This is a genomic window from Flavobacterium undicola, from assembly GCF_009909155.2.
In the GTDB taxonomy this organism is placed as follows: Bacteria; Bacteroidota; Bacteroidia; order Flavobacteriales; family Flavobacteriaceae; genus Flavobacterium; species Flavobacterium undicola.
This window is the reverse complement of the sequence record NZ_JAAAPM020000013.1, coordinates 57,672-110,743: the sequence shown is the minus strand read 5'-3', so window position 1 is coordinate 110,743 and position 53,072 is coordinate 57,672. Positions and strand designations below refer to the sequence as shown.

Here is a 53,072-nt window from a genome sequence, read left to right as displayed (position 1 = left end):
AAGCTTTGCAAGCTTCATCATTTGGCAATTCTTTTATAAAGTTTAGTATGCTTTGTCCTTCAAATACTTCCATAACGACTGTTTTTAAAGACATAAAAATACAGAAACTAAATGACTAACTCAAAATTTTAAAATGTTAGACAGTTTTTTTGCGTATTAACGCTTTAGTGGAATTCCGTTTTTTGTGGTAATGATGATTACTCCGTTTTTACTTTTGTTTCCATAAATAGAAGTAGCTTCTTTGCTTTGCAAAATTTGAACTGTTTCAATTTTTTGCTTGCTTAAAGGAGCGTAAGGGCTTGTGGGATTAGAGCCAAATAAGGATTCTTCACTGTATTCAACACCATTGATGATGTACAAAGCATCTTTAATATGTGGAACTGATTTTTCTTTTTCTGGTTTGTAAAATTTGGTTGTCCCATATTTAGCTATCGGAGCAGTATTTTTTGGCTGGTTTTTTCTGGCTGTTCCATAACCCACTACAACCACTTCATTTAAACTTGCTGAATTCGGGTTTAATTTCTTGTTTATTTCATTGGATTTTTCAACGGTAGCATAAGCACTATTGTATCCTATCATGTTGAAAATTAGTTGCTCTCCTTTTTCGGCTTCGATACTAAATTTTCCATCAAAATCAGTTACAGCTGTGTCTTTTGTGCCTTTAATGATAACATTTACTCCCGGAAGTGGCATATTGGATTCATCGGTAATGATTCCTGTAATGGTTTTTTCTGTGTTTTTATCTGCAGAAACAATTTCGGCTTTTTGTTTATATTCATTGGCAACCGGAGCAAGGCTTTTTGCAGCTACGGAAGCCATTGGAGCTACACTTAAAATACTATTCGATTCCTGACTGATGATTCCGTCTGCCTGAATATTGGATTCTTCAGCCTTTTTATCAGAAACAATTATTTTGGTGTCATTTTTTGGAGTAGGATTTTCAACTACTGCAACCGGATTTTTCTTTTCTAATTGTTTTTGCAAAATTTCAGTCGCTTCCGGTTTGATTTTATCAGACGGAATAATACTATCATTCAAAGTTTTTTCTTTTTGAACGGCAACTTTGATAGAAGTACTTTCGATAATAGCATCGTTTTTAGAGTCCTTTTTGAAAAATTGGTAACCCAAAGAAATAAACAATAGCAGTGAAGCAGCTATGGCTAATTTTTTCCATAGTTTCGTTTTAGTTTCCAATACTTTTTGATCGAGTTTGTCCTCTACACGTCCCCAAACTTTATCCATTCCAGGAAAATCTTGGTGTTCTGCCTTTTGAGCAGCGCTTTTGATTTTGTTAATTATTTTATCTTGATTGTCCATGACTAATTCGATTTTTGGTAATACAGATTATTTACTAATTCCTTCAATTTTGTTTTTGAAGCATTCAATTGTGATTTTGAAGTGCCTTCAGAAATGTTAAGCATGCTGGCTATTTCTTTGTGGCTGTATCCTTCAATTACAAAGAGGTTAAAAATAGTCTTGCATCCCACAGGAATATGATTGAGTAAATCAAGTAAATCTTCTTCTTCAAGATTCGTCATCTCATCTGTAAAAGGTTGCGACAATGTTTTGACATCATCGAGATACATATTGAAGTTGGTTTTCTTTTTGATAGTTGCCAAACATTGATTGACCGCTATTTTTCGAGCCCAAGCTTCAAAAGCACCTATTTCTTTCAATTGGTCTAGTTTGGTAAAAATGATATAAAAAGCATCTGCCAAGGCTTCTTCAATTTCCTCTTCCTGTTTTAAATAGCGCTTGCAACTAGAATAAAGTTTAGGCGCCAAAAACTCATACACTTGACGCTGGGCATCTCGTTGCATTTTTTTGCAGGCTAATATTAGATTTTCGTTTATCACAATATGGTCTTTAATAATAAAGAGTATTAAAAAAGGAAAAAGGTTGGGAGAGAAGTGTTTTTTTTTTAATAAAACAATCAAATAACTGTATGTGTTTGATTATGAGTCGGTTTTTTATTTTACCACATAAGACACATAAGTTTTTTTACCATTAAGAGATTAAGAAAATTAAGTATAGACTTAATGAAACTTAATTCCTTAATGGTTTCTTTTTTTTTGGAGAGTTTGGTGTTTATTTTTGGTTATCCTGAATGACTAATTTCAACGAATTGATATAATCGGTATCGAATTCAATTACTCTTATTTTTTCAGGATTAAAGCCTAATTCGCCTCCAAATTGACCTTTTGTGTCTAAAAAATCAATTATAAGTTTCTCATCATTCAACTCAATAAGTTTTCCTAAATAAGCTGACTTAGCTGATTTTTTTGCAATTTGAAAAACACCATATTTTTTATCCAGAAAGCTAACAATAGATGTCAAATCTTTGATAGGAATGATGTCTTTGGCGTTTGTTTTTAATCCTTTCAATCGAATTACTTTTTCAGTAAATTCATGATCCGTATCTCTGTAAATGCGCTCTATGTTTTTGTTTTTAAGAATAACAAAACCGTCAATGATATAGTCAACGGGATTGTTTTTTAATAAAATCCAGTCATCAGAGTAGTCTATAAGAAATCCGGTGAAAATTTCTTTTTTATCCAGAAATTCTATTGAAACTAGTTGTCTTAAATAGTGTTCCATTTGTTACGTTTTTTAATAAATATAAAATTCCAATTATTGGAATTTAAAATTTTAAGGATTGGTAGACCAAATACTACTGTTTTTGATAAATACGCGTCGGTTGAGTTTTAATTGAGCGATGATTAATTCGGCAATATCATCCGATTGCATTACTTTCTCCGGATTTCCATCGGTTAGGTTTAATTCTTTAGCCATGTCAGTAGCCACAGTACTTGGTGTTAAGGCCGTAACCCGTATGTTGTGTTTGCGAACTTCCTGCATAAGCGAATCAGTCAGTCCCAGAACAGCAAATTTAGACGCACTGTAAGCACTCGTCAAAGCATTTCCAGCTAATCCCGCAGTCGAAGAAATATTGATAATATCACCCGTTTGTCTTTCGATCATATTAGGTAAAACGGCGCGCGTAGTGTAATAGGTTCCCATTAGGTTCACTTTAATGATGCGTTCCCATTCCGTTGGTTCCAGTTCCAGGAATTTTCCAAAAGCGGCAATACCGGCATTATTGATTAAAATATCAATGGTTTTGAATTCGGCTAGGGCTTTTTCAACAGCAGCATTAACGGAATTAATATCGGAAACATCAGCAGTTATTGCTAATACTTTTACTCTTAAAGATTTTATTTTTAATGCTACACTGTCAATGTCTTCTTGCGTTCGGGCTACTAAAATGATGTTTACGCCTTCTTTTGCTAAAGCAATAGCAACTGCTTTACCAATTCCTTTTCCTGCGCCCGTAATCAGAGCATTTTTGTTTTTTAAGTCGGTCATTGTATTATTTTTAGGGTGTTAGTGTTTTATTCTTTAAGTACCATATCGATGCAAAGTACGGCTGCAAGGATTAATTTTCGGTCTTTGTGGTCTTGAGGAACAGTATTATGGATTTGTAAAACATAATTATCGGCAGTGGTAAAAAGTTCCTTGCCAAGTCCGTTCCATTTTTTGGTTACTTGTGCTAATTCTTTATTGTCTTGTGTGAGTTTAAAATCCCAACCGGTCCATTTTCCTTGTAACAAACAAACGGGTTTTCCATGTTCGTTAGTTACTTCAAATTTTCCGCCCACAGACCAAAATTTTTGTTTGAAGAGTCCAATAAGTTGTTCTTTTTCATTAAAAACCTCTACATCAGAGCGAAATATTGTTGTGCCACGTTTCATAGTAACTATTTTTTCGCCAGAAACAGTTGCTATTTCTAAGTTGAAAGGAGTGTTTCTTTTGTATTTGGAGAAGCGAAAAATTTTGGTAAAAAAACCAAGGTTGTTTTCTCTACAATTTAAAATGTGTTCGTTAGTTTCAGGGTCAAAAATATCGTAATTGTTGGCAGCTTTAAAAAGACCAAGATGTTCCTTAACTAGAAATAGATTTTTGTTTAACAGGGTATTCATTATTTTTTGTTTAATGTTAGTTTGTAAATAGTGCTTTGTAGGGTTTCAGAATCACTGTCTTCGCAAAGTAGAAATTCAATCTTGTTATTCTCTTTTTTGAAAAGAGTAATTCCTTCAAATTTGTGGGTTGCACTGATTTTTTTGGTGAAATCAATTTTCATGGTTTCCAAATCAATTCGTCCAATGGTGCTTCCCAGTACTTCGCCATCATCATAAGTGGATTGTGTATCTTCGGCTGTCGCCAAAAAATAGATTTTAGAATCAACTAGAACAGCATCTGTAAAACTAGTGCGTACTCCTTTTATTTTTGGGAGTTTATAGTCGTTTGATAATAAGCTGAATTCCTGGTCTAGTTTTTTAGTATGAAAACTAAAAAGCGTGTTTTTGTTCGAAATTCCATTACCACGATTCAAAAAATACCAGTTTTCGCCATCGTGAATAGCGCCTTCGATATTGAATTCTTCGGGTTTGATGGAAGCAAAATTTTGCATTACAGCGTATAATTCGGTTAGATTGGTGACAGTGGTTTTCTTTTTTTGTGCCAAATCAAATTCGACCATAGAATTCCTTTTTGAAGTGGAACCCGAACCAAATATGTAAAGCGTGTCTTGAAAAGCAGTAATGGCTTCAAAATCAGGTTTGTCTTTTTTGAGAATATTTTCGGAGGGATTTTCTATTAACGGATGGCGTTTTAAATCTTTAGAATCGAGATGGTATTCGTATAAAAAACCGCTGTTGTCGCCAACAACGAATAAGGAATTGTCTTTGTAAAGGAGTCCTGAGGCAGAACCAATTCCGATGATGTGAAATAATAAATCGAGTGTGAATTTTTCCATAGATGTTGTTTTGAAAGCAGCTGTCTTAGCCCGGGTAGAAGCGGCATCCTTTAGCTACTTTCTTTAAGTAGCTAAAGATATAGCGAATAACCGGAAACAGCTCCTGACATTGAAGCTTAAAAGGCTAAAATTATAGTATTTATTCCTTATATTTGAGAGTATAAAGTTAAAATATTCCCTATGAAATCGCCATTAAGAAGAAGTTTGCGCAAGCAAATACCGATAAATAAAAAGGCGATACCATATATGACCGCTAAAAAATAAATTTTACATATATGAAATCGATTAATCCAGATGATTTTAGAGTAACTAAAAATATTAATTTGTCTAAAACGCCCACGAATTTATTTAATAAAGCCAGTGACGATGATAAGGAGGAGAAGTTAGATAAGGTTCAGGCAAAATTGAGCGAATTGCAAGATGTAATGTATGCGCACAATAAATATGGCGTTTTGATTTGTTTGCAAGGCATGGACACTTCGGGGAAAGACAGTTTGATTCGGGAGGTTTTTAAGGAATTTAATCCGCGTGGGGTGGTGGTGCATAGTTTTAAAACGCCCAATGCTAACGAATTAGAGCATGATTATTTATGGAGACATTATCTAGCCTTGCCAGAAAAAGGGAAGTTTGCCGTTTTTAATAGAACGCATTATGAGAATGTTTTGGTTACTAGAGTGCATCCGGAATATATTTTGAGTGAAAATTTACCTGGAATTGAAAGTGTGGATGATATTACGCCTCAGTTTTGGGAGAACCGTTTTGAACAGATTACTAATTTCGAAAAGCATATTACGCAAAACGGGACTATTGTATTGAAATTTTATCTTCACATGAGTAAGGAAGAACAACGCAAACGCTTATTGCGACGTTTAGAGGAAGAGTCACACAACTGGAAATTTTCTTCAGCTGATTTAAAAGAGCGTGAGTATTGGGATGATTATATTAGCTGTTATGAAGAGGCAATTAATAAAACAACTACTAAAAATGCACCTTGGTTTGTAATTCCTGCCGATGACAAAGAAATGTGTCGTTATATTGTTGCAAAGATTATTTGGGAGGAAATGCAGAAATATACAGATATCAAAGAACCGGAATTAGACGATAAGATAAAAGCTAATTTTGCGATGTACAAAGAGCAGTTGAGTAAAGAAAAATGATAAGATTTAATATTTACACCCGACAGCTTTTTAAAAGTTATCGGGTGTTTTTTAATAAAAGGTTTTACAATTTAAAACCATAAGCTAATCTAAGAGCTAGCTGACCAAAACCTTTTCCAGCAGTTCCATCGTTGTTGATGGTTGGGAAATCAGAATAGTGCTCATAACGTGCAGAAATATCAATGTATTTGTTTGCATATCCAATTCCTGGAGCTAATAATAAAGAGGTGTCGTTGTAATTGTTAGTTACAGCAAAGGCAGCACCTGCTTCGCCAGTTATATAAAATTGGTCATTCCATACAAACGCTTTTAAACCTGCTTTTACAGGAATAAAACCTAAATCATCACCGTCATTTTCACTCACAAAAATGTTATTGAAACCTGTAGTTAGTGTGATAGAATATCTTTTTGTCAGGTCATATTGCAAACGAGCGTCAGCACCTAAGGCCAGTTTGTATGGTTTTTCGGTGGCATAACCAGCATTTAAACCAAATCCAAGTCGGAAACCTTGGTCGTAATTTTGTGTTTCTTGTGCTTGTGCTCCATTAAAAGAGAATAAAGCCAGGGCAAATAGAAAGGCAGCGGTAATCTTCTTTGTTGTTTTCATGATTTGAGGGGATTTTAATAATTAATTTTTAATTTTTTCGAACTTAAAAAGCGGTTCTAGTGCTAAAAAACGGCAATTGTATTCAAATGTTGTGATTGTTTATGCTTTTTTGTTTCAAAAAACGGACAGCTGTTGACTGTCAATGTACTGTGAAGTCTTATTTTTTATGGAATAGTGTTGTGACTAATGCTGTAATAATATAGAGGCAATGTTTAGGTAAAATGAGAGCGTCATTTTTGGGGTTTTAATTCAAAAAGCAAAATAATTCTTTAAGTTTTGGTAATGTTTAGTTCATCCCGTTTTAAAATCCCTAGGCTTTCTTTGCTTCGAAAAATTAAAAACATACCAAGATGAAAAAAATTATTTTAGGGTTACTTTTAAGTACGGCTTTTTTCTCGTGTGAGAATGATAAAACCGAAACGGATGTAGTTTTAGCAGATCAATCGGCTACACCAGTATTATTAAAGAAAAAAGAAGGTTTTGAAAAATTAGAGTTATTTTCTTTAATAACTTCTGATGATGTGTTGCCACAGACTCCAAATTTCGTTTTTGGTGGTTCGGCTGATGGTAGCGGATTATTGAAAAATGAAGATGGTACTTTTACTTTTTTGGTAAACAATGAAGATAATTTTGCTGTTTCCAGAATTACATTAGATAAAACGTTTAAACCAGTAGCGGGAGAATATTTATTAAACTCTAATGGAGGAACTTGGAGATTATGTGGAGCTACAATGGCTACTCCGGCAGTTAATGGTTTTGGACCATTGTATTTAACTTGTGGAGAGTCGGGTGAAGAATCCCGTACACATGGAGTGAATCCTTATGGAGATGTAGAATCAAATAATGTTTCAAAAGAATTGCCAGGATTAGGACGTTTGAGTGCTGAGAATGCATTGCCATTAAAAGCATCAGCTTTTCCCGGAAAAACCGTTATTGTAATTGGTGATGACGATTCAGGAACTAATGGAGGACAAGTATTTATGTATGTTTCTAATACAGTAGGTGATTTGACAAGTGGTTCTTTGTATATGATGAAAAGAAATAGTGAGAATCAAAGAGAAAAAGATATGATTGCTGGTAAAAACTACCCAGTTACCTTTGTGAAAATTGACAATCATACTACTCTAACAGGTGCTCAGATTAATGCTGCTGTGAATACTTTAAAAGCGATTAAATTCGGTAGAGTAGAGGATTTGGATTATAGAAAAGGAGAAAAAGCGGCTGATAGAGAAGTTTATTTCAATGTAACCGGTCAAAACACAATAGGTGTTAATGCTGATGCTTCCAGAACTAAATACGGTAGAGTGTACCAATTGAATTTAGACGAAAACAATCCATTGTCAGGAACTTTAAGAGTGTTACTTGATGGAGATGATCGTAACGGAATTGCTAAAACGTTCCAAAATCCGGATAATATTTGTGTGACTAAGAACTATGTATATGTTCAGGAAGATGCTAATGGTTATGGAGATGAAACGCATGATGCTTACATTTATCAATATGATATTGCTAAAAAAACAATGAAAGTAGTGGTTGAATTAGACCACCGTCGTACTGAAACGGATGCCGCTAAATACAACGTAGGTGGAACTTCTAAATTTGGAGAATGGGAATATGGTGCTTTGATAGATGTTTCTGAGCAATTAGGAATTGATGATACTTTCTTGTTGAGCGTTCAACCTCATACATGGAATGGAGTTAAATACAAAGGAGTTGATGGAGGAACAGGTCGTCCTGATGAGATACAGGCCAGCCAAATTGTATTAATCAAAGGATTAGCGAGATAATTAAAATTTAAAATACTTTTAAAAGTCCACGGTTTCTTAATAGGGAACCGTGGCTTTTGTTTTCCAATTACGTTTCTATTTATTATGAAATCGCCACTAACAACAAGTTTGCGTAAGCAAACACCAATGATTAAAAAGGCGATAACATATGTTACCTCTGAAAAATATATTTTAAACATATGAAAAAAATATTCTTTTTTTTACTGCTGTTGGTTGTGGTTTCCTGTCAGGAAGTTTCTAAAACTGAACAAGTAAAACAATTATTTCAATCAGACATCACGCTTTTAGTGCAATCAGTTACGGAGTTAGAGACTTTAATAAAGTCAGATGCAAGTCAAAATAAACTTCAAAAACAATTTTTAGCAGCACACCAAAATTATAAAAGAATAGAAGTTTTTAGCGAATATTATTTCCCGGAAGTTTCTAAGGCCATTAATGGACCAGCTCTTCCAGAGTTTGAGGAAAATGATGGATTAATATTAGCACCTCAAGGATTTCAGGTAGTTGAAGAATTTTTATTTCCGGCGTATGATAAGAAATCTAAAGCCGAATTGTTGAAAGAAATAGGAATTCTATCGGCTAATTTAAAGCGTTTGAATCGAATAGCAGAAACGAATGAATTGACTGATGCTCATATTTTTGACGCCTTGCGACTGGAAGTTTTTAGAATTATAAGCATGGGAATTACAGGCTTTGATTCGCCAATAGCACAAAAATCTATTTCAGAAACAGTGGCTTCATTGGAAGGAATACAGAAATATTACAATTTATATACTGCTGATGAATCGGATGCAGGTTTAAAAATCATCAGTCAGGCAATTAGTTATTTAAAAGCCAATCCTGATTTTAATCGTTTTGATCGTGCAGCTTTTATTCAAAATTATGCGAATCCGTTGAGTCGAAAATTATATCAAAGTCAGAAAGATTTGAAGATTCCGTTTTTTAATGAAATGCGCGGATTGAAAACTAACGCCCAAACTTTATTTGATAAAGAAGTTTTTGATGAAGAAGCTTTTTCAGGATTTCCGGATTACAAAACAACAAAGGAGAAAGCTGCTTTAGGAAAATTACTTTTTAACGATCCTATTTTATCGGGAGATAATAGTCGGTCTTGCGCTTCCTGCCACCATGCCGATAAAGCTTTTACCGATGGTTTAGACAAAGCGGTTTCTTTTGATGGTAAATCTTTTGTAAAAAGAAATACACCTACACTCACTAATATTGCTTTCCAACGCGTTTTTTTCTCCGATTCGAGAGTGAATTATTTAGAAGATCAGGCGGTAGCCGTGATTACAAATGCCGATGAGATGCACGGTTCTTTAGAAGAAGCGGCTAAGAAAATCAGGAAAAATAAAATGTATATCGAAAAGTTTCAAACTGCTTTTCCTCAAAAGGAGATTAGCGCTTTTGAAATCAAGAATGCTTTGGCTTCTTATATTAGAACACTAAGTAAATTCGATTCTAAATTTGATGCTTATATGCGTGATGAGGTTGCTTTTACAGCCAATGAAAAAGCAGGTTTTAATCTTTTTGCCGGCAAAGCCAAATGTGCTACTTGCCATTTTATTCCGTTGACTAATGGAACGGTGCCTCCTAATTTCATGAAATCGGAAAGTGAAGTTTTAGGAGTTCCTGATGCTAATGGAAAATTAGATGCCGATTTAGGAAAATACAATTTAACAAGAGCGATTATTCATAACTATTCTTTTAAAACGCCAACGATTAGAAATGCAGCATTAACAGCGCCTTATATGCACAATGGTGTTTTTAAAACTTTGGAAGAAGTTGTCGATTTCTATAACGAAGGAGGAGGGAAAGGATTGGGTTTTTCAGTAGAAAATCAAACCTTACCTGAGGATAAATTGAACCTGACTGATTTAGAGAAAAAACAATTGGTTGATTTTATGAAAACCCTGATGGATAAAAAATATTTGAAATAAAAATTGTTACCTCACCCCAACCCTCTCCAAAGGAGAGGGAGCTGAAAAATAATATTTGAATCCAAACCTTGCTATCGCTTCGCTTCTGCTTACCTTTGTCGCCTTAAAAAAAACAAAGTGACTTTAGCTACTTATACCAAAGAGTTCTCCTATAATTTACGATTGGCATATCCTATTATTTTGGGAATGCTTGGGCATACTGTGGTAGGACTTGTAGATAATGTGATGGTGGGAAAATTAGGTCCTACTGAATTAGCGGCAGTTTCTTTGGCTAATAGTTTTGTATTTGTAGCCATGTCGTTAGGAATTGGTTTTTCGACTGCCATTACTCCTTTAGCAGCTGAGGCCGATGGTGAACAAAATATTGAAAAGGGTAGAAGCGTGTTTCATCATGGTTTGTATTTGTGTACTTTTTTAGGCTTTTTTCTGTTTGCATTGGTCATTTTTGCCAAACAGCTACTGGGCTTTATGGGACAACCTGAAAATGTGGTTACATTGGCTAAACCCTATTTGGATATTGTGGCTTTTTCATTAATTCCATTGATTATTTTTCAGGGATACAAACAGTTTGCCGATGGAATGAGCGAGACTAAATATTCGATGTGGGCGACTATTTTAGCGAATGTTATCCACGTAATTTTGAATTACATATTCATTTACGGAATTTGGATTTTTCCTGAACTGGGAATGCTTGGCGCAGCCATTGGAACTCTTGTTTCCCGTTTTATAATGCTGGCATACATGCATTATAAGATGAAAAAAAATGTAAAGTTTTATCCTTTTTTTGAAGGCTTTTCATTTAAAAAAATAGAGAAAGAAATCAATTTAAAAATCATTCGCTTAGGAGCCCCTTCTTCAATGCAAATGTTTTTTGAAGTAGCATTGTTTACAGCAGCGGTTTGGCTTTCAGGACGATTGGGAATTGCAAATCAGGCGGCGAACCAAATTGCGTTGAGTCTGGCTTCATTTACCTTTATGTTCGCCATGGGATTGAGCGTTGCCGCTACCATTAGAGTGGGGAATCAAAAAGGTTTAGGCGATTACAAGAAAATGAAAATAGTGGCTTTTTCTATTTTTCTATTGGCGGTTTTATTAGAGATTTTCTTTGCCTTGTTTTTTGTTTTGTTTCATAAACAAATGCCAGTCTTGTTTGTAGATATGGGGAATTTGAAAGATTTGGTTGCCAATACCGAAGTGATAACCATAGCGGCTCAATTGCTATTGGTCGCGGCAGTTTTCCAAATTTCTGATGGAATTCAGGCGGTAGTTTTAGGAGCATTACGAGGTTTGCAAGATGCTAAAGTTCCCATGTATATTACCTTTGTAGCTTACTGGATTGTGGGATTTCCCGTGTCTATTTATCTGGGATTTTATACCAGTTTACAAGCGGTTGGAATTTGGATTGGACTTTTGGCAGGATTAACAACAGCAGCTTTATTTTTGTATATTCGCTTCATTAGATTAACAAAGCAGTTGATTGTGTTGAATCACTAAACTAAAATAAATGATACTATTTATTATTATTGGGATTGTTCTCGTTATAATCAGTTTTAATTTTAAAAACAATCTAAGTCCGTTTTCAAAATTTTCGGGACTTCTTAAAATTATTGGTTTTTTGTTGATTGTTTTAGGTGCGCTATCCTCTGCATTTAAACAAATTGATGCAGGAAAAGTTGGTGTTAAATCCTTATATGGAAATGTAGAACCAGGTATTTTAGAAAGTGGCTTACACCTGATTAATCCTTTATTAGATGTGACTGAATTTGATATTCAGACACAAAATTACACCATGTCTGCTGATCATTCAGAAGGCGCTTTAGAAGGCGACGATGCCATACGCGTTTTGTCGAATGATGGACTGGAAGTAGTAATTGATTTGACTGTTTTGTATCGTGTTTCTCCTCAAGATGCGCCTAATATTTTTAAGCAAATTGGGGTGAATTATACTGATAAAATTGTGCGTCCGGTAACCAGAACCCGTATTCGTGACAATGCTGTTTATTATGATGCAATAGCCTTGTATTCAACAAAAAGAAATGAATTCCAGGGAAGGATTTTCAAAAACATTGAAGCCGATTTTAAAAATAGAGGCTTGGTTTTAGAGCAATTGTTGATTCGAAATATAAATCTTCCGGCATCAGTTAAGAAAACAATTGAAAGCAAAATTAATGCAGAACAAGATGCTCAAAAAATGCAATTCGTTTTACAAAAAGAAAAACAAGAAGCGGAGCGAAAAAGAGTAGAAGCACAAGGTATTGCCGATTACCAAAGAATTATTTCAACAGGATTATCGGATAAACAATTGCAATACGAATCGATTAAAGCTCAAAAAGAATTGGCTGCTTCTCGCAATACTAAAATCATTTTTATGAATAGTAAAGGCAATGCTCCCATCATTTTGTCTGATAAATAATAAATAAATATGGCAATCTTTGCGAAAAACTTTGCGAACTTTGCGGTTAAATAATTAAAAAATGGAATTACCTAAATTTTTACTTGGCGACAACACTGATTTTCCTGATGATATTTTTATCATTCATTTAGATTATCCAAGATTTATCATAAATCTAAAAGATGATGAAGTAGAATTTCTAGAAGAAGCCGAAGATCTTGACGAATCTGAACTGAATGCAGAAATGGAAGGATTAATCGAAGAAGCGAATACTTTTTATGATAGAGAAATGGAACGCTACGAGAAAGAATAGTGTTTTAAAATAGTTGTAAATTAACAGTTTAGTGGCTGTAAAATGATTAATTTTAATCGTTTTATAGCCACTTTTTTTTCTTTCAAGATTTTTTTTTAAAATAAGGGTAACAAAATCAAGTAGTAATTGATATATAATAAACTTAAAAAATACAAAAATGAAAAATTTTAAAAAAATAACTGTTGTTTTGACTTTAGGTTGGTATTGTTTAGCAAATGCCCAAGACAAACCACTTGTAGCAAGAAAAGCAATTAATACCGATGTTGCTACTGAAAATATCTCGGCAAATGTTAACCAAAAAAGCGGTATAAATAGCATAAATCCTAATAGTATGCCAAATAGGATTTCGATGAATGTTACTGTTGCTAAACAGACGCAAGGAGCAACATTTGGAGAAAAGGTAAATTCTGGTAAGATAAATATTAGGCTGATTGAAAATGGCTGTGTTGTTTTACTTCCTCTTAATTCGGGATATAAAATTAATGTAAAGGACAATAGCATCAATGACTTGACAGTAACTGAGCGTTCTACTTTTGGCGAAAAAGTAAATCAGGGCTTACATGCGGCTGGTGGCTCCTTATCGCAAGGGGCATCATTATTAGGAGGTGCTTTGCCAGGAGGTGCTATTATCTCGGCTGCAGTTTCCAGTGTGGGCAATTTAGCGGGTGGTGCTGGTGGAGGTGCTGCAGCTGCATCCTATGCTAAAAGTGCAAAGAAAGTATTCACGATTCAAGATGAAGATACTGATGCTGTAATGGAATTGCCTGATGGAGAATTTGAATTAGTATTTGTGATTTCGCAAAAAGCCACTTCAGGACTAAAAGATACTTTAAAGACTCAGGTTCGTATTGGTTTTACGGTAGAAAACGGAATCTTGAAAACCAAACACGATACGGCTAAGAATTCGGTAGGGAATATTAGATAAGACGATATTTATTAGAATAACGATATTCTAAGGCTTATTTTTAAAATAAGTTTCCAATAATAATTGAGCGGCTGCAAAAGGTGAGTATTCATTGTTTTGCACCGCTTTTTTAGTTTTTTCTAATAAATCCTGAATAACAGAATTAGTATAAAAATCTTGTTGTAATTGATTGTGGATGGTTTCTAACAGCCAAAATTCATTTTGTTCAGCTCTTTTGCTGTCGAAAAAACCATTGCTTTTTGTCAGTTCCATATATTTTGAAATCATTTGCTCTATTTCAATAATTCCTTCGTTTGTTTTCGCACTACAAGTTGTAGCTACTGGAATCCATCCTGATTTTTTTGAAGGGAAAAGATGCAAAGCACGACCCAATTCGGTTTTTGCCTGTGTGGTTTTTGGGATGTTATCCCCATCTGATTTGTTGATTACAATTGCATCAGCCATTTCCATAATGCCTCTTTTTATGCCTTGCAATTCATCTCCGGCTCCTGCAATTTGTAATAGTAAAAAGAAATCAACCATGCTGTGAACAGCGGTTTCACTTTGTCCCACGCCAACAGTTTCTATGATAATGGTGTCAAATCCGGCGGCTTCACAGAGAATTATGGTTTCTCTTGTTTTGCGAGCCACTCCGCCCAGTGTTTCTCCTGATGCCGAAGGACGCACATAAGCATTGGGATCTTTGGCTAATTCTTCCATCCGCGTTTTGTCTCCCAGAATGCTTCCATGGGAAATTGAGCTGCTGGGATCAATCGTTAGCACGGCTATTTTTTTGCCCTGGCTACTTAGGTGTTTTCCAAAAGCTTCAATAAAAGTACTTTTTCCTACTCCGGGAACTCCTGTAATTCCTATCCGAATGGATTGATTCGCATGTGGCAAACAGGCATTGATAATTTCATTGGCTTTCGAAAAATGATTGGGATTGCTGCTTTCAATTAAAGTGATGGCTCTACTGAGTGCACTAATTTCTCCAGCCAATAAGTGAGTAATAAGTTCTTCGGTGTTGGGTTGCGCCATTCGGGCTTGCTGAATTTTTTTCAACACAGCAGTATTGAAAATTTCAGGGCTGTCTTCGTTGTCGGCTGAGGTAGGCTTATCTTTTTTCAAAATACAGAATGCTTTTTGTAAAAATAACACATTCAGAGGAAAATCAATAGTTATTTTTTTACCACGGATTTCATGGATTATTAACCGCAAAGGTTTTCTGTTTTTTAACGCAAAGATTCGCAAAGAATTGCGCAAAGTTCTCAAAGTTTTTTTAAAATAATTTGTGTTAATCTGTGTAATTTGTGGTTGAAAATTAACCGTAAAGATTCGCAAAGTCCTTCGATAAGCTCAGGATGACACGCAAAGTTCGCAAAGTTTTTTAACTGCTGCGTTTGTCTTGTGATATTGCTAATATGTTTGTGATACTTACAAATTAGTGAATATCTTTGTAGCACTATGAGCAATATAATTCTAATTTTTGTCTATTTACTTCTAGGTCTTGCTTTGCAATACGTCAAATGGTTTCCAACCAATAGTTATAAACTAATTAATAAGTTTGTTATTAATGTCTGTCTTCCAGCTTTGGCTTTGTATTATATTCCAAAAATACAATGGGATAATAAGTTGCTTTACCTTATTGGGGTAACTTGGATTGGTTTTGCTATATCTTTCTTTTTATTTCGTTTTATAGGGAAAAAATACGGTTGGTCTAAAAAATTAATTGGCTGTCTTATTATTACTGCAGGTTTAGGAAATACTTCGTTTTTAGGTTTTCCTATAGTGAATGCGCTTTATGGTTCCGAAGGTTTAAAAATGGCTATTTTAGTCGATCAGCCAGGGACTTTTGTGGTGGTTTCTACTCTTGCTGTAGTTGTGGCTACGATGTATTCTAAAGATGCAACAAGCGGAGGGACAATAGTCAAGAAAGTAATGTTGTTTCCACCTTTTATTTGCTTTTTGGTATCTTGTATTGCTAATGTTTTAGGTTTGGATTTTCATGAGTATGTCCAATTTGGATTGACAAAGTTAGGTAGCTTACTTACACCTTTAGCTATTATTTCGGTAGGTTTGCAATTGCATTTTGATAGCCGAAGTCAGCATTGGAAATTTCTTTGGATAGGATTAGCTTATAAGTTGTTCATCACTCCAGCAATATTGTTTGTGTTGTATGTTGTTATCTTAAAACAACATGGATTAATGATTCAAGTAGCTTTGATAGAAGCTGCAATGGCACCAATGATTATGGCAAGTATTGTGGCTAGTTCTCATGGTCTAAAACCCCGATTGAGTAGTATGATGATTGGTTTTGGAATTCCTATTTCTTTTATTACACTGGCTTTTTGGTATTTTATTTTGCAATTTATCTAAACAAAATATTTGTTTTTTTGTTTCTAATACTAGGATTTCTATATCTGTTTTTTTTGAATCTTGTAAATAATTATTTATATATTTGGAGGGTGTAATTATACCTGTTTACTTAAGATAAGGTGTGTTTATACGAAGGTTTGTATTACTTAGAAAAGTTATATTTTAAAAATCGTGAACAATAAAATTACACAATTAACCAGAAGAAATATTTTTGATTATATTCAAGTTGAAAAATTCTGGTGGTCAGGACGACTAGAAGAAACTGACTTTTTATCTAGAATGTACGATTTGGAGAAACTACCTTCATCTGATAGTAGATTTATAAATGCTATTGGTGATATTTGGCAACACAGAATTAACAATCCAAATGATTGGGATGATAATTGGGTATTTAATGATTCACGCTTTAATTTATTAAATTGTGATGATTCAAATTTCTTGAATTTTTTATGTGAAATGATTCATCCGATTGTTAGGATTGATTCATTAGATGTTAATCGTTTATTGCAAATTTTTAATGAAAATCTAAAAGAAGATAATTATGAAATTGTTGAAAAAACAAAAATATCAGGCAAGCCAATTTTTGTTGGAAGATTAAAAATTACGGGTAAAGAATCGCTTATCAATAAAGGAATTGACTTAAAAAGAATGTTGAATGCTGAGTATGTTACTCAGCAAATTAATTTAATGGAATCGTCAATTGAAAACTCGCCACATATATCAATCGGTTTAGCTAAAGAACTTATTGAAACTTGTTGTAAATCCATTTTTGAAGGTAGAAATACTAATTATGATAAGAGTTGGGATTTGCCTAAATTAATGAAAGAAACAACGAAGCTTTTAAAATTGACTCCTGAAGATATTCCAAATGAAGCCAAAGCTTCAAGTTCTATTAAGCAAATTCTTGGTAGTTTGTCTTCTGTCGTACAGGGGATTGGTGAAATCAGAAATGAATATGGAAGTGGACATGGAAAAGATGGGGGATTTAAAGGTTTGCAACCAAGACACGCTAAATTAGCTGTTGGAGCATCCACTACATTAGCAATTTATTTGCTTGAAACTCACGAAATTAGAAAATAACTAAATGAAAATATTTGAACCAATTTCAGGAAGTGTAATTGAAGGAATCAGCAGAACTTTAGGTGAAACTAATAACGGATTGACTGGTGATGAAATATCAAAATTTTTACAAGAATCATCTATAACTGATACGGAACCAGGGGTTACTAAATGGAAAAGATTATTTAATGCATTCGTTAATTATCAGAATAAATCTAAAAATTCGAATAATATTTTGAGTTTCATAACTAAATCAATGAGTCCCGCTAGATTTGTTGGTAGAAATGAAAAGTTTGAAAATATGAGGTTCGAGCTTAATAAATATTTATCTTTTTCAGGTTTACAACTTAAAGAAAATGGAAAGTTAGCTCCAACAGGGATAATCACAACAATTACAGAAGTTGAACAAAAAGCAAATAGATTTAAAAGTAAATTAGAATTACGAGATACTCATAATAAAATTTTTGAGTATTGTAGAGCCGAATTATTAGCAGAAAAATATTTTCATTCAGTTTTCGAAGCTGTAAAGAGTATTGCTGATATAATTAGGCAAAAAACTGGACTTTCTCAAGATGGTGGTGAATTAATAGATATTGCTTTTTCAATAAAAAATCCTATAATTAAAATTAATAATCTATCTAATGAAACCGAACAAAGTGAGCAAAAAGGTTTTGCTAATTTAATAAAAGGTGTTTTTGGAATGTTTAGAAATACAACAGCTCATTCGCCAAAAATAATATGGGAAATTAATGAGAAAGATGCTTTGGATATAATGTCAACAATTTCATTAATTCATCGAAGATTAGAAAAAGCTTAATAAAAAAGTGGTTTCCTGAAGTTTTATGTTTACAAATGTTAATGTAGCTATTTGTAGTTTTTTTTAAAGTGTGTGGTTGATTTTGTTGGGTTTGTAGACTATTTGGTTATGTAACCTTGATGAAAGATTAGGTTAACAATTAATCCTTTTCCAAGATTATTTGTAAATTTGAAAAAAGATTAAAAAATGGACTTGCAAACTAGAAAAATATTATTTGTTCAAGAATTTCTAAAATTAGAAAGTGAGAAGGCTATTTTTCTTTTGGAAAAATTATTAGAGAAAGAAACAAAAAATGATTCTGAATTTTCTCCTATGAGTTTGCAGGAATATCAAAAAAGAATCGATCAATCCATAGATGATTCTCTAAACGGTCGCTTAACTGAATCAAATCAATTACTTTCTGAGATAGAAAAATGGAGTTGAAAATTTATTGGACAGATTTTTCTAAAAATGAACTTTGAAGATATTTGATTACTACAAAGAAAAAGCAAGTATAAACGTTGCTAGAAAGCTTGTTGTTGGAATTACTAAAGAAACTCTAAAACTAAAAAAGCAACCAAGAATTGGGCAAATAGAACAGTATTTAGAAAATAGTTCTAAAGAATATCGTTATTTAGTTTACAAAAATTATAAGATTATTTATTGGGTTAATGGCGAAAATAATACTGTCGAAATTTTTGACGTATTTGATTCCCGCCAAAGTCCCGTGAAATTAAAACGTACCAAATAAAGCCATTTCTTCTTTAACAAATATTTTATTCTTATTAAACCGCTATCAGTGTTTTTTGTTTAACTTTATTCGGAATTAAAAATAGATAAAAATGGCAACAATACGTTTAGGAGATACGGCTCCGGATTTTAAAGCAGAAACTACACAAGGTACAGTACAATTTCACGAATGGTTAGGAGATTCTTGGGGTGTTTTATTTTCGCATCCATCTGATTTTACACCAGTTTGTACAACAGAATTAGGAACTGTGGCAAATTATTTCCCTGAATTCCAAAAAAGAAATACCAAGGTTATTGCATTAAGTGTTGACGGATTAGAGTCGCATTTAAACTGGATTAAAGACATCGAAGAAACTCAGAATGTAACTTTACAATACCCAATTATCGCTGACGAGAACAAAGAAGTAGCTAATTTGTATGATATGATTCATCCAAATGCGAATGATACTTTCACCGTTCGTTCAGTATTTATTATTGGAGCTGATAAAAAAGTAAAATTGATCTTGACGTATCCAGCTTCGACAGGAAGAAATTTTGACGAATTGCTACGTGTAATTGATAGTTTGCAATTAACGGCTAATTATAGTGTAGCTACACCAGCCAACTGGAAAGACGGTCAGGATGTGGTTATTTCTCCATCAATACCAGATGAAGATATTCCAGCGAAATTCCCAAAAGGATTTAATCGCATTAAATATTACTTAAGAATGACACCACAGCCTAATAAGTAATTTTTAGGTTCTGGTTACAAAAAAAGTACAATGAGAAAATTTTCTTATTGTACTTTTTTTGTTAAGATAAAAAATGCTATAAAATGATTTTGTCATTTCGACTATAGGATAAATTATACAAAGAGAGTAACAGATACAGAGGTAGTATTGCTTATTATTCAAAATGATGGAAGAAATTCGAATTTTTCCTTATTGTTGGATAAACTTTTTTCTTCATTAGAAATTTTAGCTTTCAACTTGCTAACCGATTTTTCGCCTGAAAGAATTTTGTCCTGCTGTTTTTCGCCTGCTTTTTGTTTTTTCTCAAATTCTTTTTGTTCCTGTTCGGTTTTCTTAGACTCTTTCAATGCTATTTTCTCCTCTTTTATTTTTGCATTAAGGATTTTGGAATCTTTTTTTAATGCTTCTTTTTCAGAATCACTAGCCACTGTAGCGGTAACTTACTTGTGGAATAACTTTTATATCGTGTCTTTAACCGTCGTTACTGTAGTTATAGTAGTCTTTGTTGCTAACTTTATAGTGTCATTTGTAGTATTCTGAGTCAGAAAAAGTTGAAAACTAGAAAGCATTACGATGGTGAAAATTGATTTTAGTTTCATGATGATGCATTTTAAGTTGATAAAAAGTAGATTGTACTAATTGATTTGCTTTTTACAACATAAGAAAAATCACTGAAAAACGCTCCTTTTTTTATTTGAATATAGTAGGTAGAATGGTGTTGTTGTAAGTATTTGTTATTTAGTGGTTTGTATTGTTTTTTGTCGGGGTTTTGTGCTTTGTTTAACTAATGTTTATTTGAGGTGTTTATTCTTTGGCTGTAGCCAAATCAAATCGGGGGTTATAATTTTTTTAGAAATATTTAATTATCCATTAGATAATTCTATTTTTGCAGCACAAATTAAACTCCTATGTATAAACAGCTTATCCGACCGCTATTTTTTTGTTTTGATCCAGAAAAAATACATCACTTTACCTTTTCATTAGTTCGTATTACTTCTAAAATACCTGGTTTTTCTGCCATTTATAAGTCGCTTTATTTAGTAAATGACAAAAGATTAGAAACGGAAGTTTTGGGGTTAAAATTTAAAAATCCTGTAGGTTTAGCTGCCGGTTTTGATAAGGATGCCAAATTGTATAAGGAGTTGTCTAACTTTGGTTTTGGTTTCATCGAAATAGGAACTTTAACGCCAAAAGGGCAGGAAGGTAATCCAAAAACACGTTTGTTTCGTCTTAGAGAAGATTCAGCAATTATTAACCGAATGGGATTTAATAACGGCGGTGTTCTGGAAGCGGTTGAAAGGCTCAAATCAAATCCTGGGGTTTTAATTGGTGGAAACATTGGTAAAAATAAACTAACTCCTAACGAAGAAGCTACTTCGGATTACGAAATCTGTTTTGATGCTTTATATGATTATGTCGATTATTTTGTGGTGAATGTGAGTTCGCCTAATACGCCAAATTTGCGTGCTTTACAGGATAAAGAACCGTTAACTCAGTTGTTGCAAACTTTGCAGAATCAGAATTTAGCGAAAGCCAAACAAAAACCAATTCTATTAAAAATTGCTCCTGATTTAACTGATGAGCAATTATTAGATATTATTGATATTGTAAAGGAAACCCAAATTGCGGGTGTAATTGCAACTAATACCACTATTTCCCGTGAAGGTTTACAGTCGGAAAATAAAACAGAAATGGGAGGATTATCTGGAAAACCGTTGACCAAACGTTCTACTGAGGTAATTCGTTTTCTTTCGCAAAAAAGCAATAAGGCTTTTCCAATTATTGGAGTAGGAGGAATCCATTCTGCCGATGATGCTATCGAAAAATTAGAAGCGGGAGCTAGTTTGGTGCAATTGTACACCGGTTTTATTTATGAAGGTCCAGCCTTGGTAAAAGCCATCAATAAAAAGATTTTAAGTCGTTTGTAATTAATGACTGGATTATAACGCAAAGATTCGCTAAGTTTTTTACTTTAAAATGGATAGTTGATAAAACGGATTGTTTTTTAACTCTGTGAATTTTGCGAAAACTTTTTTCAAACTTTGCAGTTAAAGTTTTCTAATTTTCTTTGCGAATCTTTGCATAATAGTGGAATAAATTATAAAAGCGTAATTCTTCAACAGAGTTGCGCTTTTTTGTTGATTCTAAATTTTGCCACTTTGCAAGTTTTAGTATCTTTGAAATCTATGGAACCAATAAAAATTATAGAATGTCCCCGTGATGCCATGCAAGGCATTAAAAGCTTTATTCCTACGGAAAGGAAAGTGGCATACATTCAATCTTTATTGCGAGTAGGATTTGACACCATCGATTTTGGAAGTTTTGTTTCGCCAAGAGCTGTTCCGCAAATGCAAGATACCGCAGCGGTTTTAGACCAATTGGATTTATCTAAAACTACCAGTAAGTTGTTAGCCATTATTGCTAATACTCAGGGAGCTGAACTGGCTGCTCAATTTGAACCCATTCACTATTTAGGTTTTCCTTTTTCGATTTCGGAAAATTTTCAAATGCGAAATACCCATAAAACTATTGCCGAATCGATTGTTAGTTTACAAGAAATTCTGGAAATAGCCGATAAGAAGAACAAAGAAGTGGTAGCTTATTTGTCTATGGGTTTTGGAAATCCTTACGGAGATCCTTGGAATGTGGATATTGTGAGTGAGTGGACTGAAAAATTAGCGGCTATGGGAGTGAAGATACTTTCGCTGTCAGATACTATTGGTAGTTCCACGCCAGAAGTGATTCGGTATTTGTTTTCGAATTTAATTCCTAAATATCCTCAAATTGAGTTTGGTGCCCATTTGCATACCACTTACGATAAATGGTTTGAAAAAATAGAAGCGGCACATCAGGCGGGTTGTCGAAGATTTGATGGTGCTATTCAGGGTTTTGGAGGATGTCCAATGGCTAAAGACGAATTGACTGGCAATATGCCTACCGAAAAGCTCTTGTCTTATTTTACAGCAAATAAAGAAAATTTAAAGTTGAATCCTTTGAGTTTTGAAAGTGCTTATAATGAAGCATCCAAGTTGTTTGGGACGTTTTATTAATGAGCTGCATTTATAATAATTATAATCTAATTTCGTTTTTAGCTTAATGAAATTGAAAGTAACGCAATGAAAAATTATTACTTAAATAGAATCTGTTTAGCACTTATTTTAATGTGCTCTTTTTCCTGTACCAGTGATTTAGATTTTAATCAGGCCAGTGATTTAAAACTAACACCGGTTATTGTGGGGAATTTTAGTCATTTTGATATTCCTGCATCAGCCTTTATTGCCCCAGATGGTTCTGAATATGATTTAGCATTTGACGATGAGGAGTTTGATGTTTTTAGAGATAAGTATTTTAAGAGTTATTTGCAAAGAGCTGATTTTTATTTTGAAATAAATAATACTATTAACCGCGCTTTTAAATTTACTATTGTTTTATCAGATTCCAATAATAACCCATTGACTACCATAAAATTTGATATACCGGCCTATTCAGGTTCTGCTAATACAATTACGCGTATTGAAATTTTTCAAAATGCAAGATTAGATTTATTGAAGAGAGCCACAAAAATGGGATTCTTAATTGAGAAGGCTCCAGGGCCAGCTTTGAATCAAAATAGTCCGGGAAGTTTAGTATTGCGCTCTAGCGCTACCGTTTATTTGACAATATAATGAGAAAAGGATTTTTATTTTTGTTAGTTTTTATTTCGATCAGTTGCTTTTCTCAAAACAAGCAAATATTGTATAATCTCACTTCAGTTCCTCAGTCGTTAATGACTAATCCGGGAGCCGATTTCAAGTATAGGTATTATTTTGGAGTTCCCTTACTTTCGGGCATGTCCTTTAAAGTGGGGTCGAGCGGTTTTTCTACTTATGATTTATTTGCCAATGACGGAGTCAATTTTAATCAGAAGTTGCGAAATGCAGTGTATTCCACAAACAGAAATGATCATCTGGCTATAAACGAGCAAATCGAGATTTTTAATGGCGGAATTAAATTAGGAGACTGGCTTGAAGACAAAGGTTATCTTTCGTTTGGAATGTATCAGGAATTTGATTTCTGGAGTTATATGCCTAAGGATGTGGTTGTTTTAGCCTTGGATGGTAATCAAAATTACATAGGTAAATCATTTAATTTATCTGATTTGAGTGCGAAAGCCGAAATGCTATCGGTGTTGCATGTGGGTTATCATAAAAATGTTTCCGAAAAACTGATAGTAGGAGCAAGGGGAAAAATTTATTTTAGCGGATTCAATGCCACTTCGACTAGAAATTCAGGATACATAGTTACACGACCATCTAATACAACGATGTACGAACAAATTATCAGTTCAGATTTAGAATTAAGAACTTCCGGGATTTCAAAATACACAGCCGATAATTACAATGGCGATGTAGCGACGGATGTTAGAAAACAACTGTTGTTTGGCGGCGATTTGGGCTTGGGATTTGATTTAGGATTTACGTATTATCCTAAAAAAAACACCCAGATTACAGCCAGTATTCTTGATGTTGGTTTTATAAGGCACACTAAAGACGTGGAAAATTTCACTTACAAAGGCTATTATAAATACGAAGGTATCAATCCTGGTTTTACTGATTTAGATGATCCAGGAAGTGTGTATAGCGATTTTCAAGATGCCGTTAAGTCAGATACACTGTACAATAAATACACCACTTGGCGCCCAATTAAATTAAATGCTTCTTATCAATATTCGTATGGAATTTCAACTGAAGAAGATTGTGTATGTACAGCAATGGAAAAACGCTATAAAAATGCTGTAGGAGCACAGCTGTTTATGATGAGTACGCCAAGATTGCCTATTACCGCTTTAACGGGTTTTTATCAAAGAAATTTTTCAGACAAATTACAACTCAAGGCAACCTATACGCTAGATTCTTATTCTTATACCAATATTGGACTTGGATTGTCAGCAAATTTAGGACTATTCAATATGTATTTTATGGCAGACAATCTGTTAGCATACCGCGATGTGTCCAAGGCAAAAAGTCTTTCGTTCCAATTTGGATTTAATTTCATTTTCAAAGACAGTAACGAGCCACCGTATTGATTCTAATTTTTAGAAGGAGCTAATCCAGCTATCCATTACTATCTGCCTGTCGGCAGACAGGACTGGGCTATTCAAAGACATTGGTATAAAGAGAGATTAGATTCCAAAACAGCATCTTAAATTAATTGGATTTCTAATTATATTAAATCAAAATAATTTGCTATATTTGCACGCAATTCAACTAGAAATTGCAACATGATAGCACACAACTCCAAGATTATCGGCGAAGGTTTAACTTACGATGATGTATTATTAGTTCCTAATTACTCCCATGTGCTTCCTCGCGAAGTGAGTATCAAAACAAAATTTTCAAGAAACATTACACTTAACGTTCCTATTGTATCTGCAGCTATGGATACCGTAACCGAAAGTTCTATGGCAATTGCTATGGCACAAGAAGGAGGAATAGGTGTTTTACATAAAAATATGACTATTGAGCAGCAAGCTGCTAAAGTAAGAAAAGTAAAACGTGCCGAATCAGGTATGATTATCGATCCGGTTACTTTGCCTCTTAATGCTACTGTTGCTGATGCAAAATTGGCAATGAAAGAATTCGGTATTGGTGGAATTCCTGTTGTTGATGAAAATCAAAAATTAAAAGGAATTGTTACCAACCGCGATTTGCGTTTCGAAAAAAACAGTACCCGACCTATTGTTGAGGTAATGACTAAGGACAACTTAGTTACTGTTGCTGAAGGAACTTCTTTAGAGCAAGCAGAAGTAGTTTTGCAAGGACATAAAATCGAAAAACTTCCTGTAATAGACAAAGACAATAAATTAGTGGGTTTGATCACATTTAGAGATATTACTAAATTGAATCAAAAACCAAATGCTAATAAAGATAAATACGGACGTTTGCGTGTAGCTGCTGCTTTAGGAGTTACTGCCGATGCAGTTGAAAGAGCTACGGCTTTAGTAAACGCAGGTGTTGACGCTGTAATTATCGATACAGCTCACGGACATACTAAAGGTGTGGTTGATGTTTTAAAATTAGTTAAGGCTAAATTTCCCAACTTAGATGTTATTGTTGGAAATATTGCTACGCCAGAAGCTGCTAAATATTTAGTTGAAAATGGAGCTGATGGAGTGAAAGTAGGAATTGGACCTGGTTCTATTTGTACTACCCGAATTGTAGCAGGTGTTGGTTTTCCTCAGTTTTCAGCCGTATTAGAGGTAGCTGCCGCTATCAAAGGTTCAGGTGTTCCTGTAATTGCCGATGGTGGAATTCGTTACACAGGAGATATCCCTAAAGCAATTGCTGCAGGAGCTGATTGTGTAATGTTGGGTTCACTTTTAGCTGGAACAAAAGAATCTCCGGGAGAAACTATTATTTTTGAAGGAAGAAAATTCAAATCATATAGAGGAATGGGATCTGTTGAAGCGATGCAAACAGGTTCTAAAGACCGTTATTTCCAAGATGTGGAAGATGATGTTAAGAAGTTAGTTCCGGAAGGAATTGTAGGTCGTGTGCCTTACAAAGGAGAATTGAACGAAAGCATGTTACAGTTCGTAGGTGGACTTCGTGCCGGAATGGGATATTGTGGAGCCAAAGACATTGCTACTTTGCAAGAAACAGGACGTTTTGTACGTTTAACTTCAAGTGGAATTTCTGAAAGTCATCCTCATAATGTTACAATTACTAAAGAAGCTCCAAATTATTCCAGATAATTTCAAAGCTTAATTCATAGAAAAAGGCTGTTTAAAGTATAAAACTTTGAACAGCCTTTTTTGATTTTCTAGTTTCAAAATAGAATCGAAACTACTAAGCCAATAATGATAAGTATGCTAAAACCAAAAAGAATTGGTTTTCGAATGCTTTTTTTAGAAAGCGTAATACTATAAATCATTTTCAAAAGATTATTACTCGTTACAGCATTAATAACAGCTGTAGCCAAAACTCCGTTAGTGGTGCTCCATTTACTTTGAAAAATATTCATAATAAAAGGATCAATGTCAGTAACACCCACTACAAAAGACAAAGTTTTGATTCCCGAAGTTCCGTATTGTTTATTGACAAATCCTGTAAGTAGCACAAATACAATAAAGAGAATCCCAAAGACCAATGAGGTCTTAAATTCAAGAGGATTGGACATCGAATTTATTTCTTGTTTCGTTTCTGTTTTATTTGTTTGTATATCTAACCAAATAAAATACAAAGCAATCAATGCAGAAACAATTGCAAAAATGGCAAAGGCAGGAGCAATTTGCATCGCAATAGATTTATTGAACAGTAAGGCAAGAATAAAAACGCGAATAAACATCATGGTTGTTGCCAAGATTATGGCTGCTGTTATTTTGTTGTCTTCCTCTAATTCTTTGCTTTTTTTAGCTAAAATAAAAGTAGTAGCAGTACTGCTATAAAGTCCTCCTAAAATGCCTGTGAGTACAATTCCTGATTTTGTAAAAACGAATTTTTTAAGCAAATAACTGAAATAAGAAATTCCGGAAACAGCTACGATAGCTAGCCAAAATTTATAAGGTGAAATACTTATTATTTCAGAAATGGACTCGTTAGGAAGTAAAGGAAGAATGATGCCGGCGATTACAAGAAATTTTGCTAAAGTGATGAATTCGTTATCATCTATCTTTTTAGAAAAATCAAATAGAACTTCTTTTATTTCGACTAATATCAAAACGGAAACCACTATCGAAATCACCAGAAAATCGGGTTGTGTGTAAATAATTGGAGCAAGGCAAAACGTTATCAGTGCTACAATTATTGATGTCAAACTGAACTCTTTTTGCTGGAATCCTTTATTGAAATAAAATATCGCAAGAAATAAACCCAGAATTAATCCTCCGCCTAGAAATGCAATTAGCGTGCTAGGAGATAATCGATAAAGTATAAAGCCAAGAATACCAATAAGGGTAAAAGTTCGGTCAGTTCCAAAACGACTTCCTATTGTTGAATTTAAAAATTGTCTTCTTTGCTCTAGTCCAATTAATAATGAGAATAGCACAACCAAGACAAAATTGATTAAATCCGGAGGTAATAGATCTATAAGTTCATTAATTCTTTCCATTTTGACTTAGCTTTTAAGAGATCAAATTTTATATTTCTTATGAAGCATTTTCATTTACTTCAAAGATTCCAAAAACATTGTTATCTAAGTCAATAAAATAGCCCTGATAACAACGATTAGGGATGGCAAATTTTGGCATTGCTATTTGTCCGCCGTTGCCTAGAATTTTATTGGCAGTTTCATCAAAGTTGCTCACTTGGATAGAACAAGTAAAAGCATTTGTTCCGCATTCGGTAGGAGGTGTCTTTGCGGGTCGCTGTAAAAGTCCGCCATTGATACTGTTAGTTTCAATTCGGTAATATTCTATAGAAATTTGTTCCTCTCTGATAAATGTCCATTCGAATATATTTTTATAAAATTCAATTTCTCTGTCAGGTTTTGAAGATTGAATTTCAAAATAGCCTATGGTGTTCATTACGCTAAATTATTTTTTTCCTGAAAATTAAACATCCAACGAATTCCAAATTTATCCATACAACAACCCCACAAAGCACCCCAAAATTGATCGCTCAACGGTACAATGTCTGAACCACTTTCGGCTAAAAGATTAAATAATCTTTCGGTTTCTTCTCTGGAATCGGGTTCAAGATTTATGGTTATATTGTTACCAATTGTCAATGTATGTCCCATGCTTTCTAATGCATCAGTTCCCATAATTCGTACTCCTCCCAGAATTGGTAAACAAACATGCATTACTGAATTTAAATCTTTTTCGGATAGAGCAGGCATTCCTTCCTGTGGAGGAGCGTCTTTCATATACATGATTTGACCTTCGTACTCTGTATTAAATACTGATTTGTAAAAACTGAAGGCTTCTTCAGTGTTGCCCATAAAGTTGAGGTAAATTGATACGTTTGCCATTTTGAATTTAATTTAAAGGTTTATGTTTTAGTGTTTTTTTAGATCATTTTTTTCAATTCTTCTTCAAGCCTATCGAAATTTTCTTCGTTTTTGTCGATTACAAATTTTTTGATCTTATTGCATTCTTCCGCAGTATTAAAAAGTTGTTTGAATATTACTTTTGTTTTTATAGCGTCTATTTCTTCAAATGTTACAACCACTTGAAAAAGTGGTTTTGAATGGCGTTTCCATGCAATAAGCGTTGGTTTTTCTATTTTGATAAACTCACATTCATTTGGATAATTCCCTTTGTCAGAGCCGTGCATAATAAAGCTCCATTTTCCACCTACCGTAAAATTAAATTCATTAAAAGTATTTGTAAAACCGTTAGGTCCCCACCAAATTTTTAAATGCTCAGGTTCAGACCAGGCACGATAAACAATTTCTCTGGCGTGGTTTAAAACTCTGGAAGTTACAATTTCACAGTCAGGACTTGCATTTATAATTTCTGTTGTCATCTGTTAAGTGTTTTGTTTTTGAACTGTTGTGAGTTTGTTTTCTTTAGACGGTTTTATTTCAAAAGAGTTTCTCAGTAAGTATAACTAAGTTATGAAAATTATTGTTTTTGTATGCTATTGATTGTTAAAAAAAGCCTGTCCCGAAGTGTAAAACTTTGAGACAGGCTTTTTGCTGTTTTTTGATAAATAAATTAAGCTTATTTTAGTACGTGTGTCGCTAGAACATTGTGCACATCATATACATTTACCGATTTGTTGAATTGTTTTTTGATGCTGGGAGTTTGTTCGCTTGAAATCCAAATTTTTAATTCGGCTTCTAAATCAAAAGTTCCGGCAGTTTCAATACTAAATCTCGAAATGCTTTTATAAGAAATCGATTGGTATTCGATTTTATTGCCTGTCAAGCCTTGTTTGTCAACCAGAATAAGTCTTTTGTTGGTGAAAATAAACGTATCTCTAATTAACTTAAATCCTAATTCGATTTCTTCTCCATTAATTAATAGTTTTCCGTAATCTTTTTGTAAATCTTCCTGGCTAACTGTTCCTGCGTTTCCAAGTAATGCTGAAAATAATCCCATTGTATGTTTTTTTATTTGTTATTCGTAAGACTTTTTGTTTCTGTTCTGTGGTTACTCGTTTCCAATTTATTGATTTGTGTAGAAATGATATTACATCAATCTTATCTAAATATAATAAAATATTTAAATAAGATTGTTTTTGGCTTATTTACTAATTGTATTTTTCAAGAATTCCGTTCAATAAACTATTAAAACTGTACATAGGGAAATCATCATTTATGACTTCTCCTTTTTTATCAATAACAACATAATGTGGTATGCCATTGAATTTAAATAGCTGACGTAAATAATTATAATCGTCTGAAGGTAGTCGATAAATTTTTTCTAATTCCTGTTCTTTAACAAAATTGTTATAAGGTTCAAGAGGAGATAAGCTTTCATCAGTAATAAATACAAACTCAAAATTCTCATCATCTTTATATTCCTTTCTTTTTTCTTTCATTTGTTTTATACTACCAACACAAGGTCCACAGCTTGTTGCCCAAAAGTCAATAAAAAGTATTTTTCCTTTATGGGTTTTTATAATATTTTTAAAAATTTCGGTTGCTTTGCCTTCAGGTAATTTATTCTGCGTAGCTGTCGCACTAATCTTTACATTACGATTTAAGTTATCAGTCAAAGAATTATTTTGAAAGGAGGTAATTGGATACTGTTTGTTTACAATTCTTTGGCCTTCTTCTTTTAAAAATGGATGTGTAATATCTTTTTGTAATTCGTTCCAATAGGCATGTGCATTTTCTGAATTGCTTCTTTTTATATCATAATCTATAGCTCGAATTTTTATTACTTCGTAAACAAGATTTTTTTCTAAATGAAATACATGTTTAACAACCGAATCTCTTAATTGCCACTTTTCCATAGTCACTTTTTCAGGTTTTGGCATACTAATAAATGGCTCAACATATTTTTTGGAATATGCTTTTAAAGTATTCATAAAGGTCTCACTAAATTGTTTTTGAAACTCCATAACCTCGGCAGCTGATTTAAAAACCTTAGTTTTCATGCTATTGTTTAATGTTTTGTCATTCTCAGAAATTACAATTTTTTCATCTTCTAAATATTGCTCAAAAGTTTTTTCTGCTGTAAAACTAGATGAGTTTGTTTTTGGGTAAATTGAAATAGGTTTGGCAAACTCTAATCGATTAACAAAAGTCGAAAACTCCTCTAAGGCTAAAAGACTTTGGTCGTTTAAATCCAAATTTTGTAAAAAATCAAAGTAGTTGTTTTCTACTGGTATTTTTAAAACTACATTGGTAGTATCTTGTTTGGCGTAATAATCTCTATTACTAACAAAATCGAACAAATGATTGGCGTATTCTAAATCGATGTTGTTTTTTATTAAAACTTTTGCTTTATCGTATATTGAATTGTTTTTTAGGTATGTTTCTAAATTTTCTAAGTTTTTTTTATGATCGATTGTTTCCTCTTCTTTAAATGCCTGAGGAGATAATGCTTTTCTTTTTTTGTCAAATGATTTATAATCAAATGCTTTGGGATTAAAACCAATTAAGTCTTCATTTATTTTTGCTAAAGGACCTTTAAATACTATGTTTTTGAAATTATGAAGTGAATTTCGCATTCTGTCGGCATACAAAAATTCATCCCAATCTAAAATCATGGCTAAGGTTTGTTCCGGTTCTAAATAAAATTTTATAGGTTTGTTTTTAAAACCAAAATAACTATAAGAAGGATTTGTTAAAGGAATATCAGCTTCGAAACGGCCATCAGGATGAATTTCGATAACTACGGGATAATCCTCTCTTGTAATGTCATTTCGAGGTATAATTTTTTTACAAAAAAATGCAATATAAAATGACGTATTATTTTTATATATTGTTTTGTCTAAATAATTGAAAATCAATTTTTTAGACAAAAACGTCAATGGTAGTGTACATAATCCCTGTTTTAAAACCTAATCGAGTATCGTAACCTTTGATATATCCAATCAATCTGCCAGTTGATTTGTTAAAGAATTCTTTTGAATCTAAATTGGCTAATGGTTTGTTAGTTGCCTTTTTGAGCTCATTATCAATCCATTTTGAAACATGTTCAGGTATTTCTTGAGATTTCTTGTTTTTTACAGCTCCTTTTACCAATGAAATTCCAAAGATGGTGTTATTGTAGTCAATTTTTTTCACCTCTTCGCTTATAGGTGGAAATATCAATACTATTGTTTTTTCTCCTGATTCAGGCATCCATATTTTATCACCAAATTTGGCACCTTCTATATCTACAACATTTAGTTTTATATTGTTATCCAATTGAATAAATACATCTTTTTCAAACATTACCCACCAATTTGGTATGAATTTATTATGGATATGTATTCTTGTTGCGTCTTTATTTAGTTCAATTTTTGAAATATGTGTTATTCCGCTATTACTAACTTCGAATGCCGGATTTTCAATAATCCGCTGTGCAAATGCCCTTGAGCCTAGTAATACTAAAAGGATAATAATCGTGGTTTTTTTCATGATGGTTGGTTTAATGGTAGATTTCAAATATATAAATAAAAAGCTACAATTAAACAGGGGTTGCCTTAATTTATTAAATATTTTCTTGCTTGTGGTTTTTTTGAATTGGCATTTATAATTTGAAACTTTAAAGCATAAAAAAACCTCGTTTTATCTCAAACTTAAATTGAGAAAAACGAGGTTTATTATTTTAAAAGAATTTAACCCTTTTAATTTATTCAGATATTATAAATCATATTTCAAGATAGCACCATTACTGGCATTGGTTACTAATGAACGGTATTGTCCTAACCATTTTGAGTTTAGTTCTTTTTTAAGAGGAACAAATTCGGCTTTTCTTTTTGCAATTTCTTCATCAGTTAAATCTACTGATAAGATGTATTGGTCTACATCAATATGGATTTTGTCTCCATCTTTCAGTAATCCAATCATTCCGCCTTCGGCAGCTTCCGGAGATACGTGACCAATAGACGCTCCTCTGGTTGCACCACTAAAACGACCATCAGTAATTAATGCAACTGAATTTCCAAGTCCCATTCCCATGATTAATGAAGTTGGTGCCAACATTTCCTGCATTCCCGGACCTCCTTTTGGACCTTCATAACGAATAACAACTACATTACCCGCTTTTACTTTCCCACCCAAAATTCCTTCGATAGCTTCCGGTTGCCCGTCAAAACAAACTGCCTTACCAGTGAAAACTCTGTCTCCGGTAATACCAGCCGTTTTAATAACAGCACCTTGTTCGGCTAAATTACCATACAAAACAGCCAAACCACCTACTTGAGAATATGGATTGTCTATAGTGTGGATAATATTAGTGTCTTTGATATAGGCATCTTTGATTTTTTCTAATATGGTTTCTCCTGTAATGGTAAGATTGTCTAACAAAATATCATCACCTCTTTTTGTCATTTCTTTCATCACCGCATTTACACCACCGGCAGTATTGATGTCTTCCATGTGAACGGTTGATAAACTTGGAGAAATTTTAGCAATATGAGAAACTCTTTTTGAGATTTTATTGATGTCTTCTAAGTTAAAATTAACATCTGCTTCTTTAGCAATAGCAAGCATGTGCAACACGGTATTCGAACTTCCACCCATTGCCATATCTACTGCAAAAGCATTTCTTACTGCATTTTCGTTAAGGATATTTCTCAGTTTGAATTTTTCCGTTTGTGCGCTGTCTTTTGCAATTTCGCAGATTCTTTTTGCAGCTTGTCTGTATAATTCTTCACGCTCTTTAGTTAATGCTAGAATAGTTCCGTTTCCAGGAAGAGCAATTCCCATAGCTTCCATTAAGGTATTCATGGAGTTTGCTGTAAACATTCCAGAACAACTTCCTCCACTAGGACAGGCATTACACTCAATGTCTTTTAATTCTTCATCGGTCATTTCACCCGCTTCGTGTTTTCCAACTGCTTCAAAAGCCGTTGCAAGGTCAATAGGCACGCCATCTTTAGTATGTCCTTTTTTCATTGGTCCACCACTTACAAAAATAGTAGGAACATCAACTCTTAAGGCTCCCATGATCATTCCGGGAACAATTTTATCACAGTTAGGAATTGCAATCATAGCATCTAACTTATGTGCATTCATTACAGTTTCGATAGAGTTTGCAATAATTTCTCTTGAAGGCAAAGAAAAAAGCATTCCATCATGACCCATTGCAATACCATCATCTACACCAATTGTATTGAATTCAAAAGGGACACAACCATTGGCTTTAATTTCTTCTTTGATTACTCTTGATACTCTGTCCAAGAAAAAGTGTCCAGGAATAATTTCGATGTAAGAATTGGCAACTCCAATAAATGGTTTTTCGAAATCTTCATCAACTAATCCTGTTGCTCTAAACAATGATCTATGCGGGGTTCTTTGATGTCCTTTTTTTACTTCATCACTTCTCATGCTATGTCTTTTTGTATAATTAATTTTTTGCGCGCAAAGATAGGTATTCTTATACTTTATTAAAAAAACTATCTTAGATTATATAGGATAAGAAATAGCATCTTTATTCATTTTAATAATTTATTGATAATCCTGTGCCAAAGCCCATATCACTGTCATAATGGGTACGAATACCGATGTTTTTATTAATGATATAGCGCAAATCCAACATGTATTCTTTATCGGTATTTACCATAAAACCGGCTCTTAATCTTTTAGAAATAGGAATGTCTTCACGCATTAAGGATAAGCGTATAATTCCGTCCTGATAAATTTCTGTTTGAAAATTAACTAACATCGGAAGTGTGTACATAACTCCCAGGCTTAAAGCACTTCGATTGTCTTTTTTGTTGACTTTTTGAAATAAATTAGTCTCTTGCTCGTCGATTCCCATTTTGCGGTAACGCCAGTCAAAACCTATGAAAGGCATTAACCACTGCATTTTTCCAATGTATCTTCCCAGATGGGTTTCTACTTCATAACCGTGCATTTTGTTGTAACCCAAACGCCATTCGGTGCCTAAACTCCATCTCGATTTTTGGAGCATTGCTTCTCCGTCGATACCATTGTTTGCAAAATCGCTTGTAGCCATCAAGTGAGGCATATCACTTTCTTTTTGAAGCATTTTATAGGCTTCTTTTTTATTCGGTAATAGTGGGTTTTTGTAATCGCCTACTTCAAATACTCTATTCATTCCGGCCATCATGTGATACAAAATGTGACAATGAAAAAACCAATCGCCTTCTTCATTGGCTAGAAATTCAATAGTGTCTGTTTCCATTGGCATAATGTCCAATACATTTTTGAGCGGTGCATTTTCTCCATGACCATTTAAAAGTCGGAAATCAAAACCATGCAAATGGATAGGATGCCGCATCATTGAGTTGTTGTAGAGCGTAATGCGGAGTACTTCGCCTTTTTTTACAGGAATCTTATCGGTCTCAGAAAGTATTTTATTATCCATACTCCAAACATACCGATTCATATTTCCCGTAAGGGTAAATTTCAATTCTTTTACCGTAGCCGATTGTGGTAGACTGGTCTTTTGAGGAGATTGAAGCATAGCATAGTTTAATGTCACACTTTTCTCTAAGGTATTTGCATTGTGATGGTTAGGGTTATCGTCCGATTCTTCAGCTTGTGTTTTCTTTTTTTGTCTGGCCGTTTCCCCAGTTATTTCGGGATACATTACCATATTCATATCCATTTTATTGAGACTCATATTCATCCCCATATCATCAAGATCTCCGTTCATTTTCATCATGTCATTCATCATCTTCATTCCTTCAAAATATTTCAGACGAGGCAAAGCTCCAATGGACTCTTTAATTCCGTTTCCTATAAAATAACTGGCTGAGTTGGTACGGTCTTCGGTTGTGGCGATAAATTCATAGGATTTTCCATTTTCAGGGATACTTACAACAACATCATAAGTTTCTGAAACCGCAATAAGCAATCGGTCAACTTCAACGGGTATTACATCATTTCCATCATTGGCAACTACAGTTATTTTTCCACCGGCATAGCGAAGCCAGAAATAAGAAGAAGCGCCTCCATTAGCAATTCGCAACCTCACTTTATCACCAGCTTTAAGCGTTTTTCCGTTGATGGTTTTTAAAGTAGTTTCGGGATTGCCATTCATCAATATTTTTTCGTAATACACATCACTCACGTCCATGGCTAACATTCGTTTCCATTCGTTGGTGAGTTTTGTTTTAAAATGTCCTTCTCTGATGGCTTCGGCATAACTTTGTGTAGCTCCTTTTTTAATGGCAGCCCAGTCATTGGCATTGCGCAACATTCTCTGAATATTATCAGGTTTTAGATTTGTCCATTCGCTTAGAATTATTGGAATAGATGGTAAATCGTCAATGCCTTTTCGAAAAGTTTTATCATTAGCTTTTTTCAACATTATAAAATTTCCATACATGCCAATTTGCTCTTGAAATCCGGAATGGGAATGGTACCAATGTGTTCCGTTTTGGATAATAGGGAAGCGGTAGGTATGTGTTTCTCCGGGTTTAATAGGCATTTGAGTAAGATAAGGAACTCCGTCTTCTTTATTTGGTAAAAATACCCCGTGCCAATGCAAGGAGGTATTTTCTTTTAGTTGGTTATGGACAACAATTTCGGCAGTATCTCCTTCGGTAAAAGTAAGAGTAGGCATGGGAATTTGTCCATTTACAGCAATAGCTTTTTTGTTTTTTCCAGCGTAGTTTACTATGGTGTCTTTTACATTCAGCTCATAACGAACTACTTTTTGAGAAAAAGCCGATTGTGTTATAAACAACGTTAAAAAAGTTAGTAGGAGAAACTTTTGCTTTAAAAAAGAAGGAGTATTCATGATCTTGTTTTATTTAAAAGGAGAAAAAAGCGTAGCTGAGGCACTACGCTTTTAGAAATCATTGTTGTTTTGTTTCTACAACTGAACCACAGCTCAGCATAGCCGCACCGTAATAGGGATTTTCTATTTCTTTTTCAGTACTTAACCAATAGGCTTTTTTCATAGGACAGTATTGATAATAAACCGTTTTGTTGGTTTTTTTAGCGTTTTTAACGATTTCCCATACTCTGGTTGATACTTCATTAAAGACGGCTCTTTGTTTTTCAATGCCAGTTGCTTTACTCATTTTTTCAGTAGATTTCAGCAATGTTTCTTTCTGTTTAAAATTGCCGTCCTCTTTAATACCTTGGTATAATGATTTGATTGCCTGGCTGGCCATTTTAGTATCGCTGTTTACCAAGGCGTTTTTTACACTGATGTAATTATTCAAAAGTGTATTTGTATTTTGAGCAAATACTGAATATCCAAACAGTAACATTGCTAATAGTGATAAGTTCTTTTTCATGGTTTTTGAATTTAAGAGTTTAAAGGTTCAATTTTAAAACCTGCTTTTTGGACTGTTTCTATAATTTGTTGTTCGTTAATTTCTGTTGTTTCCACAGTCAGAATTTTGTCTTTGTTGGTGGTGTCTACTTCCCAATGGCATACGCCTTCGGTTTCATTTAGAAAAGGAGTTACTGTTGCTATACAACCGCCACAATTAATGTTCGTTTTGAATTGAAGTGTTTTATGTTTGTTTTCCATTGGGTTTAAAAATTAAATGTGATTTACTTATACAAAGTTGGATAAATTAGCGTTCGTGTTTATTGCGCTATTTCCTATTTTATTTGTGACATTTACGGTTTTTATTTTTTCCATTTCAACCTTAAGCTGTTGCTTACAACGCTTACGCTACTCATTGCCATTGCTGCTCCGGCAAGCATCGGATTGAGTAAAAATCCGTTTATGGGATAGAGAATTCCTGCGGCGATTGGGATTCCAATACAATTGTAAATAAATGCCCAAAAAAGGTTTTGCTTAATAGTGGCCACAGTTTGTTTAGACAATTTGATGGCCTGCGGTATTTTGATAAGGTCTGATGAAATTAGTGTCATTTTAGCAACGTCCATCGCAATATCGCTTCCTTTTCCCATTGCAATACTTACATCGGCGGTTGCCAGAGCGGTGCTATCATTAATACCGTCGCCTACCATGGCTACTATCTTTCCTTTGCTTTGTAATTCTTTTATAAAATCGGCTTTGTATTGAGGTAATACTTCTGCTTTATAATGCTGAATGCCTGTTTGGGCTGCAATTGCTTTGGCTGTAGCCTCATTATCACCGGTAAGCATATAGATTTCAATATCCATTTCTTTTAATCTTTGGATAGCGATAACCGATGTTTCTTTTATCTTGTCTGAAATAGCAATTACAGCTACTACTTCGCGACTATTGGCAAACCAAATTACTGTTTGGGACTCATTACTCCATGTATTGGCTTGTTGTTGTAATTCGTCAGCCATAGCAATGTTGTTGTCTGTCATTAGTTTTTTATTCCCTACAAAATAAGTTTCGTTAGCATAGGTTGCTTTGGCTCCTTTACCTGTAATACTTTCAAAAGAAAGAATTGAAATGCTTTGTTCTTCAGTAAAATAATTCACAACAGCTTCTGCTAATGGATGTTCCGATTGTTTTTCGATACTTAATAAAATTTGTTTGCTTGTAGTATCTTCTTTCAGCCATTTTATGTTGGTTACTTTGGGTTTACCTTCGGTAATAGTTCCTGTTTTGTCTAAAACGATGGCATTAATTTTTTTAGCGAGTTCGAGACTTTCGGCATCTTTAATCAAAATTCCTTGTTCGGCTGCTTTACCTACACCTACCATAATAGCAGTAGGAGTGGCTAATCCCAAAGCACAGGGACAGGCAATGACTAATACCGTCACTGCGGCTAAAAGGCCATGAACTATGCCGTTATCGCCACCAAATATTAGCCAGATTATAAAAGTGAGAATTGCAATTCCTATTACAACCGGAACAAAAACTCCGGCTATTTTATCGACTAATTTTTGCACAGGAGCTTTACTTCCCTGGGCATCTTGTACCATTTTGATGATTTGAGCCAGCATGGTTTCTTTGCCTACTTTTAGGGCTTTAAATTGGAAGCTCCCTTTTTGATTGATGGTCCCTGCAAAGACTTTTTCGTTTATAGTTTTCAAGACAGGAATGGGTTCGCCGCTTAACATACTTTCATCTACATAAGAATTGCCCGAGAGTACTATTCCGTCAACGGCTATTTTCTCACCCGGTTTTACCAGAATTGTATCCCCTGTATTGACTTCTTCTATGGCTATTTCCTTTTGCTGTCCATCAGGCAAGATTAAAACGACTGTTTTGGGTTGTAATCCCATTAGTTTTTTAATAGCCGATGAGGTGTTGCCCTTGGCTTTTTCTTCCAATAATTTCCCCAAAAGAATAAAAGCAATTACTACCGAAGCAGCTTCAAAATACACATGAGCGTGTAAGCCTCTTTTGTGCCAAAAATCAGGGAAAAACATATTGAAAACACTAAAAATATAAGCAATACCAGTGCTCAGTGCCACTAAGGTATCCATGTTAGCTGAGCGGTGTTTTGTTTGTTTCCAGGCGTTGATGAAAAAATCTTTTCCAAACCAAAGTACGACTGGAGTTGCAAACAACCACATGATTTCATTGGCATAAGGCATATTCATGGCAAACATTCCAATTACAACCACAGGGAGAGATAGTATAGTAGCCCATAGCGTTTTTTGTTTTAGCAAATAGAATTTTTCCTCGTGAATGGCTTCGAGCGTTTCCTGCTGTGTTGATTCGCTTTCTATCAATAAATCATAACCTATGGATTGCACTGCTTTTTGTAAAGCTAAAGGATTAGTCATGTTAGGCAGGTATTCTACCGATAGGGTTGCAGTGGCAAAATTGACGTTGGCATTTACAACACCGTCAATTGGTTTTACAATACTTTCGGCACTAACAGCACAGGAAACGCAAGACATATTGAGTACAGGGAAGGTTTTTTTAACTGTGGTTACTCCATAGCCCAAATCTTTGATGGCTTTTATGGCTTGGGAAACCACATCATTATTGCTAACAGTAATGACCGCTCTGTTGTTATTGAGTTCTACCTTATGGCTTTCAACACCTTTAATTTGTGCAATACCTTTGTCTACTATTAGTGCGCAATGTTCGCTTTCTACGTTTTCTAAGGGTAGATATAGTGTTGGTTTCGAATTTGTTGCCATGATGTCTAATTTAAATTATACATACAAAGTTGGCAATAAAATCAAAAAGGGCTATTGTGGAATTTTGGGATTGATTTGTAAGATTTACAATTGATCCAAAGGTTTTCTTTTGTCTTCCTTGATTTGTTTGAAATGACTAGGAGTAAGTCCGGTTACTTTTTTGAATTGGTTACTTAAATAAGCAACACTCGAATAATTAAGTTGAAATGCAATTTCGCTTAAAGACAATTCATTGTAGACTAATAATTCTTTTACCCGTTCTATTTTTTGAGTAATAAAATATTTTTCGATAGTAGTTCCTTCAATTTCCGAAAACAGATTGGATAAATAATTGTAATCGTGATGCAGTTCGCTGCTGAGTACTTCAGACAGATTGTTTTTTAGTTCGTTATCCTGATGATGTACGAGCTTGATAATCGTGTTTTTTATTTTTTCAATAATCTGGCTCTTTTTGTCGTCAATGAGTTCGAATCCTAATGGAGACAAGGCTTTATCGATTGCTTTTTTTTGCTCTTCGGATAATTCATTTTCGAATAGTACTTCTCCTAATTGAATATGCTTAACAGCTAAATTTAATTTATCTATCTCATTTTGAACCACCATAATACAGCGGTTGCAAACCATATTTTTAATAAAGAGTTTATTCATTTTTTGAAGTTTTTTATGCTATCTAATATTACTGCTGTTAGTGACTACTTTGTTTATTCCTCAAAACTATATTCCTCTCCAGATTCATTATTACATTTTCTAAATATAGTTCTCGGAATTCCGTATTTAAAATTAATTTTTGTTTCAATATTCTTGTCGCAATCGGTATCAATATTTTTAAATATAAGATAACCATTTTTGACTTTCGTTGGTAATTCATTTATCATTGTGATGTAGTAGTTTCCCAAATACTGATTTTTTTGATTAAATATCAATATTCTGTTCGTTGCTCGCTTTGACAATCCCCATATCCATATTGAATTCATTATTTTATAAACTTTTCCTTTTTCTGTTTTTACTGTTCCTAAATATTTTAATCTAGTTTCACTTGTGACTTCTTCATTCCATTTACCAAACGTAAATTCTTTCCCTATAATATCTTTCTTTAACACTTCAACTCTATAGTCACGATTATCATTTTGTCCAAATATGACACTTGATATAATGAATAAAAGTATTATAGTAATGTTGAGTTTCATTTGAAATTCTTTTTTTTTGCAAAGTTGCCGCTAACCCCAGCTCGTCTAAAAACCTTAGAACTGCGTTTCTTTTGATTAATTGAATCGTAAATATAATTGATTTAGCTTACAGTCTTATCTTGATTTATATATTAAAAAAATTATTTTATGATTTTAAAATGGCTTTTTTAAGCTTGCTGTTTTTTGTAATCCAAAATCTAAATTCGAAACAAATCATTGAAAATCATTGTTTTAATGGTTTTTTATTTGAATTGAACCCAACGGCTTAAAATTAGCCACAGATTTCATAGATTTTTACAGATTTCTTTATGGTCATTCATAAAATATGTGTAAATATGTGAAATTAGCTGTAAAAAAAGACTTGGTAAACATTAAAGGATAATCATGTTTTTATTTGTCTATGTTAGGATAATAAAAACTGATTATTCTAGTCTGATTTTCCAATAATAAAAACTTACTTTTGTGCTGTTTTTAAAATTAAACCTTAATTATTATGTCTGATACGATTGAAAAAATAAAATGTCTTATTATCGGTTCTGGTCCTGCGGGTTATACTGCGGCAATTTATGCGGCCAGAGCTAATATGCATCCAATTTTATACCAAGGAATGCAACCAGGTGGTCAATTGACTACAACTAATGAAGTGGAGAATTTCCCTGGATATGTTGACGGAGTTACAGGGCCTGAAATGATGGTGCAGTTGCAAAAACAAGCGGAACGTTTTGGAGCTGATATCCGTGATGGATGGGCTACTAAAGTTGATTTTTCAGGAGATATTCATAAAGTTTGGATTAATGATACTATCGAATTACACTGTGAAACGGTAATTATTTCTACAGGAGCTTCGGCTAAATATTTAGGATTACCATCTGAACAACATTATTTGCAAATGGGTGGTGGAGTTTCTGCTTGTGCAGTTTGTGATGGGTTTTTCTATAGAAATCAAGAAGTGGTAATTGTTGGGGCAGGAGATTCAGCTTGTGAGGAAGCTCATTACTTATCAAAACTTTGTAAAAAAGTAACCATGTTAGTAAGAAGTGAGAAATTCAGAGCTTCAAAAATCATGGAAGAACGTGTTCGTAGAACTGAAAATATCGAAATTTTATTAAACCACGACACAGTTGAAGTTATAGGAGATGGTCAAGTAGTGGAAGCTATCAAAGTATTGAACAAAACTACAAATGAAACCTACGATATTCAGGCAACAGGTTTCTTTGTGGCTATTGGTCATAAACCAAATACAGATATTTTCAAAGATTATTTAACATTAGATGAAACAGGATATATTATCAATACTCCGGGGACTTCAAAAACTAATGTTGATGGGGTTTTTGTAGCGGGAGATGCTGCTGATCATGTGTACCGTCAGGCAGTTACTGCTGCGGGTACAGGTTGTATGGCTGCGCTTGATGCTGAAAGATATTTGGCTGGAAAAGAATTAGTGGAAAATGTATTTAACGATTTCGATTCAAGTAAATCTTAAATTCATCACTAATTTTATTTTTTGATGATTCAAAGGGCGTAAAAACCTTAATGCTAATAAAAAGAGGCTGTTTCCATGGTGTGAAACAGCCTCTTTTTTGATTTAGTAATTTGGCTAAATATTTATTTTTTAGACAATTTGGCTTTATCCATAAATTTATTCATCTCGATTTTGGCTTCACCATAAAGTTCGATTTCTGATTTTTCGCTGGCATTAATAATGATGTCTGTTTTTGCATTTATAATAGCCTTACTTTGTCCTTCGGCAATTAATTCGATGCCGTTTATTTCTAATTTAAGGGCTTCAAGAACAGCATTGTTTTCTAATCGAATGATAGAAGTATTCGCTGTTCCTTCAATTTTAGCCTTTGCTTTTTGATACATATCTATGGCTAAATCAGTTGTTGTAACTAAAGATTTTAATTCGGCATCTTTAATTAACTCGATTTTTGTTTTTTCGCTGGTTACATTCAATTCAATTTTTGAATTGCCATCAGCTTGTAAAACAAAATTCTTTGTATTGGCATTCATAAATATTTTAGAATTGTCAAAAGTTTTAAGGGTAAGATTGTCTGTAAGGATTTCTTGAATAGCTTTAACCACTGCGTCATTTTTTGCTGTAACAGTATTCAGTTCTGACGTATAAGTTATTTTTACTTTTAAAGATTTGCTTTTTATTACTTTTTTTGAAGTCGAAAGATGTAATGTGTTGTCAGTAACATCAATATCAATAACATCAATTAAATTGTCATCGGCTTCTATTTTAATTTCGGGATATTCTCCTCTTTCTAACGAAACTTCTATGTTGTCTTCGATCTCAATAGTACTAAAATTTTTTATGTTTTTTTGTTTATTGATTATTGTTTTTGAACCGCTTATTTTTTCTTTTTTCTGAGCTAAAACAATTGAAGTAGATAAAAATATTAAAAGAAGGATAGTAATTTTTTGCATGTTCATTTACATTTAGGTTGTTTACAAATATAAAGAAATCGCCTATTTGTAATAGACGATTTCTAGTTTTTTAACGAGAATTTTTGTTATTCCTGGCTGATATCTCCTCCGGAACTTGTTGATTTTTCAATTTGTTTCGGATTGTTGTTGTATTCAATTTTTCCTCCGCTACTGGCGTCAGCTTTTAGACTGACAATAGGATGGATGCTTATTTCTGATCCACTGGAAGATTGTGCTGTAATGGTGTTTACCAGTAAATCTTCGGCCTCTATTTTACTTGCGCTTGATGCGTTTGCCTGTAAATCGAGCGCCATTCCTTCGAGGTCAATTTTACTGGCACTGCTCGATTCGGCGTCTATTTTTTCGAATTCTAACTTAAGTTTTATTTCACTTGCGCTCGATGATCTTAATGTAATTGTATTTCCTTTTAAAATTCCTTTGTTTTCTATTTTTGATGCAGAATTTGCTTCTAATCCTTTTATTGAAGGTAATTTAATGATGATTTTTTTAGTAGCTGCATCATGAATTTTAGTGCGTTTGTATCCAAATATTGAAAATGTGGTTTTGCTTGTATTGTTTGAAATATACAAAGTACCATTTTCTACTTTTGTCTTTATTTGGTTTTGAAAATTTTCGTTGGTAATTACCGTAACTTCAGTGTTGTTAGACTGCTCAATAATTACATTTATATCACTATTTACATTGATTTTATCGAAATCTTCATCAAAGTGTCTGGATTCACGGCTTATATTTCCTGAAGATTCTACCGTTCTTACGATTTCATTTCTTTCATAATTGATACACGAAGTAAACAACAATATTACAAAAGAGAACAAAATAGATGTCTTGAATTTAGTTTTTTGCATAACTAATTGGTTTTAATAATGATACCATCTTTATCCACTTTTAACTTCGAAAGACTATTTACACTGTCATTAGCTGTTGTAATTCCAGCTTTATTGTTGGTTACCGAAGGATCACCAACTGGTGCGTTTTGTACTGGAGTTTCGGTGTAATCATCAGAACAATTCAAACAGAATGTTTCCGAATAACCAACTTTATACAGAGGTTGATTAATATCATAATCTAAATTAAAAAAGTCATCGTCAGATCGATCGTAATCACGAACACTATCATCCACTTTAAAAAGCGTTCCTTCGGTTAGAAATAAGGTAATTTCTACTTCTTGATTTCTAAATTTATTTTTTAAATCAGTTAATAAATAATTGTCGAAAACTAGTTGGCTTCCAATTATTTTATATTCATAACGAATCTGTTCTGCTTTTTGTCTGGCTTCCGAAAAAGATTTTCCTTTAGCTTCTTTTTCGATTTGGATATAAGAATAATTTTCATTCGATTTTTTTATTCGAAAACGCACCTCGTTTGAATAAATAATATCATTATTAGTTGAATCGGTTGTGATTTTAAATTCCGAACGGTCATGAATATCTTTCGAAAAATAATCATTGTGTATGAATTTAATAAGCAAAGTGTCTTTTACAGGAATGTTTAAGGTTTCTTTTTTAACTGCTCTACCATCCATTGCAAAGGCTGAAGCCTGTTTGATTCCTAAAAATGTCACTAGTGCAATAGAAATAATCCAAAGCGCTAATAAAGTATATTTGGCAATAGGACCAATTGATTTGGTATTGGGAGCCAATAGTTTAAATCCTAATAAAGTTAGAAAAAAGAAAGGGATTCCAACGGCAAAAAACATTAATAAGCCAAATGCCCAGATAGGATAATCGGTGAAATTACCTGTTTCTATAAATCCTTGCCAAGGAAAATCAATGAAGGTGTTAGTTCCTAAGGTAAAAACACCAATTAATAAAAACACTAATGTGGTTAAACCGGTAATTATTAATAAGATTCCAAGAAACTTAGCTATTATTTTGAAAACGCTTATGATAAAATTTCCTAATGAATTCCCTGCTTTGTTAGCGCTTTTTTTTATTTGATTGCCATATTTATCATAATCAACATTTTTTATTTTTTCAGAAACATTTTCAAATTCTTCTCTAACTTTTTTTTCGATATTCGAAATGTTAACCGCTTCGCCTGTCATTTCCAGTTTTTCAGAAGTAGTTTGGGCTTCTGGAGTTACAATCCAAAGAATGATATAAGCAAATATTCCTGTTCCAAATCCAAAAAATACGAAGAGTACTAATATCACTCTAATCCATACGATATCAATTCCAAAATAATGGCTTAATCCTGCTGCCACACCGCCAATCATTCCTTTTTCGCTATCGCGGTATAGTTTTTTTGATTTTGTTGAAGGATTAAATTGGTATTGATTTTCGAAATTCTTCGGTTCGTCTTCTATAATGTAATCTTCAGGTTGTCCCATTATGGCAATAACTTCGTCTACATCTTTTAAACCCACTACGTGTTTTTCGCTTTTTTGCTTTTCGTTCAACAATTCAGCAATTCTCATTTCGATGTCTTTAATAACCTCGTCTTGACCGGAAGAATTTTTAAGAGAACGTTTTATGGCGTCAAAATAGCGTGATAATTTTTGGTATGCGTCTTCGTCTATATGAAAAAACATACCGCCTAGGTTTATGTTTACAGTTTTGTTCATGACTCTGTTTTTTGGTTTGTGATTAAATTTACAGCATTAGACAATTCAGTCCAAGTGCCATTCAGTTCGTTTAAGAAAGTTTGTCCGGTTTCGGTTAGGCCATAATATTTTCTTGGTGGTCCCGAAGTTGATTCCTCCCAACGATAGGTTAATAATCCGTCGTTTTTTAGTCGGGTTAGTAAAGGATAAATGGTGCCTTCGACGACTAATAATTTTGCGTTTTTTAATGTCTCTAATATTTCGGATGTATAGGCATCTTTTTCTTTTAAAACCGATAAGATGCAAAACTCGAGAACACCTTTACGCATCTGGGCTTTTGTGTTTTCAATGTTCATGATTTGTCATTTTTTTTACTTAATAAAGTTTATCGTTAGAGGATACTTGTATTTTTCTCCATTGGAAGCATTTATAGCCCCGATTATGATTAAGAAAAATTCAGCTATTTTTAATAGAACAACTAACACTATCGAGACGATTCCTAAGGTTATTAATCCAATATTGTCAGCTATATTGATTTTATCCCAAAAGAAGTAATGATTGTTTAGTAGTTCGTTCCAATTCATATTGCTAAAAACTACAGTTGCCAATGTGGGAACAGCAATAAGAATAAATACAATCGAATAAAGCAATAAGCTAAGCTGAAAATTGATTACTTGCTTTCCGTTACAATCAATAAAATCAGACTTGTCTTTTTTACTACTCCAAATGATTATTGGAAGAATAAAATTTCCAAAAGGGATAAAGTACTGGGATAGCGCACTTAAATGAGTTAATGCCGCTATGGTTTTTTCGTTTTTGGTTTCCATTTTTATAGTGTATAGTAATTTCTTATACAAATATATATCTTAAAGCAGGTATTGTGTATTGCAAAGTACTAAATATTAACAAAAAATTAACAAAAATAAATTAAATCGAGGGAACTAATTATTTTGTATATTGGTTTAAAACCCAATACAATGAAACTCACAGCTACAAAACTCAATCGCTTTTTATTTTTCAAATTACCATCGGCATACATTTGTGGAGTGCGGGTAAAAGAAATAGTTTTTGATAAATGTACTGTGTCGGTAAAACACCGATGGATTAACCAAAATCCGTTTAATTCGATGTATTTTGCTGTTCAGGCTATGGCTGCCGAATTATCAACAGGAGCTTTAGTGATGCTGCATATACAAAGCAGTAATCGAAATATTGCCATGCTGGTTGCGAGTAATAAAAGTAAGTTTTCTAAAAAAGCAACAGGAAGAATTACTTTTGAATGTCAAAATGCAAATCAAATAGAAACAGCTATCCAGAATACAATAGCCACTGGGGAAGGACAAACTTTTTGGTTAAAATCTATTGGAACAAATGAAATAGGAGAACAGGTTTCTGAAATGGATTTTGAATGGACGATAAAATTAAAGCAATAATAACAAGCTGTATAAAATAAATTGTACCGAGCCTACGGCTCTTTTTTTGCGTTTTGACTTATAAACTGGACTAAAGTCCAGCCTTATATAATAGTTCGAGCCTATGGCTCTATTATCAAAGTGTGGTATTATTTGTACTTCTTTAATTGATGTTTGGGGAAATTCTTTGATTTTATCATCTTACCCGAGTCGGTAATTAGAATAAAACTACAATCAGGATATTTATTCAGCAGTTTTATGGCTTCTTTTTGCCCTAAAACCATAGCTGAGGTACTGAAACCGTTTGCCATTTCAGCATTAGATCCCAAAACCGTTACACTGCACAAACCTGTTGCAGGATAACCTGTTGCAGGATTGATAATATGAGAATAGCGTTTGCCGTTAAAAATCACAAATTTTTCGTAAGAACCGGAAGTGGTAATTGCAGTATTTTTCAACGATATAACTGCTGAGATGTCTTTGGGATGAAACGGATTAGTGATGCCAATGTTCCAAGGCTTTCCGTTGGGTTGTGTTCCCCAAACACTCATGTCTCCTGAAGCATTTACAATTCCGGATTTTATGCCTTTAGCGAGCATCATTTCCTGACATTTATTGGTGGCATAACCTTCGCCAAGAGCGCCAAATCCAATTTTCATTCCTTTTAATTTTAGGAAAATAGTCGAATTGATGCTGTCTAAAATAATGTTTTGATAACCTACTTTTTCTACTGATTTTTTTATCGCTTCTGGAGTTGGCATTTCAGTCATCGAACCATCAAATTTCCAAATTCGATCCATGGCAGCAAAACTAATATCAAAAGCGCCATTAGTAATTTTAGAAAAGTGTAAAGCTCTTTTAGTTAATTCAAAAACTTCTTTGTCCACTTTTACAGCATGAATTCCCGCATTTTGGTTGATTTCGGACACTTGTGAAGTGGGTTTCCAATCGGAGATTAGATTTTCAATTCGACTAATTTCGGATATGATAATGTCAATATTTTGTTCGGCTGAAAGCGAATCCTGAGCTACAATACTAATATCAAAACGTCCTCCCATAAGCATTGTCGTCCTTTTTCGTAAGACTTGCGAATGACAAGAAAAACCAAATAGCAGAAAAGTAAAAAAGCTTACAATTATTAAGGATTTGATTTTCATTGGAGAAGATAATTTTTTCAAAATAGTGTTTAATAACAATCAGTCAGGATTTGTCCTTTTGTTTTGTATTCAGAAAGGGTAGTGTTGTTTTTAGCAATGCAAATACTATCTAACACGCTTTCAACATCAAACTGCATAGCTAGTGCGCCACAAATCATGATTACCCCGCCATCGTTTAATAAATTGGTAAAAAAATCAGCATCTATTTTAATTAAATCCATTACATAATGATGGTTTTCATCACGGGAATAGGCCAAATGAAAATTATGTAATCGCTGTTTTTGTTTCATTTCTGAAGCAAAATCCTGGTAATGAGCTGTGATTTCGGTTTTTTGGCGAAAGCCGGAATACAAATGGATTTCGGTTTTTTTTCTATTTTGTGCAATCATTCCAAGAAAAGGAGCAATACCGGTTCCATTGGAAATCAGAGCCACTTTAGTTGCTTTTTTTGGAAAATGGAAAGCATGATTATTGATAATTCGGGCTTTAATTGTTTTGCCAACTTCCAAATTGTGCAAAAATTCAGAACCCAAACCATGAGGATGTAATTTCACTGCCAATTGGATATTTCCTTTGTTATTTGCAATAGAATACAAACGTTCTCTGTTGTCATTAGCGGGATAAATTGCCAGAAGATCACCTGAGGTGAATTTGCTTCGCATCCCGGCACGTAAAGTCAGCAAAAAGGTTTGATCAGAATCTGAAATAGTTGTTTTTTCCAAAACCATCAGCTGTTCTAATCCTTTTGGAATATGATTGTATAAAGAAGGCGTGGTGGCTAGTGGAATTTCGGTTTTTGTACTCCATAATTTGATCCAATTGACAAATTCTTCAGCCGATTTGTCGTTTACCGTTTGTAAATCTAAAAAGCGATTTGTCCAGGTTTGCGTTGACAATAGCGTATCAATTTCACGTGAATAACCACAAAAATCAGGATAGGATTGAGAGCCAAAACCAATTACAGAATAATTAATTTGTTGTTGCTGATTTTGTTTTTCTAAAAGTGATACAAACTTATTAGCATTAGATGGTGCATCACCAAGACCATAAGTTGAGGTGAAAATCAGTAAATGTTCGGCTTTTGGATAAAGCGTGTAATTATTCAATTGGGCAAGGTGTGCTTTCTTGCCTTGGTCATTTAATTGTTTCAGGATGGCATTGGCAAATCGTAACGAACTTCCATTTTCTGAACCCACTAACAAAATGTATTGACTTTCGTTAGCTTTGAATTTGTTTTTAATGCGGCTGGCTCTTCTTTTAAGAGTCATTGCAAAGCCGGAATAGATAAAAAACAGGATATTTAAAGAAGCTAATCCAAGGATAAAAGCCCAAATACTATTTGCTCTTCCGGTGTGCAAATCCAAACTTAAATCAGATACTAATTTTGTTGTTGGAAATTGTTCTTCGGAAATAATCTCGTTGGAATATTGTTCCACTTCGATTTTTCGGTCTTTTAATTCGAAAGTATAATAATCCTCAGCTTCATCAGAAAAAGGGAATTCTATTTTAGTAACTTCTGCTAAAGAGGTATTTTTTAAATCGAAAGTTTTTTTTGAATTAGCTGTAGGTTTGGCTTCAGTTTTATTTTCAGTTTCATCTTTATTTTCGAAAAGATGAAAACGTTCCATAGACAAATAAGTCCCGGAAAGTGTTATTATCAGAATGGGAATCAAAGCCAAACGGCCGAATAAAACATGGTAATATTGTGCAAAATACTCTTTTATAATTTTAGAAAAGAAGTTGCGTAAACCTCGTTGTCTATTGAGTACAAGAGCAAAACCTGAAATTGCAATTAAAAATAAAAGGAAAGCATTAATGCCTATAAAAAGCCGTCCTGTTTCGTGTAGAAATAAAGAGCGGTGCAGGCTGGTAATCCAATTAATGAAATCATTTTTTTTAGTTGGTGTACCAATAATTTTCCCTGTTGCAGGATTGATATAGGCATTGACGTCGTTTCCATCATTATCAATAGCCTGTAAAGTTACAAACTGATTGTGGTCGATACTTAATTCGGTTATTTCGGGATAGATTTTACGCAGCTTAGGCAAAGACTGAGCTAATGTAATTTCGTTGAAATTTTCCACCCGATGAGACGGAATTTTCTGCTGTATGGCATCAACTGCAAGTATAGTACCTGTTGCGGATGCTAAGATTAAAAATAGAGAAGAAAATACCGCCAAAGCGAGGTGTGAGTACCGCCAAAAAGAAAGAGTCATCTAGTTATGCTGTTATATTTTGCTTAATCTTACGTAACGAATGTATCCTTTTCCTTCTGTTTTTTCAGACATAGCCGCTGTAGTAAGAGGCATTTCTAAATCGGAAGTATAATATTTTTGATCTTCTACTGCCGATTCAAAACGCAATTTGTAACCACTATTAATTTTAGAATCATCAATTTCGATAGTTGTAATGCTACGGTCCCCACCTGTAACAGAAGCTCCTGTGATAGCACTGATATTTGAAGGCTTTTTCGAATAGAATTTATGCCATTCTTTCAAGCTTTTGTACCATTTTTTATCATCTCCCATTACGTAAAGTGTTTTTTCGTAATTTCCTTTAGGATTTACTAAAGAGACTACTACATAAGCACCTTCGCCCATATAATTAGACATTTGAAGCATGCATTTGTATTTGCTGCTTTGAGCGGTAGCTTGAAAAGAAATAAGGCAGATAAATGCGCCTACGAAGACAGTTTTAAGTATTGAGTTCATTTTATTATTTTAAAATTTCAACAGAAACGTTGTTTTTGGTTAAAGTCTCATTTTCTTTGGCTAAGTCATAAGCACTTTCGTTAAAGTCAGTTTTAATATCTTTTTTAGCTCCTATAGAAAGTAAGTATTTTAAAACAGCATCATTTTTTGCAATCATGGCAGCTTTATGCAAAGCGGTTAATCCATCTTTGTTTTTAGCATTTACATCAATGTTTAAATCGGCTATTTTTTTTAGCAAAGTTAAATCATTTTTCAGCACAGCAAAATGATACAAAGTGCTTCCGTCTTTTTGAGCTTGTGCCAAGTTTAATCCATTATCTTGTAGTAATTTCACTTTTGCAGTAAAAGGATCTTCTGTAGGTGCATTGCTGGATTCAGGGCTACGTCCTCCCATCATTTGTGGGCGATACGATTGAATTAAATAAAATCCCAAATTGTTATTGTCTTTATCCAGAACATTAATGTTAGCTTTTTTGTTTAACAAAAGTTCTACTGCTTTTGGAGTTCCTGATTGGATTGCAATTGATAACGCTGATTCTCCTTTTGCATTTTGAGTGTTGATGTCTTTTACTTTAGGAAGTAATAATTCGAGAGCCTGAGTATCTCTTCCAGTCGCCGCGTTCATTAAAGCAGTATTTCCGTCGTTGTCTGCTTTGTTAATATCAACTCCTTTATTGATAAAGTAATTGATAATTTCAGTTTGGTTTGCTTTACGCACTAAATTGTGTAAAACAGTTTCTCCATCAATTGAAATTACAGTTGGTTTTAACTTCAAATCTTCTACTAAATATTTATAAACTTCAAAGGTATTCGCTTCACGACGAGATCCTTGAGAAGCAATGATAAGCGCATTATCAGTGTATTTCACTCCTTTTTCTAATAATGTTTTCAAAAGAGTTATGTTACCTGTTCTTGCAGCATAATTAAATGCTGTATTACCATAGTTGTCAGTGTCTTTAAGAGACAATCCTTTAGATATGAAATAATTGCTTAGGGTTAAGTTTTTGTCACTAGGGATAGCCATAAGCAAAAGATTTGCACCATCCTTATATTTTTTCTTTGGGTCTAAACCTGCTTTAAAAAAGGCATCATAAACGGCAGTATTACTTTGGGCACTACTAGCTGCAGAGGTAATTGGAGTTGTTCCGTGGCTATCTTCAAGGTTTATATCTGAACCTTTTGCAATTAGATAGTTTACTATTTCAACATTTCCTTTTGTGGTAGCCCAATGAAGATAAATGCGGTTATCATGCGTTGGTTTACTGACTGTGTTTCCAGGTTGTTCTAATAAAAATTTAATTGTTTCAGTGGGAGCATCATTGTTTATGGCATAAACTACAGCATCAAAAGCATTATTGGTACTTTCAGAAGGATTGTTTCCTTTTGTTATTTCTGCTTTAAGAGTTGCAACATCAGGAGATGTTTTCCAAAAAGATTGCTCTAATAGTGAGTTTTTTTGTTGGGCAGTTGCTAAAAAAGTAGCAGCTAATGCAAACGAAACAAATAGATTTTTCTTCATTGTTTTTATTATTTTTCGATTAGATATAGTTTTTTATTTATGGTTTAATCCTGTTGTTCTATTTAGAATAAATAAAAATAGAGCAAATGTAGAAATTAAAACCATATTATCAATTACTAGGTTGTTCTTTTTTGAAAATATTAGCAGTGTTTTTGTATTCCTTGAATAGCTAATTCTTAAAATAGGTGAGATGATTTTAGAAAATATAGTATTTGTAAAAGCCCTTGTTCGTGGAGGCAGGTATGAAAATTAAAAATCCATCTTTTTATTTTATAATTAATTGGTTTTATTGTTTTCCTCACTTGGATTTGTCTATTTTTTGTAAAAAAATACTTCACTATATGAGCACTGATGGTGTAGGTCAAAAACTCTGATTCGTCAAAATATTCGTTGAGTTTATCTTCACT

The 53,072-nt window shown here is 33.5% G+C and carries 53 protein-coding genes; 20 read left to right on the top strand and 33 right to left on the bottom strand.

Annotated elements, in window-relative coordinates; all coding sequences use genetic code 11:
* Window positions 1-156 precede the first annotated feature (156 nt).
* The 6 genes from GTZ96_RS09605 to GTZ96_RS09580 form a co-directional block, all read right to left on the bottom strand.
* Window positions 157-1,317, bottom strand: coding sequence for a carboxypeptidase-like regulatory domain-containing protein (locus tag GTZ96_RS09605; RefSeq protein ID WP_161643504.1), 1,161 nt, complete (start codon window positions 1,315-1,317; stop codon window positions 157-159).
* 2 nt (window positions 1,318-1,319) lie between these two features.
* A complete protein-coding gene (locus tag GTZ96_RS09600; RefSeq protein WP_161643522.1) occupies window positions 1,320-1,820 on the bottom strand; it encodes an RNA polymerase sigma factor in 501 nt (166 codons plus the stop codon).
* A 268-nt stretch (window positions 1,821-2,088) separates the two neighbouring features.
* A complete protein-coding gene (locus GTZ96_RS09595; RefSeq protein WP_161643502.1) occupies window positions 2,089-2,598 on the bottom strand; it encodes a hypothetical protein in 510 nt (169 codons plus the stop codon).
* Window positions 2,599-2,649: 51 nt separating this feature from the next.
* Window positions 2,650-3,366: a 3-ketoacyl-ACP reductase gene (locus GTZ96_RS09590; protein WP_161643500.1), complete on the bottom strand. Its 717-nt coding sequence runs from the start codon at window positions 3,364-3,366 to the stop codon at window positions 2,650-2,652.
* A gap of 26 nt (window positions 3,367-3,392) precedes the next feature.
* Window positions 3,393-3,980 carry a phospholipid scramblase-related protein gene (locus tag GTZ96_RS09585; RefSeq protein WP_161643498.1) on the bottom strand — a complete coding sequence of 196 codons (588 nt, stop codon included), beginning with the start codon at window positions 3,978-3,980 and terminating at the stop codon, window positions 3,393-3,395.
* A complete protein-coding gene (locus tag GTZ96_RS09580) occupies window positions 3,980-4,816 on the bottom strand; it encodes a DUF6929 family protein (RefSeq protein ID WP_161643496.1) in 837 nt (278 codons plus the stop codon). The genes GTZ96_RS09585 and GTZ96_RS09580 overlap by 1 nt, the downstream gene beginning before the upstream one ends.
* Before the next feature lie 275 nt (window positions 4,817-5,091).
* On the opposite strand from GTZ96_RS09580, the gene GTZ96_RS09575 reads away from it, so the two are divergent.
* Window positions 5,092-5,973, top strand: a complete 882-nt coding sequence (locus GTZ96_RS09575; RefSeq protein WP_161643494.1) for a PPK2 family polyphosphate kinase — start codon at window positions 5,092-5,094, stop codon at window positions 5,971-5,973.
* Between the two features lie 64 nt (window positions 5,974-6,037).
* On the opposite strand, the gene GTZ96_RS09570 is transcribed toward GTZ96_RS09575, so the two are convergent.
* Window positions 6,038-6,580, bottom strand: a complete 543-nt coding sequence (locus tag GTZ96_RS09570) for a hypothetical protein (RefSeq protein ID WP_161643492.1) — start codon at window positions 6,578-6,580, stop codon at window positions 6,038-6,040.
* A 350-nt stretch (window positions 6,581-6,930) separates the two neighbouring features.
* On the opposite strand from GTZ96_RS09570, the gene GTZ96_RS09565 reads away from it, so the two are divergent.
* The 6 genes from GTZ96_RS09565 to GTZ96_RS09540 all read left to right on the top strand — a co-directional run bounded on the left by GTZ96_RS09565 (window position 6,931) and on the right by GTZ96_RS09540 (window position 13,937).
* Window positions 6,931-8,367, top strand: coding sequence for a PhoX family protein (locus GTZ96_RS09565; protein ID WP_161643490.1), 1,437 nt, complete (start codon window positions 6,931-6,933; stop codon window positions 8,365-8,367).
* Window positions 8,368-8,546: 179 nt separating this feature from the next.
* Complete coding sequence (locus tag GTZ96_RS09560) at window positions 8,547-10,307, top strand: cytochrome c peroxidase (RefSeq protein WP_161643488.1); 1,761 nt, start codon at window positions 8,547-8,549, stop codon at window positions 10,305-10,307.
* A 117-nt stretch (window positions 10,308-10,424) separates the two neighbouring features.
* Window positions 10,425-11,801 (top strand): MATE family efflux transporter, encoded by a 1,377-nt coding sequence (locus tag GTZ96_RS09555; protein ID WP_161643486.1) that lies wholly within the window; start codon window positions 10,425-10,427, stop codon window positions 11,799-11,801.
* Between the two features lie 10 nt (window positions 11,802-11,811).
* The gene (locus tag GTZ96_RS09550; RefSeq protein ID WP_161643484.1) at window positions 11,812-12,720 is read left to right on the top strand and encodes a prohibitin family protein; all 909 of its coding nucleotides are present in this window, start codon (window positions 11,812-11,814) and stop codon (window positions 12,718-12,720) included.
* Between the two features lie 61 nt (window positions 12,721-12,781).
* Complete coding sequence (locus GTZ96_RS09545) at window positions 12,782-13,012, top strand: hypothetical protein (RefSeq protein WP_161643482.1); 231 nt, start codon at window positions 12,782-12,784, stop codon at window positions 13,010-13,012.
* A 157-nt stretch (window positions 13,013-13,169) separates the two neighbouring features.
* Window positions 13,170-13,937: a hypothetical protein gene (locus GTZ96_RS09540; protein WP_161643480.1), complete on the top strand. Its 768-nt coding sequence runs from the start codon at window positions 13,170-13,172 to the stop codon at window positions 13,935-13,937.
* 27 nt (window positions 13,938-13,964) lie between these two features.
* Here GTZ96_RS09540 and meaB read toward each other — a convergent pair whose 3' ends face one another.
* Window positions 13,965-15,044: a methylmalonyl Co-A mutase-associated GTPase MeaB gene (meaB, locus tag GTZ96_RS09535; RefSeq protein ID WP_235972935.1), complete on the bottom strand. Its 1,080-nt coding sequence runs from the start codon at window positions 15,042-15,044 to the stop codon at window positions 13,965-13,967.
* 336 nt (window positions 15,045-15,380) lie between these two features.
* On the opposite strand from meaB, the gene GTZ96_RS09530 reads away from it, so the two are divergent.
* The 6 genes from GTZ96_RS09530 (at window position 15,381) to GTZ96_RS09505 (ending at window position 19,628) form a co-directional block, all read left to right on the top strand.
* Complete coding sequence (locus GTZ96_RS09530) at window positions 15,381-16,292, top strand: AEC family transporter (protein WP_161643478.1); 912 nt, start codon at window positions 15,381-15,383, stop codon at window positions 16,290-16,292.
* Between the two features lie 171 nt (window positions 16,293-16,463).
* Entirely contained in the window at window positions 16,464-17,372 is a 909-nt protein-coding gene (locus tag GTZ96_RS18420) for an abortive infection family protein (RefSeq protein WP_161643476.1), read from the top strand.
* Window positions 17,373-17,376: 4 nt separating this feature from the next.
* Complete coding sequence (locus tag GTZ96_RS09520; protein WP_161643475.1) at window positions 17,377-18,168, top strand: TIGR02391 family protein; 792 nt, start codon at window positions 17,377-17,379, stop codon at window positions 18,166-18,168.
* A gap of 186 nt (window positions 18,169-18,354) precedes the next feature.
* On the top strand, window positions 18,355-18,591 hold the full coding sequence (locus GTZ96_RS09515; protein WP_161643473.1) for a hypothetical protein: 237 nt from the start codon (window positions 18,355-18,357) through the stop codon (window positions 18,589-18,591).
* A gap of 34 nt (window positions 18,592-18,625) precedes the next feature.
* Window positions 18,626-18,898 (top strand): type II toxin-antitoxin system RelE/ParE family toxin, encoded by a 273-nt coding sequence (locus GTZ96_RS09510; protein ID WP_235972933.1) that lies wholly within the window; start codon window positions 18,626-18,628, stop codon window positions 18,896-18,898.
* A 91-nt stretch (window positions 18,899-18,989) separates the two neighbouring features.
* Window positions 18,990-19,628: a peroxiredoxin gene (locus GTZ96_RS09505; protein ID WP_128194232.1), complete on the top strand. Its 639-nt coding sequence runs from the start codon at window positions 18,990-18,992 to the stop codon at window positions 19,626-19,628.
* A 158-nt stretch (window positions 19,629-19,786) separates the two neighbouring features.
* On the opposite strand, the gene GTZ96_RS09500 is transcribed toward GTZ96_RS09505, so the two are convergent.
* Together GTZ96_RS09500 and GTZ96_RS09495 are read right to left on the bottom strand one after the other, a co-directional pair.
* Window positions 19,787-20,056 carry a hypothetical protein gene (locus tag GTZ96_RS09500; protein WP_161643471.1) on the bottom strand — a complete coding sequence of 90 codons (270 nt, stop codon included), beginning with the start codon at window positions 20,054-20,056 and terminating at the stop codon, window positions 19,787-19,789.
* A 30-nt stretch (window positions 20,057-20,086) separates the two neighbouring features.
* Window positions 20,087-20,227 carry a hypothetical protein gene (locus tag GTZ96_RS09495; protein WP_181033168.1) on the bottom strand — a complete coding sequence of 47 codons (141 nt, stop codon included), beginning with the start codon at window positions 20,225-20,227 and terminating at the stop codon, window positions 20,087-20,089.
* A gap of 309 nt (window positions 20,228-20,536) precedes the next feature.
* Here GTZ96_RS09495 and GTZ96_RS09490 point away from each other — a divergent pair, with 309 nt between their 5' ends.
* From GTZ96_RS09490 to guaB, 5 genes are all read left to right on the top strand, one after another.
* Window positions 20,537-21,556, top strand: a complete 1,020-nt coding sequence (locus GTZ96_RS09490; RefSeq protein WP_161643469.1) for a quinone-dependent dihydroorotate dehydrogenase — start codon at window positions 20,537-20,539, stop codon at window positions 21,554-21,556.
* Between the two features lie 258 nt (window positions 21,557-21,814).
* Window positions 21,815-22,678 (top strand): hydroxymethylglutaryl-CoA lyase, encoded by an 864-nt coding sequence (locus GTZ96_RS09485; RefSeq protein WP_161643467.1) that lies wholly within the window; start codon window positions 21,815-21,817, stop codon window positions 22,676-22,678.
* Between the two features lie 66 nt (window positions 22,679-22,744).
* Window positions 22,745-23,293 carry a hypothetical protein gene (locus tag GTZ96_RS09480; RefSeq protein ID WP_161643465.1) on the top strand — a complete coding sequence of 183 codons (549 nt, stop codon included), beginning with the start codon at window positions 22,745-22,747 and terminating at the stop codon, window positions 23,291-23,293.
* Between the two features lie 68 nt (window positions 23,294-23,361).
* Entirely contained in the window at window positions 23,362-24,693 is a 1,332-nt protein-coding gene (locus GTZ96_RS09475) for a DUF5723 family protein (RefSeq protein ID WP_317168894.1), read from the top strand.
* Between the two features lie 195 nt (window positions 24,694-24,888).
* Entirely contained in the window at window positions 24,889-26,361 is a 1,473-nt protein-coding gene (guaB, locus tag GTZ96_RS09470; protein WP_161643461.1) for an IMP dehydrogenase, read from the top strand.
* A 74-nt stretch (window positions 26,362-26,435) separates the two neighbouring features.
* Here guaB and GTZ96_RS09465 read toward each other — a convergent pair whose 3' ends face one another.
* The 14 genes from GTZ96_RS09465 to GTZ96_RS09400 form a co-directional block, all read right to left on the bottom strand.
* A complete protein-coding gene (locus tag GTZ96_RS09465) occupies window positions 26,436-27,716 on the bottom strand; it encodes an MgtC/SapB family protein (RefSeq protein WP_161643459.1) in 1,281 nt (426 codons plus the stop codon).
* Between the two features lie 37 nt (window positions 27,717-27,753).
* On the bottom strand, window positions 27,754-28,131 hold the full coding sequence (locus GTZ96_RS09460; RefSeq protein WP_161643457.1) for a VOC family protein: 378 nt from the start codon (window positions 28,129-28,131) through the stop codon (window positions 27,754-27,756).
* Window positions 28,131-28,577: a VOC family protein gene (locus tag GTZ96_RS09455; protein WP_161643455.1), complete on the bottom strand. Its 447-nt coding sequence runs from the start codon at window positions 28,575-28,577 to the stop codon at window positions 28,131-28,133. Before GTZ96_RS09455 ends, GTZ96_RS09460 begins: the two co-directional genes overlap by 1 nt.
* Before the next feature lie 38 nt (window positions 28,578-28,615).
* Window positions 28,616-29,074, bottom strand: coding sequence for an SRPBCC family protein (locus tag GTZ96_RS09450; RefSeq protein ID WP_161643453.1), 459 nt, complete (start codon window positions 29,072-29,074; stop codon window positions 28,616-28,618).
* Window positions 29,075-29,271: 197 nt separating this feature from the next.
* Complete coding sequence (locus GTZ96_RS09445) at window positions 29,272-29,652, bottom strand: PH domain-containing protein (RefSeq protein WP_161643451.1); 381 nt, start codon at window positions 29,650-29,652, stop codon at window positions 29,272-29,274.
* A 151-nt stretch (window positions 29,653-29,803) separates the two neighbouring features.
* The gene (locus GTZ96_RS09440) at window positions 29,804-31,513 is read right to left on the bottom strand and encodes a TlpA family protein disulfide reductase (RefSeq protein ID WP_161643449.1); all 1,710 of its coding nucleotides are present in this window, start codon (window positions 31,511-31,513) and stop codon (window positions 29,804-29,806) included.
* A gap of 4 nt (window positions 31,514-31,517) precedes the next feature.
* Window positions 31,518-32,126, bottom strand: coding sequence for a hypothetical protein (locus tag GTZ96_RS09435; protein WP_161643447.1), 609 nt, complete (start codon window positions 32,124-32,126; stop codon window positions 31,518-31,520).
* Window positions 32,127-32,351: 225 nt separating this feature from the next.
* Window positions 32,352-34,040 (bottom strand): dihydroxy-acid dehydratase, encoded by a 1,689-nt coding sequence (gene ilvD, locus GTZ96_RS09430; protein ID WP_161643445.1) that lies wholly within the window; start codon window positions 34,038-34,040, stop codon window positions 32,352-32,354.
* 112 nt (window positions 34,041-34,152) lie between these two features.
* On the bottom strand, window positions 34,153-36,423 hold the full coding sequence (locus GTZ96_RS09425) for a multicopper oxidase family protein (RefSeq protein ID WP_161643443.1): 2,271 nt from the start codon (window positions 36,421-36,423) through the stop codon (window positions 34,153-34,155).
* 58 nt (window positions 36,424-36,481) lie between these two features.
* On the bottom strand, window positions 36,482-36,928 hold the full coding sequence (locus tag GTZ96_RS09420) for a DUF3347 domain-containing protein (protein WP_161643441.1): 447 nt from the start codon (window positions 36,926-36,928) through the stop codon (window positions 36,482-36,484).
* Between the two features lie 11 nt (window positions 36,929-36,939).
* Window positions 36,940-37,167, bottom strand: coding sequence for a heavy-metal-associated domain-containing protein (locus GTZ96_RS09415; RefSeq protein ID WP_161643439.1), 228 nt, complete (start codon window positions 37,165-37,167; stop codon window positions 36,940-36,942).
* A gap of 101 nt (window positions 37,168-37,268) precedes the next feature.
* Window positions 37,269-39,683, bottom strand: coding sequence for a heavy metal translocating P-type ATPase (locus tag GTZ96_RS09410; protein WP_161643437.1), 2,415 nt, complete (start codon window positions 39,681-39,683; stop codon window positions 37,269-37,271).
* Window positions 39,684-39,767: 84 nt separating this feature from the next.
* The gene (locus GTZ96_RS09405) at window positions 39,768-40,331 is read right to left on the bottom strand and encodes a helix-turn-helix domain-containing protein (RefSeq protein WP_161643435.1); all 564 of its coding nucleotides are present in this window, start codon (window positions 40,329-40,331) and stop codon (window positions 39,768-39,770) included.
* A gap of 53 nt (window positions 40,332-40,384) precedes the next feature.
* Window positions 40,385-40,870, bottom strand: a complete 486-nt coding sequence (locus GTZ96_RS09400; RefSeq protein WP_161643433.1) for a hypothetical protein — start codon at window positions 40,868-40,870, stop codon at window positions 40,385-40,387.
* Window positions 40,871-41,363: 493 nt separating this feature from the next.
* Here GTZ96_RS09400 and trxB point away from each other — a divergent pair, with 493 nt between their 5' ends.
* Window positions 41,364-42,353, top strand: a complete 990-nt coding sequence (trxB, locus tag GTZ96_RS09395; RefSeq protein WP_161643431.1) for a thioredoxin-disulfide reductase — start codon at window positions 41,364-41,366, stop codon at window positions 42,351-42,353.
* A gap of 122 nt (window positions 42,354-42,475) precedes the next feature.
* Here the strand turns inward: trxB and GTZ96_RS09390 are convergent, their stop codons facing one another.
* The 5 genes from GTZ96_RS09390 to GTZ96_RS09370 form a co-directional block, all read right to left on the bottom strand.
* The gene (locus GTZ96_RS09390; protein WP_161643429.1) at window positions 42,476-43,303 is read right to left on the bottom strand and encodes a GIN domain-containing protein; all 828 of its coding nucleotides are present in this window, start codon (window positions 43,301-43,303) and stop codon (window positions 42,476-42,478) included.
* 86 nt (window positions 43,304-43,389) lie between these two features.
* Window positions 43,390-44,169, bottom strand: a complete 780-nt coding sequence (locus tag GTZ96_RS09385) for a head GIN domain-containing protein (protein ID WP_161643427.1) — start codon at window positions 44,167-44,169, stop codon at window positions 43,390-43,392.
* Between the two features lie 2 nt (window positions 44,170-44,171).
* Window positions 44,172-45,887: a PspC domain-containing protein gene (locus GTZ96_RS09380; protein WP_161643425.1), complete on the bottom strand. Its 1,716-nt coding sequence runs from the start codon at window positions 45,885-45,887 to the stop codon at window positions 44,172-44,174.
* Window positions 45,884-46,222, bottom strand: coding sequence for a PadR family transcriptional regulator (locus GTZ96_RS09375; protein ID WP_128194139.1), 339 nt, complete (start codon window positions 46,220-46,222; stop codon window positions 45,884-45,886). Before GTZ96_RS09375 ends, GTZ96_RS09380 begins: the two co-directional genes overlap by 4 nt.
* A 15-nt stretch (window positions 46,223-46,237) precedes the next feature.
* Window positions 46,238-46,693, bottom strand: a complete 456-nt coding sequence (locus GTZ96_RS09370) for a DUF4870 domain-containing protein (RefSeq protein WP_161643423.1) — start codon at window positions 46,691-46,693, stop codon at window positions 46,238-46,240.
* A gap of 150 nt (window positions 46,694-46,843) precedes the next feature.
* Here GTZ96_RS09370 and GTZ96_RS09365 point away from each other — a divergent pair, with 150 nt between their 5' ends.
* The gene (locus GTZ96_RS09365; protein WP_161643421.1) at window positions 46,844-47,299 is read left to right on the top strand and encodes a DUF4442 domain-containing protein; all 456 of its coding nucleotides are present in this window, start codon (window positions 46,844-46,846) and stop codon (window positions 47,297-47,299) included.
* Between the two features lie 128 nt (window positions 47,300-47,427).
* On the opposite strand, the gene GTZ96_RS09360 is transcribed toward GTZ96_RS09365, so the two are convergent.
* Genes GTZ96_RS09360 through GTZ96_RS09345 form a run of 4 tightly spaced genes read right to left on the bottom strand, consistent with a single transcriptional unit; the run spans window position 47,428 to window position 52,665 of the window.
* Window positions 47,428-48,435, bottom strand: coding sequence for an FAD:protein FMN transferase (locus GTZ96_RS09360; RefSeq protein ID WP_161643419.1), 1,008 nt, complete (start codon window positions 48,433-48,435; stop codon window positions 47,428-47,430).
* Window positions 48,436-48,464: 29 nt separating this feature from the next.
* Window positions 48,465-50,651, bottom strand: coding sequence for a PepSY domain-containing protein (locus GTZ96_RS09355; protein WP_161643417.1), 2,187 nt, complete (start codon window positions 50,649-50,651; stop codon window positions 48,465-48,467).
* Window positions 50,652-50,663: 12 nt separating this feature from the next.
* Complete coding sequence (locus tag GTZ96_RS09350; protein ID WP_161643415.1) at window positions 50,664-51,146, bottom strand: DUF2271 domain-containing protein; 483 nt, start codon at window positions 51,144-51,146, stop codon at window positions 50,664-50,666.
* Window positions 51,147-51,150: 4 nt separating this feature from the next.
* On the bottom strand, window positions 51,151-52,665 hold the full coding sequence (locus GTZ96_RS09345) for an ankyrin repeat domain-containing protein (protein WP_161643413.1): 1,515 nt from the start codon (window positions 52,663-52,665) through the stop codon (window positions 51,151-51,153).
* Window positions 52,666-53,072: the final 407 nt, after the last annotated feature.

Bases quoted from the DNA above. Each gene is read 5' to 3' on its own strand.
- GTZ96_RS09385 (WP_161643427.1), bottom strand. From the start codon at position 44,169: ATGCAAAAAACTAAATTCAAGACATCTATTTTGTTCTCTTTTGTAATA.
- GTZ96_RS09400 (WP_161643433.1), bottom strand. From the start codon at position 40,870: ATGAAACTCAACATTACTATAATACTTTTATTCATTATATCAAGTGTC.
- GTZ96_RS09460 (WP_161643457.1), bottom strand. From the start codon at position 28,131: ATGAACACCATAGGCTATTTTGAAATTCAATCTTCAAAACCTGACAGA.
- guaB (WP_161643461.1), top strand. From the start codon at position 24,889: ATGATAGCACACAACTCCAAGATTATCGGCGAAGGTTTAACTTACGAT.
- GTZ96_RS09445 (WP_161643451.1), bottom strand. From the start codon at position 29,652: ATGGGATTATTTTCAGCATTACTTGGAAACGCAGGAACAGTTAGCCAG.
- GTZ96_RS09600 (WP_161643522.1), bottom strand. From the start codon at position 1,820: ATGCAACGAGATGCCCAGCGTCAAGTGTATGAGTTTTTGGCGCCTAAA.
- GTZ96_RS09455 (WP_161643455.1), bottom strand. From the start codon at position 28,577: ATGGCAAACGTATCAATTTACCTCAACTTTATGGGCAACACTGAAGAA.
- ilvD (WP_161643445.1), bottom strand. From the start codon at position 34,040: ATGAGAAGTGATGAAGTAAAAAAAGGACATCAAAGAACCCCGCATAGA.
- GTZ96_RS09585 (WP_161643498.1), bottom strand. From the start codon at position 3,980: ATGAATACCCTGTTAAACAAAAATCTATTTCTAGTTAAGGAACATCTT.
- GTZ96_RS09505 (WP_128194232.1), top strand. From the start codon at position 18,990: ATGGCAACAATACGTTTAGGAGATACGGCTCCGGATTTTAAAGCAGAA.
- GTZ96_RS09580 (WP_161643496.1), bottom strand. From the start codon at position 4,816: ATGGAAAAATTCACACTCGATTTATTATTTCACATCATCGGAATTGGT.
- GTZ96_RS09605 (WP_161643504.1), bottom strand. From the start codon at position 1,317: ATGGACAATCAAGATAAAATAATTAACAAAATCAAAAGCGCTGCTCAA.
- GTZ96_RS09520 (WP_161643475.1), top strand. From the start codon at position 17,377: ATGAAAATATTTGAACCAATTTCAGGAAGTGTAATTGAAGGAATCAGC.
- GTZ96_RS09465 (WP_161643459.1), bottom strand. From the start codon at position 27,716: ATGGAAAGAATTAATGAACTTATAGATCTATTACCTCCGGATTTAATC.
- GTZ96_RS09575 (WP_161643494.1), top strand. From the start codon at position 5,092: ATGAAATCGATTAATCCAGATGATTTTAGAGTAACTAAAAATATTAAT.
- GTZ96_RS09345 (WP_161643413.1), bottom strand. From the start codon at position 52,665: ATGAAGAAAAATCTATTTGTTTCGTTTGCATTAGCTGCTACTTTTTTA.
- GTZ96_RS09410 (WP_161643437.1), bottom strand. From the start codon at position 39,683: ATGGCAACAAATTCGAAACCAACACTATATCTACCCTTAGAAAACGTA.
- GTZ96_RS09355 (WP_161643417.1), bottom strand. From the start codon at position 50,651: ATGACTCTTTCTTTTTGGCGGTACTCACACCTCGCTTTGGCGGTATTT.
- GTZ96_RS09495 (WP_181033168.1), bottom strand. From the start codon at position 20,227: ATGAAACTAAAATCAATTTTCACCATCGTAATGCTTTCTAGTTTTCAA.
- trxB (WP_161643431.1), top strand. From the start codon at position 41,364: ATGTCTGATACGATTGAAAAAATAAAATGTCTTATTATCGGTTCTGGT.
- GTZ96_RS09420 (WP_161643441.1), bottom strand. From the start codon at position 36,928: ATGAAAAAGAACTTATCACTATTAGCAATGTTACTGTTTGGATATTCA.
- GTZ96_RS09550 (WP_161643484.1), top strand. From the start codon at position 11,812: ATGATACTATTTATTATTATTGGGATTGTTCTCGTTATAATCAGTTTT.
- GTZ96_RS09350 (WP_161643415.1), bottom strand. From the start codon at position 51,146: ATGAACTCAATACTTAAAACTGTCTTCGTAGGCGCATTTATCTGCCTT.
- GTZ96_RS09380 (WP_161643425.1), bottom strand. From the start codon at position 45,887: ATGAACAAAACTGTAAACATAAACCTAGGCGGTATGTTTTTTCATATA.
- GTZ96_RS09375 (WP_128194139.1), bottom strand. From the start codon at position 46,222: ATGAACATTGAAAACACAAAAGCCCAGATGCGTAAAGGTGTTCTCGAG.
- GTZ96_RS09560 (WP_161643488.1), top strand. From the start codon at position 8,547: ATGAAAAAAATATTCTTTTTTTTACTGCTGTTGGTTGTGGTTTCCTGT.
- GTZ96_RS09390 (WP_161643429.1), bottom strand. From the start codon at position 43,303: ATGCAAAAAATTACTATCCTTCTTTTAATATTTTTATCTACTTCAATT.
- GTZ96_RS09485 (WP_161643467.1), top strand. From the start codon at position 21,815: ATGGAACCAATAAAAATTATAGAATGTCCCCGTGATGCCATGCAAGGC.
- GTZ96_RS09450 (WP_161643453.1), bottom strand. From the start codon at position 29,074: ATGACAACAGAAATTATAAATGCAAGTCCTGACTGTGAAATTGTAACT.
- GTZ96_RS09490 (WP_161643469.1), top strand. From the start codon at position 20,537: ATGTATAAACAGCTTATCCGACCGCTATTTTTTTGTTTTGATCCAGAA.
- GTZ96_RS09435 (WP_161643447.1), bottom strand. From the start codon at position 32,126: ATGAAAAAAACCACGATTATTATCCTTTTAGTATTACTAGGCTCAAGG.
- GTZ96_RS09595 (WP_161643502.1), bottom strand. From the start codon at position 2,598: ATGGAACACTATTTAAGACAACTAGTTTCAATAGAATTTCTGGATAAA.
- GTZ96_RS09515 (WP_161643473.1), top strand. From the start codon at position 18,355: ATGGACTTGCAAACTAGAAAAATATTATTTGTTCAAGAATTTCTAAAA.
- GTZ96_RS09365 (WP_161643421.1), top strand. From the start codon at position 46,844: ATGAAACTCACAGCTACAAAACTCAATCGCTTTTTATTTTTCAAATTA.
- GTZ96_RS09425 (WP_161643443.1), bottom strand. From the start codon at position 36,423: ATGAATACTCCTTCTTTTTTAAAGCAAAAGTTTCTCCTACTAACTTTT.
- GTZ96_RS09405 (WP_161643435.1), bottom strand. From the start codon at position 40,331: ATGAATAAACTCTTTATTAAAAATATGGTTTGCAACCGCTGTATTATG.
- GTZ96_RS09565 (WP_161643490.1), top strand. From the start codon at position 6,931: ATGAAAAAAATTATTTTAGGGTTACTTTTAAGTACGGCTTTTTTCTCG.
- GTZ96_RS09480 (WP_161643465.1), top strand. From the start codon at position 22,745: ATGAAAAATTATTACTTAAATAGAATCTGTTTAGCACTTATTTTAATG.
- GTZ96_RS09370 (WP_161643423.1), bottom strand. From the start codon at position 46,693: ATGGAAACCAAAAACGAAAAAACCATAGCGGCATTAACTCATTTAAGT.
- GTZ96_RS09570 (WP_161643492.1), bottom strand. From the start codon at position 6,580: ATGAAAACAACAAAGAAGATTACCGCTGCCTTTCTATTTGCCCTGGCT.
- GTZ96_RS09545 (WP_161643482.1), top strand. From the start codon at position 12,782: ATGGAATTACCTAAATTTTTACTTGGCGACAACACTGATTTTCCTGAT.
- GTZ96_RS09360 (WP_161643419.1), bottom strand. From the start codon at position 48,435: ATGAAAATCAAATCCTTAATAATTGTAAGCTTTTTTACTTTTCTGCTA.
- GTZ96_RS09540 (WP_161643480.1), top strand. From the start codon at position 13,170: ATGAAAAATTTTAAAAAAATAACTGTTGTTTTGACTTTAGGTTGGTAT.
- GTZ96_RS09590 (WP_161643500.1), bottom strand. From the start codon at position 3,366: ATGACCGACTTAAAAAACAAAAATGCTCTGATTACGGGCGCAGGAAAA.
- GTZ96_RS09415 (WP_161643439.1), bottom strand. From the start codon at position 37,167: ATGGAAAACAAACATAAAACACTTCAATTCAAAACGAACATTAATTGT.
- GTZ96_RS09530 (WP_161643478.1), top strand. From the start codon at position 15,381: ATGAGCAATATAATTCTAATTTTTGTCTATTTACTTCTAGGTCTTGCT.